The organism is Paenibacillus sp. SEL1, from assembly GCF_054602535.1.
This window is the reverse complement of record NZ_CM137723.1, coordinates 3,871,987-3,929,657: the sequence shown is the minus strand read 5'-3', so window position 1 is coordinate 3,929,657 and position 57,671 is coordinate 3,871,987. Positions and strand designations below refer to the sequence as shown.

The window sequence follows — 57,671 nt, the reverse complement described above, 5'->3', positions numbered from 1 at the left end:
GGAGCCGTGCCAGCGAGTCTTCCGCCAGCGGGGCGGTCTCATCCGCAAGGAGCTTGAAGTGCTCGTCCTGCTGCTGCATCTTGGCTCGAAGCGTAAGCAAAGCTCCCTTTTCAATCCACTGCTGGCTTCGCTTCCATACCTCAGGAAACAGTACAACCTCACAGCGCTCAATCTGATCCTCCAGCTCAATAAAGGCCATAGCCTTACCCTGCTTGGTCGTAATCGTTTTGAGTGACACTACCATACCTGCAGTCACAACAACCGTTTCATCTGGGACATCGCCCAGCTCCATCAAACGATCCGCCTCGCTGCTTTCCAACAGCGACTCAAAATCATCCAACGGATGCCCCGATAAATACAGTCCCAGCAATTCGCGTTCCAGCTCTAACTGCTGACTGGCACTGAATTTGGGTACATTGGGATATTCGATATCCCAATTGGGCATTTCCACAAAACCAAACATATCAATTTGCAAGTCATCCCGTTCCTTGCGCCACTTGACGGCTGCATCCACCGTTTCATCCAGCATGGCAAGCAATTGTGCCCGATGACCCGTCAATGAATCAAAGGCTCCTGCCTGAATAAGCGATTCAATTACTCTCTTATTACATACCCGCAAATCGACACGTCGACAAAAATCGAGCAGGCTGTCGAAAGGCCGTTCCTTGCGAACAGCGAGAATGCTCTCCATCGCCTGTGTGCCGACATTTTTAATCGCAGCCAGGCCGAAGCGGATGCCTCCCTGCTGTAAAGGAGTAAACAACACCCCGCTCTCATTCACATCAGGCGGCAACACTGCGATATCCATACGACGGCATTCGACGACATATTCAGCCACTTTCCGATGACTTCCCATCACGGCTGTCAGCATTGAAGCCATAAATTGCACCGGATAATGGGCCTTTAGATAAGCCGTTTGAAATGCTAGCACACCATAAGCAGCTGCATGAGCACGCGGGAAGCCGTAGTCAGCAAAACGGACAATCATATCGTAAACCCTTCCGGCCTCCTCCTCCGTGTATCCCTGCTTGATACTGCCTTCGACAAAATGCCCGCGCTCCAGATCCAACACTTCGCGCTTTTTCTTGGACACAGCCCGGCGCAACAGATCGGCTTCTCCCAGGGAAAAGCCCGCCATGCGTGAAGCAATCTGCATGATTTGCTCCTGATACACAATAATACCGTACGTATCCTTTAAGATCGGTTCCAGGTCAGGATGCGGATAAGAAATCTCAATCTGACCATGCTTGGCCTGTATAAAGTTAGGAATAAAGCCCATCGGGCCCGGACGATACAAAGCCAGGACAGAAATGATATCCTCGAATACACTCGGCTTCAAATCCTTGAGTACCCGGCGTACACCGGCCGACTCCAGCTGGAATACGCCTCCTGTATCTCCTTTGCCCAGCAAGTCATAGGTATGCGGATCGTTATCGGGAATACGATTAAAATCAGGCGTTTCTCCATGCTCTTCCGCAATCCAGTGTATGCACCTTTCAATAATGGAGAGCGTACGCAGCCCAAGGAAATCCATTTTAAGCAAACCAATGCGCTCTAGATTTTCCATCGAGTACTGCGTCAAAGGAACCCCTTCGCTCCCCTCTTGAAGCGGAACCGCATCGGTCAATGGAGTCCGCGAAATGACAACACCTGCTGCATGTGTCGAAGCATGACGAGGCATTCCTTCAACCTTGATCGCCATATCCAGCAGTTCACGTGTCTTGGGCTTCGTTTCATATAGCGTTTTTAGCTCCGGGGTGATTTCCAGCGCATGACGGATATTAATGCCTAGCTGCGCCGGAATCAGCTTGGCTGCCTTGTCCACCTCGCCATACGGCACGTTCAATGCACGACCGACATCACGGACAGCGGCTCTTGCTGCCAGCGTTCCAAAGGTAATAATTTGCGCTACATGCTCATTTCCGTACTTCTGTACTACATAGTCGATAACCTCGTCACGCCGTTCATCACTAAAATCAATATCTATATCTGGCATACTAATTCGTTCTGGATTCAGAAACCGTTCAAAGAGCAGGTTGTATTTCATCGGATCGACATTCGTGATGTTAAGCACATAGGCAACCAAACTGCCTGCTGAGGAACCCCGCCCCGGTCCCGTTGCAATCTTATGCTTATGTGCAAAGGCAATAAAATCCCATACAATCAGGAAATAATCGCTGAAACCCATACTGTCAATGGTATTCAACTCATAGTTTAGCCGTTGGTTCAGCCTTTCCCGTTCCTCCGGCTGCTCCCATCCGGGATCGCTTCCATAGCGACGCTCCAGCCCTTGCACGCACAGATTGCGTAAATAGGACGAAGAGGTCATTCCTTCCGGCAGCGGGCGATATTCAGGCAAAATGGATTGACCGAATTCCAGCTCTAGTTCGCATTTTTCAGCAATACGCACCGTGTTGGCGATGGCTTCTGCCACATGCGGGAATAAACGAGCCATATCCTCCTGACTTTTCAGATACAACTGACGTGTTGGTATACGCAAGCGTTCCTCATCGTCAACTGTCTTCCCTGTCCCGATACAGATCAGAACGTCTTGCACGTCCGCATCTGGCTCAGTCAAGTAATGCACGTCATTCGTCGCCACCAGTGGAATATTCAGTTCCTTCGCCAGTGCGATCAAGAGAGGATTTACACGTTTTTGCTCCGAAAGACCATGGTCCTGGAGTTCCAGATAAAAATCATCGCCAAAAATGTTACGATACCGTTCCGCTGCTCGTCGTGCTTCGGCTTCCCGACCATGCAGTAAATGCTGCGGCACTTCACCGCCCAAACAAGCGCTCAGGCATATGATGCCTTCATGATGGGCAGCCAAAGCCTCCATGTCGATGCGCGGCTTGTAGTGAAAGCCCTCCAAATGGCCGATGGAGCACAACTTCATCAGATTTTGATAGCCTGTTTTATTTTTGGCGAGCAAAATCAAATGATATATGGGCTGATCCTTCCGGCTGCCACGCTCCTTGCGCGATCCTGCCGTCATATAGGCCTCACACCCGATAATCGGCTTAATGCCGTTCTCTACACACGCTCTATAAAAAGGAATGGCACCGTACATAACCCCGTGGTCTGTAAGGGCCAGCGCCTTCATTCCGTAAGCTGATGCCTGTTTGACCAACTCCGCGGTACGAGCCGCGCCGTCCAGCAGGCTGTACTCGCTATGAACATGCAAATGCACAAATGAACTCATGCGCTTCTCTTCCTTTCACCGCTTGATTTTCTTCAAACTATTTTATCATATCCGCGTTAGTAGCGCCCATAGAATAAAAGTACAGACCTCGGCGGACAAGCGCGGTCCTGATTCGTATACCTAAGGAGGAAAAGAGCATGAGCACTTTTATATCCAAAGCGATTCTCGACTTCTTCATTGCCTTCGGCATCGTGCTCGGGGGAGCCATGCTCGGCGGAATGGGAGCTGTCGTATCGCTTCAGCCGCCAACCCAGACGATGCTGGAGGTTGCCGGAAGAATTAAAATATGGGCGCTTGCCGCCGCTGTGGGGGGAACGATGGACCCGATCCGGGTCATTGAAAGCAATATGTTGGATGGTAATTTGTCACCTGCCATTAAGCAGATATTGTATTTGATTTTCGCCTTTTTAGGCGCTCATATGGGTGCAGAGCTGGTCAAGTGGGTATGCGGCAACGGACGACCGTGAGGTGAAACGACTATGAGAGTCCCCCCTTTTGAGCGCCTGCGCCCTTTTATGCAATTATCCTCTGTCTTTGTACTCGGTATGATTACGGGAGGAATGATCTACAATGCCATCTGGCATGCCAGCTTCAATCAGCTGTGGACGAACAACCAGGATCTTCAATTCCAGCTCCAGCAAGCCGAGGAAGACAACAAAACATTGCGCAAATACAGCAAGCGCCAAACCGTTGTCAAAGAAATCAAGCTGATCGCGGAGGAAGCTTCGGCCGAAAAAATTGATTCTATCAACCTGAAGGAACTTCTTCGCCGTGTCAGTCGTGATCTGGAGGTGCTGCGCGGCAGAGATATGTTCGAAATTGACTCTGACAGCAAGCTGGTACGTATGTTGCTGCACCAAAAAAAATACACCGTTCGTGACAAGGAGTATACGATCCAGGTCAAAACGATGCTTGTAATGGAAGGGGTGCTGCAAATTTGGCTGGAAGCAAAAGAAAGACTGCCTGAAAGCCACTAAGTCGGTCTATTCGACTTCACACCCTGCTCTGATCCATAGGTAGACTAACCATGTTCAATGGATTGAAGTGTCATCACTGCTTTGCATACCAAATGGTTTTCCCGTGAAATTGCAATTTCTAGCTTGCAGGTGCGGCGACTCAGCTCGAGCAGCAACGGACGAAGAACGACAGCATCCTCTATCTGTACGGGTCTAATAAAATAAGTCGTCAAATTGTCCAGCACATAATCCTTGCCGGTCATGTCTCTAGCTGCCCGGTAGCCCGCTTGTGTCATCACGTTGACCAGTACGCCTTCCGAGATCGTACCTAAATTGGTCGCCATCTGCGGAATAATAAAACCGCGAAAAAATAACGATCCGTCCTCATTACGCTCTTCAGCAAACCCGTTCCAGATCAACTGGTCGAACGTCTCGCCAAGTTGTGGCTGCTTTTGGGCGTTACGCAGCGCCTCCAGCACCTCACGCCGTGTAACGGACCCAAGCAGCTTGCGGTTACGGTCCACGACCGGCAAATAATCTACCCCTTCCCACGCCATCATTTGCGCGGCGGAAGCCAGCGAGGTCTGGTAGGTGACCGTTATCGGATTGCGGATCAGACATTTATCCATCGTATGCTCAGGTAGAAGCCCCTCCACATCTTTGCGGCTGACGATACCAATTAAACGATTCCATTCATCCACTATTGCAAAATGATGATGTCCGGTCGTCACCGAAAGTTCTTCAAACTCGGTAAGCGTGCTGTTGATTTTCAAGGTCAACGTTTTCGGTTTGCCTGCCGCAATGTCTTCAATCAGCATAATTTTCTTTTTGATCAAGCGGTCAAATATGGCTCTATTAATCATAGATGCCACTGTAAAAGTATCATGGCGTGAGGAAATAATCGGCAGACTAATCTGATCTGCGAGATGCTTAACCTCTCGGCTCGTACCGAAGCCCCCTGTAATCAGCACACCGGCCCCCTGCTCCAATGCAAGTGAATGCGCATCCTCACGGTTACCAACGATTAGCAAACTACCTGCGTCAATATAACGGGCCATAGCTTCCTCGCGCATCGCTCCGATCACATACTTGTGCAAGGGCTTCTCCAGCCCCTCACTTCCGCCCAGCACATGTCCCTCTACAATATTTACGACATCTGCAAAGGTCAGCTGCTCGGACAAGCCGCGCGGTCGCTTCTCCACTCGTACTGTTCCGATCCGTTCCTTGGTAATGACAATTCCCAGGTTCTCGGCTTCCTTCACGGCCCGATAGGCCGTTCCTTCGCTGACACTCATTTCTTTAGCCAACCTGCGCACAGAAATTTTGGAGCCTATTTTCAACTGCTCGATATGTCGCAATAGCTGCTCATGCTTCGTAACTGTTTCATCTAGCCCGTCCAACTCTGTTACACCCCCAACGTTCAATCTGTATCATTCTGTATCTATTATAGCACAATATCCCTATATTTTAGACCCTTGTTCATTTTGAGTTCTCCGCTTCGCAAATAGCAAAAAAGCGATCCCCTCTTTTACAAGGGACCGCTTCTTTCTATGATTGATTTGTCATCTGGGAGACAAGCCCAGGACAAGCTGAAAAAACTCACTACATGCTGCCTTTGTCAGCTTTTTTATCCCATTTCATCTGCCACTGCTGCATTTTGGCCCGTCGCACACGCTCCAGCGTTTTGCGCTTTTCCTCATCCACACCCAGCAAAAAATGCATGTTTGCTCCGATGACTAGCAGCGCAAAAAGTACCCATACCATTCCAAAGCCGTTGACCCAGTTCAAACCGCCTGCAAGCGAGATGCGTGGTAACGCGACCAAAACCATAGCCAATGCAATGAGTGTGTACAAACCGTGTTTCCATTTTTTGAAAGAACTCAATCGTATCCCTTCCTCTCCCTGTGACTCTATGTATCTAGTCTATGAGAGGACAGGAAGGAATATGAGACAAACTTACAGAGATGAACCGTACAAATGTTGAAGGCTGTCTGCAATAATTTTGTTAACGTCCTCAATAATCACGCTCAGGCGACGTTCAGCGTCGAACAGGCGACGGATGTTGAGGTTCAAGCTAAGTACCTCAAACAGCTTCTCCATCTTTTCCATCTCTTCCTGTGCTGGCATATCGCCGCTCATCATGCGTTGCTGTACTTCCATTTGGCGTTCACGGAAATCGTCGAGCATTTTCTTGGCTTCTGGATCGGTTTCGATCAGCTTCATCGCTGACGTAATTTCCTCTACCTCTTTGCTTTCCTTCAATGCTTTCGCTAAATCATGGGCTTTGTCATAGATGTTCATGATTGTTTATTCCTCCAATACAAGTTTAGTGTCAACATTTCACATTGTCCGTCAATCACCAAGGGATATATGTCCTCATATGATGAATCAGTGCTATTACAGCCCATTCACGTTTCCCGTTACTTTCAAGACATCAAGTTGCTGCCCGGAAGGAGATCCACGATGTCCATCAAAAAAACAACGATTCAAATCATCGGATCGGGCATCTTGCAGGATGACGTACTCATGGTCGGCGAGTCCCTGCTTCGCAAATGGAAAATATCCGCTGGCCACCCCGTTCAGCTCGCCTTCGGTTCGTTCCGCCAAGAGGTTACCGTCATATCGGTGCCCCGCTACAGCGGCCTACGTGTGGGAAGCGTGCTAGCCCGAAAAATGGGGCTTCATGCCAATTGTAATCTGCGAGTAACCTACAGCCGAGGTCGCCGGACACTTCGAGTGGGCCCACTTATTAGCGTGCTGGTCAGTCGGGACTATCCCGAACAGCCCGACAAGCCTTTCGGGTCGATCACCCTGTTCTGCCGTGAACTAGTCGGGGAATGCCGCAGACAAGGAGCATATGTGTATTTTTTCACCCCGGAGCATATCGGAAGTCAGCCCGGGCGAGTTCAGGGATGGGTGTATGACGGAGGCTGGAAAAAGACGGTCATGCCTGCCGGCGATGTCGTCAATAATCGTCTTACCTCCCGTAAACTCGAGAACAGAACTAGCGTACAGCATTTCATGAAAGAAGTAAAATCGCAGTACGGCACGACCATTTTTAACGAAAAGTTTCTGGATAAGAATGAAGTCTTTGATGCGCTTAAATCCAATTCTTCCCTGCGCAAGTATTTACCCGAGTCCCACTTGCTGCAAACCTTTGCTGTTTTCAAAAAAATGTGCAACCAGTATCCCGCTGTTTTTCTCAAGCCAGTGCGCGGAAGCCTAGGTAAAGGCATAATGCGCATTAACAAACAAACGGATGGTACCTTTTCGGTGCTATCCACAACAGCGGGCACACCCCGCAAGCAAATGTATGCCAACGTCGATAAACTGTACAAAAGCTTAGCGGGAAAAATGAAAACAACACGCTTTCAACTCCAACAGGGACTTACCTTGATTGATCACGGTAAGCGTCCGGTCGACTTTCGTGCGCTTGTACAGAAAAATTCGTCCGGGACTTGGACCGTAACATCCATTGTCGCCCGGATCGCCGGAGGCAGCCACTTTGTGTCCAATCTGGCAAGAGGCGGCACGCTGAGTACAGTCAAGGAAGCACTTGCCAAAACCACGCTGCCCGCAACCGTTAAATCGAATGGGCATACCTCTCTCAAAACAGCAGCACTGGATATCGCAAGCGGAGTGGAAAAAGCGATTCCCGCCCATTTCGCAGAATTTGGTATAGATCTGGCAATAGACAGCACGGGGCGCATCTGGTTGCTGGAGGTCAATTCGAAGCCATCGAAGAATGACAACACGCCGTTAAATGATCAGAAAACTCGCCCGTCCGTAAAAAAAATGATTGAATACTGCTGTTATTCAGCCGGCTTCAAATGAATTCATCTCTTCCAGAGTCTGGCTGCCAAAGGAGCTGTTGTCGGTGTCTCTTGTTGTGCCAGGCACGCTGGGCGTGCTTGTTAGCCGGAATCAGGCCGCCACTCCCCCTATTACCGAAGCCGATTTTTGCCGCAGGCTAAGTCTGTTGGGCAGGCGCTCTGGTCTTAGCGTAATGGCGTTTACCGCCGAAGGAGTTTCACCTGAAGATCACTCCATACGAGGTTATGTTTACCGTAACGGAGTATGGACATCCGGCCGCTTTCCGTTGCCGGACATTGTGTATAACCGCTGTCTCCATGTTCACGAGAGCCAGAATGTCAGGCGCACACTGGAAGATATGGCGGAGCAAAAATCGCGCAAGCTCATCTACTGGTCGCGTAACTTACCTGGCAAATGGCAAGTGTATCGAGCTTTGCATGCGGTAGATAAAGTGCGTCCCTTTGTGCCGCCTACGGCGCCATACCGGGACACGATCCAGCTTGTGGAATGGCTACGACGCCATTCGGAGCTGTTTATGAAGCCACAGACCGGAACACATGGCAAGAGCACACTGTATCTCCGGCTGGCAGAAGGAGGCCAGGGACTACTTGTACAGGGTAGAGACTCCCGTAACCGCCTGTTCCGGCGCTTGTTTTCCGAATTGGGTGCAGGATTGTCATGGGTCCACGGAATTGCACACAAACGCGCTTATATCGTGCAGCCTTATTTGAAATTAACAAGCCAAAGCAATCATCCCTTTGATGTTCGCGCACTCATGCAAAAGGATGGCAACGGCTATTGGCGCCTGACGGGCTTTGCCGTAAGAGAAGGCAGACAAGGAACTCTGACTTCTAATCTTCACGGTGGGGGCGAAGCCCATCCAGCTGAGCCTTACCTTCGTGAACAATTTGGCGCGGACACCACGCGTCTCATCATCGGGCAGATGATGGCGCTGTCCTTGACCATTACCAGGGCGCTGGAGGAACGTTATGGCCGCCTTGGCGAGTTGGGAATTGATTACGGTATTGACCGGAGCGGGAACATCTGGCTATTGGAGGTTAATTCCCGACCTGGTCGGGCCTCCTTTTTTCAGACCCATCAGCCCGAGTGCGCTTTCCAGTCGGTCAACCGCCCGCTCGAATATGCTCGATATTTAATGACCCATTCCAAAGCGACAGGGCCAAAGGGCGCGGGCGCCTCCCTTGAACATACGGTATAGGAGGATAAACAGATGAGTTTAACGCATTGCAATGTGCATTTCTCACAGCAGCCCGACAAGGTGGCATATATATCCACTTCCTTGTTGAAAAGCCTTAAATTATCCGGAGCCAAGTCCGTACGTCTGCGGCTCGGTAAGGATCAGATTCCCGCTACAGTAAAACCAATTCAGAAGGCGGGACGCCATCTATACTTGACCTCGGGCTTACGTAATGCAATCCGTGTTCCCAAAAGCGGGGCCATCTATTTGCGAAATCTGGATGGGGATATACAGCTAGGGCCGTTGATTGGCGTGCTGTCTGACGGTACCAACTCCACCACTCGCCCTTTCGGATCACGCACAGGCTTTATTAAGCAACTGCTGAAGGAAGGCAGCAAAAAATCTTATATTTTTGCCTTCACCCCTCGGGATATTAACTGGCAAAATGATACGATTAACGGCTATTTTCTGTCTTCCAGCGGGGAATTCACACGTAAACTTGTACCTCTGCCGGACGTAATTTATAATCGTTTGCCGAGCCGACGCTCTGATTTTTCCCCGGCGATCAATCAACTACGCGAACGCTTTTCCCGCAAACGAATTCCCTTCTTTAACTGGAGCTTTTTCAATAAGTCCGATATCTATAATCTGCTGGAAAATAATCCAGATGTTAACCGCTATGTCCCTGAATCATATATGAATCCCAGCTCTGAACGTATCCGAGGTATGTTGGAGCGACATCAATTTGCTTATTACAAGCCAAGTGGAGGCAGCCTCGGTAAAGGAATCTACCGTCTGTCCCATGTTCCCAAGCAAGGCTATTTTGTGAGGTACCGTAAGAAAAATAGCAATGTATTGCTAAAATTCACCTCTTTTAACTCCATGCTCAGGATGCTTCACTCCAATCAGGGACAGATGTTAAAGGGTTACGTCATTCAACAGGGTATCCAGCTGATCGAGATTGACAATTGCCCGATTGATTTCCGGTTTCACATGCATAAAAATGGAAATAATCAGTGGGTCGTCGTCGGCATTGGAGCCAAAAAAGCCGGACGCGGCAGTGTCACGACCCACATCAAAAACGGCGGCTCCCTTATGACACCTGAACAGGCGTTGAACCGGGTATTCGGAGACCGGGCGGGTGAAGTGCTTCAACGTGCCAAAAACGTAGCAGTTACGCTCGCAGAAGCCATTGAACACCATCACCAGCATCTGCTGGGTGAAATCGGCTTTGATCTGGGTATTGATCAGGATGAAAAGGTATGGATGTTTGAAGCCAACTCCAAGCCAGGCCGATCCATTTTTCAGCATCCATCGTTGCGTGCGGAGGGTAAAGCATCCGTGGAGCATATTTTGGACCACTGTCTTTACCTCAGTAAATTCCGCAGAAAAGAGGAACTATGAATACCCGGGCGGAGCAAAAGCCAGTCGTTGCTGTATTGACAGTGCACGACGAAGAACAATTCTTCAAGGGCAATCAGCGCAATTTCAGGGATATTCTTGAAACGGGAACACGGATGGGCTATCAGGTGTACATTGTTACCGTCAGGGACCTGAAACTGGCAGACGAAACGGTTAAGGGCTACGTTTTCAACAAGAGCTTACAGACGTGGGAGGAACAGAATTTTCCACCTCCACAGGTCATTTATAATCGCATCCCCAATCGTAATTATGAACTTAAAACCTCTGTGCGCACAAAGTTGGATGAAATTTCACATGCCTCAGGCATTGAGCTGTACAATCCAGGCTTTTTTAACAAATGGGAACTGTTCAAGTGGTTGCGTACCTCGGAAACCACTAGTCAGCTTGTTCCGGCAACCAAACGGTTAAGCAACCTGTCTTCCTTAGGAAAAATGCTGTCTGCGTATCCATACCTGTATCTCAAACCGGAAAACGGTAAGGCCGGAAAAGGGATTATGATTCTTAAATTCCGCCCAGAACATCTAATGGCTTACAGACTGACCATTCAGCATGACAAAAAAAGTGTAACCTACAGATCTGTATCGCTATCCCGGCTGTGGGGACGTATCCGCCGGGAAGCGGGCAACTCGCCTTATATCATTCAACAGGGTATCGATCTGGCAACTTATCAGAAAAAACCCTTCGACCTGCGTATCCTGGTACAAAAAAATATCCGTGGCTCCTGGAGTATAACCGGGGTCGGTGCCAGACTGGCGGGTAAAGGGAGCATTACCACACATGTCCCGCGTGGCGGGAGTGTAGAGGACCCGTTCAAGCTACTGTCCTCACTGTTTGGGCCTGAGGACAGCACGGATCTACTGAACAAAGTTAAAAGTACGGCCATACAGATTGCACGTCAAATTGAACGCGCATCCGGTCTTTCTCATGGCGAAATGTCCATGGATTTGGGCGTGGATACGCTCGGAACCCTCTGGTTTTTTGAGGCCAATGCCAAACCGATGAAATTTGACGAGCCGGAAATCCGCCAAAAGTCGCTTAGACGCATATTCCAGTACAGCTCCTTTTTGGCCGGACGAATGAAATCATGATCAAGGAAGTGGAATCATGCCGCAAATTAGCGATGTTCAACAATTGCCTGCCCGGAGCTGGCTGCTGAGACGACGACAGTTACTGTTTCTGGCCCGCAGCTCAGGGGGCATGCGCATTACTCGTAATGCTCTGCGGCAGTTGGCTGTTTTGACGCCGGAGCAATTGAACACCCCTGGTTCCTCCCTCCTGTGCGCATATGTGCGCACGGAGAAGGGACTGCGGATTGCGGGATTTTCCCTCGCTCTGAATTACGGGAAGGATGCTTGCATCGTAATTGTTCGTCCGCTTTACCGGGGCCGCAGACTGGGCGCTAGACTGCTGTCCGCCCAGCTCAAACAGCTGCGCCGTCTGACGTGCAGCGTAGCCGCCGACAATATGGCCAGTCTCAAAACCTGTTTCCGTGCTGGACTGGTTGCGCATGAAATGACGACTGGACCGACCGGGAAACCCACGCTGATATTTCACGGGGAGTTATCCCAAGATAAGCAGACGGCAGAGGAAGGTGGAATGCTGTGCCAAAACCTGTCCTAGGCATCATGACCTTGTATTTAAATAACAAGAAGCAATTGGAGGAACGTGATATATATGAGCGCATGATTGCAGAAGGGAAAAGACTGGGACTGGATATGTATGTATTCACTCCAGCAGATGTCCATAAGGATCGCAGGCTGCTCCTTGCCCAAATCTATGATCCACACAGCGGAAAATGGAGCCGAAAGTGGCGAGAGTTCCCAGATATGATTTTCGACCGTTGCCGAGTACAGCGCAGTGAACGATATCGTCAGTTGAAGCAGTTTCGATCGCAGTATACAGATCTTGTATATTTAAACCGACCGCTGAGTAACAAGTGGGTCATTCATCAGCAGCTTGCGAGAAGGTCTGCCTTTCGCCCCCATTTGCCTGCAACAGAGCTGTTCAATGGATTTCATAGTGTAAAACGGATGCTCAAACAGAATTCACTAGTGTACCTCAAGCCGATTAACGGTACGGGAGGACGCGGCATTTTACGTATTGAGCCTGTTAACAAGCAAGGGGGCCTGTATCTGATTGAAGGCCGCAATCGCAAACGCCATATTATTCCCCAGCAGCGGGTACGTCTAGACCGTCTGGAGCCGCGTCTGAGCAGCTGGAACATGGATAACTACATTGTTCAGGAAGGCATTCCTGTGCAGTTGCCGAATGGCAGGGTCCATGATTACCGTATGCTGGTGCAGAAAAATAGCCAAGGAGTATGGGAGCTAACCGGATGCGCCGGGCGAATCGGGGCACATCGGAGTGTCACTTCCAACCTGCATGGTGGAGGCAAGGCGGTACCGATGAACCAATTGCTGACGCAATGGATTCGTGATGAGGGCCGTAGAGAGAAAATCATCAAGCAGGGGGAAAAACTCGGACTGGACATCGCTGCGTATCTGGAAGAAAGCTACGGGGCATTGTGCGAGCTTGCGCTCGATTTGGCAATTAATAAGGACGGTCATATATACGTGCTGGAAGTCAACCCGAAACCAGCCCGCGAGGTATTTTCACGTATTGGAGAAAAAGATACCTATCGCCGTTCTATCGCCAAGCCCATGGAATATGCCTTGTGGGTCTACCACACACAAATTAATCCAAAGCCTCAGACGGACTACAAAGCAGAAGATAAAACAGAAGATAAAGCAGAGAGTAAGACTGAGAATAAGACAAAGGAAGGCTCCGCGTAAAGTGGCTGCCTTCCTTTCTTTTTCGTCTGCCCGACAGTGCTAGCATGTTTTATTTATATGGTACGTCAAGCCTATTTATAACCATTAACCTGTGTTTCACAGTTACTCGGCGTTTTTATAAAGTGTAAGCAGTTGCGTAAAGTCCGTAATAATCGCATCAGACCCCTTCAACTCATCGTTCACGCCAAATCCAGCATAAGCACAACCGATCACCGTCTGTCCGTTCTTTTTGCCTGCTTCCACATCTGAGGAGCGATCTCCTACCATCCATACATTCGAAATAGCGTGCTTGCTCAACAGAATTTCCAGCAAATTCACTTTGGAAAGCGTGCTGTACTCCCCAGCGCTGTACAGTCCTTCAAAAATGGGAACCATTTCATACGCAGCAGCGATCCCTTTTACATAATCCTCCAGGCCATTACTGGCTACGAACAATCGGACACCTTGCTCATGAAGGGACTGGAGTGTTTCTTTTACATGTGGATACAGGGCATGACTTCCGCTCTTCAATCCCTCCAGCTCCAGCTGAAGCAGCAGCTCGTCCGCTCTTCTGTGGGCCGCTTCGCTGGCATCCGGCATCACTCTTCTCCAGATTTCATCCAGCAACATACCCAAACTATTCAAAATAAGCTCCTCGGGAGGAGTCTCTCCTTCATAAAGCCCTTCAGCGCGCAGCGTATCAAACAGCTTGTGGTACGCAGGAAGCAATAGCGTCTCCGTCTGAAAAAGTGTACCGTCCATATCAAATACCATAGCCTCAGGTTTCTTCAACACAGGTGCATTGTTCATGTAGTTATCAGTCATTCCTTTCCTATGTAGGTTTACAACTCTAACCCCTCTCATGATAAGCAATAAGAGAGGTCCGTGTAAACCTCATTGCGCATACCGCTAACTCTTATATTTTTTTAAAACAGTCCTAAAACAATACAGACCGCCCCACCTATCCGTGTGTAAAGCACCCCGTGGAAGCTTGAGATCCACACCATTCCAATACGAAAATCCCGCCTGCTCTATCCATTGCTCCATCGCTGATAAGTCCACTGTAGGATAATCAAACGTCAGCAGAAGCATTCCGTCATCCCGTAAAGTCCGGTGAAATTCACGTAAGGCTGCCAAAGATTCATCAGGCGTTAAATGCTCCAGTACCGAGATACATACAATTTTGTCAAAACTGGCATCATCATAGGGTAGAGCCGTCAGATTGGCATGTGCAGAGTGGAGACGAACTGGTAAAATCTCCTGAATGCGTTCGGCAGCCTCCTCTCCGATATCCCGCCGCACCTCGGCCAAAATGGCATCCACGGAAACGATCCGTATATCCAGATCGCAGGCATAGACCTGAGCGCAACGTCGGGCCAACTCAAATTTGAATGGATGAGGGATTCCACATGCTGCGTCCAGTACTGTGTCTTGCCCAGACATAAATTGGAGACACCACTCATACTCATAGGGGCGACTCCACCAGCTTTGGGGGAGTCTGTAAATCATGTTGGAGGAGTTGGGGTCAGAATATACAAAAAAGCGAGACAGATACGGATCAGACATGTTCATGGATACTGCCTCCTTTTGGGGATGACTAAATTACCCTTGCGACACAGCACAGTTCATGACCCCGTTTCTCGCCTTGAAGTTTGGCCAACAATCCCATTTGCTCCGTAAGGGTAAGCTCACCGTACAAAGGATGGGCTTGCAGCAAGGCATCTAAACCAGAGGGAAGCTGGCGGGTGAACAAAGCCACCGGGCGCAAGCCGGACTTTGCCAGTAAGAGCGCAAGCGTATGCTCAGAATAATGATACAAATGATCTTCCTCCGTAAATAAAGGCGAGTAAACGCCATAAGCCTCATTGGTGAACGAATTTTTGTTGGGCACCGTAATATAGATCGTTCCGTCAGGTTGAAGCTGTTCGCGTAAATCTGTCAAAAATGCAACTGGGTCCGCAATATGCTCCAGCACATGCCAGCATGCTACGGCCTCGTATTTGTGATCCAGTGGTAAATCAGTATCTTCTTCTTCGGCTTCATTCAATTCCTGTATTTCATGTGCTTCTTGGGTTTGAGTATCTTCTTCGGCTTCATCGCCCCAGTAACCCGGCAATAAATCCACGTCATATTTGTATTTGGCGTAAGCACGCGAGTCTATGGAAGGTTCAATGCCCACTGCATCCCAGCCGGCTTGAAGGGCAGCATGGATAAATTCTCCGGTACCTGATCCAATCTCAAGCAATTTTCCTTTACCGGTACTGAACATATCTAGCAGCATGAGTCCAAAAAGGGCATGATCTCCATAAGTTGACGCTGCTGCACTATCCCGCATAGCAACCCATTCGGCATTATAGATTTTTTCAATCATATCCTCTGGCTGTATATGATCCACATCATTACGAAAAACCAATCCGCAGGAACCACATCCCATCAAGGTAAAGCGTTCATAGCTATGAAACACTGCCGTGTCAGATGAGCCACATAGTTTGCATTTACTATAAAGTAAGTCCTTGGTTTCACTTTTTATTTGCAGATCGGAATTATCAATAACCTGGACACTCGAAATCTCGGCAACATCCATGTCGTTCACCTGGTGGGCAGCTTCATATTCTGGTGCAGTTTCTTTTTCTACATTTATGTTGTCCTGATCCACCCAGAGCGTGAGTCGGGGGTTCGGGTCCAAAATAGATTCATATTGCTCTTTCCAGCCATAACGAGCACTTGGATCAAGCAACTGGTACCGCTGAAATTTGGCCATGCGAATAGCAGGTGTATACCATCCCCAATGCTGGATGCGGTAGTTGCTGATTTCACTGGGAAGGTCAAGCACATTTTCGGGAATTCTCCCACAGTGCAAGGACTGCTCCTTCCATTTATAAGAGAACCCTTCCTTATATCGAATCAAAAAAGGACGGTAATACCGATGAGCCTGCCAATAATCATCATCGCGGTAATGCGTGGAAGACCACATATCAAACAACCTGAAACAAATCGTATCGGCTTTCGTTCCCGCTAACAACGAATGCACCCCTTGAGCAAAACGGGATTCGAACATTTCGTCAGCGTCCATGTTTAATATCCATTCGGGAGAGGAAGCCAACGTCTCTCTCCACTGCTGCTTACGCAGCTCTAATTCATTGGTAAAAGAAGCTGTTTCATTGCGTATTAAACGCAGTGGGATTCCCTTTAGGATCTCACGGCACAACTCTCCGCTATCATCCTGACTGCCATCATCAATAATGACCGCTTCATCAATATATTCCCGATGACTCTGCAGCACGTCAATGAGCTTACGATCTGCCTCATTGTATACCGTCATAGTCAGTGTCAATTTGGGTTTGGTGACAGGCGGCGTATGAAGTTCACTTTGTCGTGGACCAGAGAATGTTTGTGGTACAGCAAAAGAATCTGCAGTGTACTTGGCAAAGACAGCTGACTCACGGAGATCATACGGTATAACAGGAGGTTCAGGGAACTTAGAGGGACTTGATGATGCAGAACGATTGAAGGCAGGAGAGTTAGTAGAAGTATCGGAGTGATCCAGATATGCTAAATGTTCTGAAGGGTCCGTATGAACAGCACTCGTTGTAAAATACTTTAGGGCGAATAGTAGCTGCTCTGCTTTCATTCGGTCCGCTTCCCGGTACAGATGCATCGCCGGATAGTGTGTATCCACAAAAAGTGGAAATCCATATGCAGCTGCCCGAATACAAAAATGTCGATCTTCTCCCCAATAGGAAATGTTTTTGATTTTACCAAAGTGAATCCCTGCTTCCAGTGCACGTCTGCGGATTAGGGTGCAAGCGCCTAGACCACCCACCTCGTACAAACCAGGAACATGCAATTGGTGTATGAAATGCAACTCGCGTTGCGCTCTCTCCTCTGCCGACAACACTTCGCCTTCTTCACGATGGAACAAATTATATTCATCACTAACCCACACCTGAGGCAATAGAGGCCCCTCCGGCTGCCAGCGTGTCCAGAAAATCTCAGATACAATATCCTTCTCCGCCTCCACCAGCTTACATAAGGTACGGGAATGGAGAATCAGGTCAGAATCGACCAAAAACAGCGCGTCATAATTATGCTGAAGTGCATAATCAATAAGACGATTTTTAAAGCCAGCCACTTTCCAGACGAGGGCAGGCGGCCAATAATGAGTGTGCTCATCACTTCGGTTCTCTACTTGCTGTGAGCCTGTCAACAAGGGTAAAACCCTGCCCGGCAGCCGATTGGAAAAATCGGCAAGCCATTGGCTTGAAGTCGGATTGTCATTATCATCGACAAATAAATAATCCGGCAGCACATCAGGTGCCTCCAGTCGCTCCAAAGCTTGAAGAAATAAAGACAATATTTCCGGCTTCTGGTGCACCGGGCTACCGATTAGTATACGCATGATTCAACGCCTCCATCAGGTAGAAGCCTCATAAACCGTTCTCCCTCCATGTCCTAAGACATACCGTAATTGCGGCCAAGCGATATGGGAGTGAGCGTGGTATGAATGGACTTACACCTGGAAATATCAATGAAAACGACATCAATACAAAAATACAATCTTACCCTCCAGTTAACTGCCTTTTTTTCTGTTACCGGTTTTCTAACTACATTTAGCCATCAAATTTATTTCCCGGTCGCACTTGATAATATCGAATTTTGCACAATCTCCTCCTCTTCATATCAGACTTTGATTTTCTAATTTATTAGAGCAAGATTGAATTTATGATCATCGCACATCCTCTAAACGATCCATAGGAATTACTACATAATGAGCAAGCTATCCTAATAAAATGGAGATTATACCAAGTTTTTTGGGGGGACAAAGAGCATGGTAACTGTCAGCTTATGTATGATTGTCAAAAATGAAGAAGAAGCCCTTCATACCTGTCTGAAATCAGTCCATGACCTAGTAGATGAAATCATTATCGTTGATACTGGTTCTACCGACAGAACCCAAGAGGTCGCTGCATCGTTCAATGCTCGGGTATACAATTTTGAATGGTGCGATGATTTCTCCGCAGCCCGCAATTATGCGTTTGATCAGGCAACACAGGAATATCAATTTTGGCTGGATGCTGATGACATCCTAGAGGAGCAAGATCGACTGGCATTTCTCGACTGGAAAAAACAAGCCACCGTCTCGTATGACAGCATTACGATGGATTATGTACTATCTGTAGATGAACAGGGGCAGCCGCTGCATAAGCTCAAAAGAAACCGAATGGTGCGGCGTGATCGTAGATTCAGATGGATCGGCTTTGTGCACGAATTCCTGAATGTGACTGGCAGCACCTTTCACAGCAATATGGCAGTGACTCATAAAAAGACACGTGCCTACACTGACCGTAATTTACATATTTATCTCCAGCACCGGGAGAAAGGCACTGCATTTTCTGAGCGAGATCACTACTACTTCGCTAATGAACTATATGATAACGGACGCATACTAGAAGCCATCCAGCAGTACGAACACTATCTGGGGCTCGATCAAGGATGGATTGAGGATCGGATTGCTGCTTGCTTTAAGCTAGCAGATTGCTACGCTCACCAGGGTCAAAAACAGGAGCAGCGTATGGCACTGCTTCGCACACTCAACCTCGATGTACCACGCGCCCAGTTCTGCTGTGCCTTTGGCAATTTGTTCATTGAAGATGAGCAGTATACTCAAGCCATTTACTGGTTTCGTCAGGCGACGCTGATCGAGCCCCCACAAGATGTGATGGCCTTAACCAATTCGTCGTACTATACCTGGTTTCCACACTTGCAATTATGCCTGTGTTACGACCGAATCGGCGACATCGAAAAGGCAAAATCGCATCATCGCATAGCTCAGTTGCACCATCCTACTCATCCAAGTGTTTTATATAACGAGCAATATTTTGCACAGCTAGAGCAACAGAAATAAGGAAGACGAACACTGGCTAAGGGCAGGGACTTGCCAGTTCCCGTTCGGGATTTCCCACTCTGGAATTAACACCCATGCTAGGCGTACTTAAGAAAGTCGATTCCTCCTATAGGGAATCGACTTTCTTGATTTAAAATTCGTGATATAAAATAGTAGAAAGTCGCTCCTCTTTCAATCATTCCAGGTGTTTTTCGAACCACGTGAGCGAATCCCTTAGGGCTTTTTCCGGATTCATAACATACCTTCTATCCAATAATTCCAGACCTAGATATCCCTTATAATCTATATTGTTAAGCTCCTTTAACACTTCCGCCATTGCTAATTGGCCTTCTCCGGGAACCAGATGTCCTCCAGGATTACCATCCACAAAATGTACATGCATTAAATTATTTCCCAGTTCCCTTATAAAATCATGAATGGTATCCTTTCCTGTAGTTTCCATCACATCTGTATCCGCTAAACCTTTTAAATAAGGACTCCCAACTTCTTTTATCATCTTGGAAATGTGCTCGACTCTATTAAACACCTGTGTAGTAAAAGAGGTAAAAGCCTCCATAGGAAGGTAAATCCCCTCTTTTTCTGCTGTTTTACAGATTTCGCCTAAAGATTCTCTGCACCATTTCCACATTTCTGTCTCATCAACATCCAAGTATGCGATGCCTGTGGTCACTAACACTTTGTCACATTCCAGCAAAGATGCAGCTTCAATATGCCGGCAAAAAAACTCAACACTTCTCTTTCTATACTCTGGATCAGGATGACTGATGCTTACCGGGTAGACATACTGCTCAGGGGTAAAGCAGATCGTCTTTAACCCTCTTTCTTTTACTTTTTTATTTAATTTTTTTATATCCTGATACGTCAAATAGTCTAAATGGAGATGTGGACCTGAAGCCCACAATTCAATATTATGGAATCCTAGCCTTGCAACAGATTCTAAAAAATACTCCAAAGAATATCTTTTATAATGATAGTTTGCAGCCGCAACTTGTGATATCTGTACCATAATAATTAGATACCTCCTTTTTACACGACGCTCTATATTAAAACGCTTCCAATTAAAGTAGCTAATATTACAGATAAAATAATATTAATCATTCCAGGTATCATAAAACTGTGGTTCAATACATATTTACCAATTTTAGTCGTACCCGCTGTATCAAAAGATATGGCAGCAAGGCACTGAGCAGATACTGGTAAAAAGAAGTTCGCATTTACAGCCATCCACGCTCCAATTATGATGTAGGTAGGCAGATCAAGGGCAATAGCAATAGGTATCATAATTAATGTCGTGACACCTTGACTCGTAGTTAAAGCAGCAACGATAAACATGATAACGGCAAGCATCCACGGATGGCTATTTACAATCGTAGCAACATGATCTTGGATAAAAGCGGTTTGTCCGTTTATAAAGGTACTGCTCATCCAGGCTAACCCAAAGGCACAGACCATAGCCAGCGCCCCTGCCCTGAATATGGGTCCGTTAAGAATTGTTTCAATCGTCGGGCGGCATACGATAATAATCATAGTAGCGCAAACTAGCATAATCATTTCAATGGTATGCGGCATTGATAGACTAGTAACCTCTTCATTTAGCTCCCAGGATGGACGCAGTTGAGTAAACATGCCCATAATAACAATGGCTAAAACTCCCATCAAAAAGATAACAACAGCGGCTTTCGCTCCTTTTGAAGTTTCTTTTTTCTCAGCCTTCTTTTCTGATTTTTCAATTAAGCCTTCTGCCAATCTATGCAAATATTCCGAATCTTCAGACAATTCTTTCCCTTTACGCAACGTGCACACCGCACTTGTAATGACACCTAAGAGTGTAGCAGGTATGGAAATGACCAATATGGTCCCCAAACTTACTCCAAGGGGTGACATAAATCCAATCATAGCAGCAGTGGCCGCTGAAACCGGTGAGCAAGTTATTGCCTGCTGGGAAGCGATGATACTATTTGAAATGGGTCTTTCCGGTCTGATATCATTATCAATGGCAAGCTTATTGATAATAGGCAATAAACTATATACGACATGCCCGGTTCCTGATAAGAAGGTAAATAACCAGGATATGATTGGAGCTATTATTGTAATATTCTTAGGTGACTTACTAAGCATTTTCTCTGCAATCTGGACGAGTAAGTTAAGTCCACCTGAAGACTGCAGCGCAGAGGCAGCCAATACAACCGCTAAAATGATCAGCATTACATCAATGGGAGGGGCCGCTGGTTGGACATGAAAGATAAATACAAAAATCGCTACGCCCACTCCACCGAGCAAGCCCATAAAAACATCGCCAACTCTAGCGCCGAAGAAAATGAGTAAAAAGATGATCAATAGCTCAAACCAAAACATAAGAATTCTCCCTTTTTTTGATTTTACGAACTTTACCGATCTTTCATTATCTACAAGGGCGTAGCCGCCCTTCACTGAATACGCTTACAAAATTCTTATCATGCTTATTCTTTCGAGTCAGAACAACGAATTGGTGTGCCGTGGCCAAAAGCTCCGTTTATCTGGCATATTTTAGCCGCAAAAACCGCTCCTTTTTCCATGCTTGCTTTGATACTCCGAAGCATATCCTCATCTTCACCGTAGAAAATCTTACCGGCTTTAGAGCTTTTAATCATCTCTACAATAAAAGCGGTTATATAAGAGTCACCCGCTCCCATCGTATCCACGGTATCCGTTAATACTGCCGGCTGGTGCATCCATTGATCTTTATAGAGAGCAACTGATCCATTTTCTCCCACAGTACCAATCACTATTTTAGAACCGAATTTCTGTGATTTTAGCATTTCTCTTTTTCTTTCACTTTCCGTTAAATGACTGCATGAAAGGAATGAAATGTCCGCATACCGGCATATTTGTTCCAAATATTCATCATTCCAGCGTACCGAGAAATCATAGGAGATAGGCACATTCGTTTTTTTTAATGTTGCGAGATCCTGCTCTATATAGCTGTTTAGACTGGTATGAATCACGGAGAAATTTTCAATGTAGTTCAAGTCATTTTCTGTAAAATCCCATGCCTTTTCCTTTGCAATACCGCCTTTATTGGAGCCCAGAAATACACGATCACCGTCTTCCAATGTAACCCGTGCATACCCATTCTCCCCTTCAAAAATCCGGCAATGGTTATGTTCTATCTCTAAATCGTCTATAACCTTTTGAATATACTGAGCTATATAATCATTACCAAACTTACCTAAATAAGATGCCTCCATACCACACATTCTGGCATACGCACAAAAGTTCAAGGCATTTCCACCAGGGTACATCATACCCTGGTGGACATATTTATCTACTACATTGTCACCAATGCCAATAACCTTATATTGTTCCATAAGAATATCCCCTCTAAAGGTTGCTAAAAGATTAATATTCAACCTTCCACATATATCTACGAGTTGTAAGCGGATGCGCTCTTTCAATGGCCAAAGCTTGGTTATAAACGGGGTAAACATTATTAAATAGGGAATGATTGAAGTAATCAACCACAGAGCTGTCAATGGTAGACAGTCCTAAATCCTTTGCGTCTAAAACCTCTACTCTCTGGGTATAACGGTTAAGGAACTTTAACGCTCTTTCATCTAAAGGCCGGGTACTTCCTTCAGAGACCTGAATGACAAATGGTATTTCAGCATCAGTAATCTCAAATGGTCCATGGAAATATTCACCTGAATGTATGCTGGAAGAGTTAATCCATTGCATCTCCATAAAAATGCAGATGCTTTGCATATAGGCAGCCCCGTAGCCAGCTCCGCTTGCCATGGTGTAGATTACGGAATCATCTTTATGGTTTTTCGCAAAAGCCAGAGCACGCTTTTCCACGTGTTTGCATGCATTTTTAACAATTCGATCTATTTTTCCTACTCCGTCCAGGAATTTATCATATTGCTCATATCCCTCGGTCTGATTTAATACCTCTACTGCCGTCATTAGTGCTTTCATGGTTTTTTCGCGGGCAATATCTTTACCATCCCCAAATGTGTACTTCACCACATAGTCTGCTTGTTCCGTAATAGGAGAATCTTCAACCCATGTTAATGCAATAACTGGAACTCCTGCTGTTCTACCTAATTCTGCGGCTTTCACAGTCTCTGGTGTATTACCTTTATGTGATGCCACTACCAGTACTGAATTTTCTCCAAATGCCTTAGGTGTGTTATGCACAAACTCATTACTGGTATAAAGACCTACCTTAACTTCCTTTGCTTCTTTTTCAAGAAATGTTTTTGCAGGATAAAAAGCACCATAAGAACCACCGCAAGCTACATAATATACCTGCTTAATACCGCCAGCCTCTTGTTTATTTGCTACAATTTCTTCAATAATTTTTTTGATTTCCATTACCATTTCCTCCTTGTATGATACATTTCCTTGTTTTCCATTCCACACCGGTGTATGTATTGGAATGTTATAAGGAAACAATAATACAAAACAATACATGAAGCAATAACACTTTGCTACTTTTTCTAGAGCATCGCTTCAACTATCCCCGATTTTTAAAGGGAGGACCCCTAGTTGCAAGGGCTTACAAGCTATTCATAAATTGTATATACTGTTATAATATAAGCATCCCGATATAAAACAATATAATACATTTATAAAAACTTGATTTGGAGGTTGACCGCATGATTGATCATTCAGAATCTTCGCCGTTATATAGACAGCTGCAAGAAAGAATTTTAGATTCCATCCACAACGGTACCCTAAAACCAGGAGACAAACTCCCTACAGAATTAGAATTAAGTGAAACCAATAATGTGAGTCGTGTAACTGTCCGTGCGGCACTTGATTCACTTACCTCTGAAGGTTATTTGGTACGGATTCCAGGAAAAGGAACATTTATTACAAAAGATAAAATCAAAAAAAATGTCGTAGAGACCATTGGATTTAGCGATACTTGTAAATTACAAAATAAAGTGCCTGGTGCAAAAGTAATAAAATGCGTGATTGAAGATGCTACAGCATCAGACCAGGAACATTTAGGTTTAATGCCAGGGGATAAAGTAATCAATATAGAAAGAATCAGGTATGCTGACAATGTGCCGGTATCTGTAGAGTATTCACGGTTCCCTTCTTCTTTTTCTTTTTTATTACAAGAGGATTTAAATAATATATCTCTTTATGATATTTTAAAAAATAAACACAAGATTACATTTGGAATATCAAGAAAATATATATTTATGGAGTTTGCTTCCTTTGATGTAGCCACCTATTTAAATATTGAGGAAGGTTATCCTCTACTTTGTATTAAAAGCACAGTTTGTAGTCCAGACGGCCAAAAAATCCATCGTTCCAAGCAATTAATATTAGGGGATAGGTTTGAGTTGATTGTTTGAGGTTATGAACAGCTATATCGCCTGTCCTGTCTCTGACAGGTGCTTCTATGTAGATTTAACCAAAAAAAAGAAAGGCCACCTGCATTTGCAGATGGCCCTCCTTACAAAATACCTTAAAAGACTTTCTTCCGGTCTCTTTCCCCCTTCAAAATTTCCACTGACTCACGAAAACGCAGCGAATGAATCACTTCACGTTCACGCAGAAACTTCAGACTATCCTGCAAATCCACATCGTCTGTCAGATCAATCAGCCACTGATATGTAGCTCGAGCCTTTTCCTCTGCCGCTATGTCCTCATATAGATCGGCAATCGGGTCGCCTTTGGCTTGAATATAGGCCGCTGTAAAAGGAACCCCGCCTGCGTTTTGATAATATAGCGCATGATCGTGCGCCGCGTAATATTCCCCTAGCCCAGCCGCTTTCATTTGCTCCACGCTCGCATCCTTGGTCAGCTTATAAATCATAGTCGCAATCATCTCGAGATGCGCAAATTCCTCCGTGCCTATGTCGTTCAGTACTCCAATTACCTTATCGGGAATCGTATAGCGCTGATTCAGATAGCGCAATGCCGCTGCCAGCTCGCCATCCGCTCCACCATACTGCTCCATAAGCAGTTTGGCCATATGAGGATCACATTTGCTGACACGTACGGGATATTGCAGTTTTTTCTCATATACCCACATTCATGTTCCTCCTTTATAAAAGGTTATACCTACCTAGACCTGCCACGGCCAAGGGGATTGACTCCACTCCCAAGGATACTTGGAATAAGCACGGCCAAAATTTTGTAAAGGCCCATATAGCATCTGATACTCGTTAGCAATCGCCGTTCTTTCCTGCGTCAGCTTATTGAACTGTTCGATAGCCTGTAAATCATCTGGGTGCGTATCCAGATACAAATTCAGCTCCACCAACACAAAATCCACCGCTTGGAGCTTCTCCAGCAACGCATAAAACTGAGCATCAACTGGCTTGGTTTGGGGCGTGTAGCCTTGGGCCGGGTTTCCGGCTTGACTATAGCCCTGAGTTTGGTTCTGATACTGGTTCTGGTATGGATACGGATTTGAATAAGGGCTTTGATATGGATTCGGCTGTTGCTGCCCGCTCTCATGCTGATTTTGCTGCTGGAATTGGAATGGGGACTGACCCTGATTTGGATTCTCCATTCTATTCGCCTCCCCCCTGGTTTCTCCTAGGCTCATAAGGGCTGTAAAGCAAAGGCCATAGCGTTCCCTTCGTCAGTGCCTCATCTGGACTGAATTGTGGTAGACCAGGGGGCTGAAATTGTATAAACAAGTTTGGCGGAAGCACATAAGTCTTACACAGAACGGGCGGACACGGATCGAATGGGCCGACAAACGGGGCATACTCACCTTGCTGTGGAAATTTCACGGGCCGGAACCTCCTTTGATTGATCCATCTGTTTTACTATTCAACATATGCCGCATCGCCCAAGTCTCGAACAAAAAATCACAGATAAAAATAATTGTTCAAGAAAATAACCATAGAACTATTTCTAATCAAAAAAGAGCCTTTAAAACCACGGTACGTGGATCTAAAAGCTCTTTCTTCAGCACTCTATAATAACTTACATACCTGAAAGCTCATCTTCAATCACAGGCTCAGGCTTGCGGTGAATCTTCACTCTCATTATGCGAAGCCTTGTTGCTTCCTCCACCTCAAAGGTAAGGTTATAAAACTCAATTCTCTTCCCTTTCACCGGAATGCCCTCCAATTCCTTGAACAGCCATCCCCCGATGGAATCCACCTCGTCGTCTTCAATGTTCACTCCAGTCAAATCATTGACATCCTCAATGAGCATACGACCGTCCACAGAGATGAAGTTCTCCTTCATTTCCACACTCGGGCGTTCATCCTCAAATTCATCATAGAGATCCCCGACGATTTCCTCCAAAATTTCCTCCGCTGTCAGCAGCCCGGCCGTTCCGCCGTACTCATCTACCACGAGAGTCATTTGGGAATGTTTTTTCTGCATAAGGCGTAGCACGTGACTCACTTCCATGGACTCCGGCACATTCAAAATAGGACGTACCACCGAAGCCAGATCCAGTTGCTCTCCCTGCTCAGCTAGCAGAAGATCTGTAATATGGACAAAACCGATAATCTGGTCTTTATCCTCAACCGCTACCGGGTAACGGGAATGCTTGGTCTCGCTGATGATCTTGAGATTTTCCTTAAACGACAAATTCGTATACAAACAATCCATATCTGTACGCGGCAGCATGATTTCACGGGCAAGCAAGTCGGAAAAATCAAAAATATTATCCATCAGCTTAATTTCGTCCTTATCAATCACACCGCTTTTGGCGCTCTGATTCATCAATATACGAATCTCTTCCTCCGAATGAGCCGCTTCGGCTTCACTCGCCGGCTGAATGCCGAATGCGCGCAACAGCAAGTTTGCCGCAGCATTCAATACCCAGATCACAGGCAGAAAGACCTTATAAAAAAGCAGCAAAGGCGCCGATAAAAACAACGCCACACCTTCGGTCTTCTGAATCGCTAAGGACTTTGGCGCCAGTTCCCCCAATACGATATGCAAAAAGGTAATTACGCAAAATCCGACGATAACAGATACCGTTGTAATCAGTGTACCGTCAGTTACACCGAGTTTGTGCATGAGTGGCTCTATCAGGTAGCCGGATATTGCTGGCTCTCCAATCCAACCCAAGCCCAATGAAGCCAGCGTAATGCCCAATTGGGTGGCGGACAGATAAGCATCCAACTTTTGGTTCACCTTCAGCGCATAGCCTGCCAGGCGATGACCCTCGCTTTGGAGCTGCGTCAATCGGGATTGGCGCATTTTGACCAGCGAAAATTCTGCGGCCACAAATACACCATTTAGAAAGACAAGCAGCAGTACCAAGAGGAGATTCACAGCTAGCAATCCCCAATGAAACTCGGTATGACCATCCAATACGAACTCCCCATTTCTATAGTTGTAATGCTTTTCTTGATTTAAAATCTATTCCTTTGTAATACATATCCGCCACGAGCAGATTTGGTCCACAACAGGCAGCGGCATCACAATGACAGTTCACAGTCTGATTCAGCGGATGCTCATTCAGCCATTCACCAAAAATATCGTCCAGACTATCTTCCTGAATATTTCCGAAAGCCGGTATGTCTGCAAAATCTGTCACATACACGCTACCCGTGAACATATTCACATTCACACGGTTTCTTCCGTCCGGATCATTACGCACCGTAATATTCGGTTCCTGACGCAAGCGTCGAAGCAGTTTGCGGTCTTCTTCCCGATCCGAACAAGCAAAGAACGGTAATGTGCCAAACAACATCCACATGTCCTGATTACGTACATCCAGCAGCTTATGGATAGAGTTCCGCATGTCGTCGAGTGAAAGCACAGGCAAAGCAGATGCAAAATTCGACGCGTACATTGGATGAACCTCATGCCGTCGGCATCCCATTTCGTTGATTAATTGATGAATGCCCTCCAGCTTCGTGTGTGTCCGATAGTTAATCATGGATTCAGCTGAAATGAACATCCCCATTTCACTCAATCTGCGGGCATTTTCCATCATTTTTTCATACAGGCGAACAGCACCCGCACGCGGAGTCGGCCGGCCGGTATTTGCAAAACCCACTTCATAAAAATCGTCTGCATTCAAATAGTTAAATGAAATATGCATCACATCCAGATAAGGAAGCATCTTCTCATATCTGCGAATATCTAATGTCAGATTGGAGTTGATTTGCGAGCGAATACCGCGCTCCTTGGCATATTTCAGCAGTGGAACGATTACTTCATCCACTGTTTTATCGAGTAAAGCAGGTTCCCCACCTGTAATACTGATCGTCTCCAGATGCTCGACTTCATCCAAACGCTTCAGCATTAGGTCTAGCGGAAGGAAAGGGGCCTCCTTCATAACCAGCATATCGCCAACAGCGCAATGCTCACAGCGCATATTACATAGATGCGTTACGGTCATCTCCACACTCGTAAGCAAATGACGACCATGTGTACGCAGTGAGACAATCGGGTCCCACGGATCATAGGTTGGCGATATTTGGGGTAGCGTGTTATTTTGTAGAACTGTCATTATGTTTTCACCTTATTTCTGTTATTAACCTCAAAAGACGTATAATTATCATATCATGATGTGTAAAGTGTCTGCATACTTTCTTCCACATCATCTGCTAATCTACGTGTACTCCTCCGAAAGGGGCGACAGTAGCACCCAATGTGTTTGTAATCATAACCGAGAGGGATACGGACAAATCCACATCATAAGGTGCCTTCACTTCCTGCCCATCCCGGTCTCTTACAATGCGAATGACGGGTCTTTGCGGGATTTTGGGATGTATACGCACCACGACCCCCTCTTCCCCCGTGTTGAGCACCACAGAGAGTCCCAGGGGGTAAATAGCTACACAGTCACGAAAGGCTTCCAGCATTCGCTGCTCATATAACGTTCCTGCCCCGGCGTACAGCACTTCCATCGCTTCATAGGGCAACAAAGCCTGTTTGTATATCCGACTTGCTGTCATTGCGTCGTACGAGTCGGCCAGACCGATCCATTTCGCATATTCGTGGATCTGGTCCTTTTTCCAACCGTGTGGGTATCCACTGCCGTCGATACGCTCATGGTGCTGTAATGCACAATGAGCCGACAATAAGGGAATGCCAGGTTCGTCTTTGAGCAGCTTGTAGCCGATCACCGTGTGTGTTTTCATATGCTCATATTCCTCATCCGTCAATTTACCCGGCTTATAGAGTACTTGAGGTGAAATTTTCATTTTACCAATATCGTGCAGTAGTGAACCTATCCCCAGCTCCATGAGCTGGTTATTATCGTAGCCATTGGATATCCCAAGTACTAGTGAATATAAACATACGTTCAAAGAATGATGATACAAATCCTGATCCGCGGCCCCGATATCCATCAACATAATGACGGCGTCCTGACGGCCTCCAATATCGTCCAGAATGGATTCCATCACCTTATAAAATGACTTGCCAAAATATTTGTGCTTATGATCTACGGAGTAGGATGATAAACCTTGAAACTGCTTTTTGATTTCCTGTAGCGCCGCGGCCCTTGTCTGTTCATGGATCATCTCAGGAATGACGATATCTTCAGTCACAGCATCCTCAATGTATACATATCCAATACCGACTTGGCCTAGACGTTCAATCAATCGCGAAGTAAGCTCAACACCTTCCGAGAGCAGCACCATTCCGTTTTCATTGTATATTTTTTTGCCCAGCTTCATGCCGGCTCTCAATAATGTAACAGGTACCAGTCGCAGCTTAATCCTCTCCCGATTGTTTTGATACCTGAAGCCACCTAGCTGCAAAACATTCTTCCATCGCGCCCGGACGCTTCAACTCCATTTCAATCATATCCCGTAAAAATTCTGGAAGCATAAATCGGAGATCTGTTCCGTTCGCAAGCACCTCATAACCTGCTTTGAAAGTGAACATATCCAACGTGCCCACTGTGTATTCCTCATCCTCTTCCAAAGGTTGACCCGCTACACGAATGTCCGTCACTTTTTCATAAGGAGCACGGCCAGGGCCATACTGAATGGCCAAGCCTTCCACACACATCGTGCCAAGCACTTTGCCTCTGAAGCCAAAACCCGTCATGGGCTTGTCTGTAAATTCAGGCAGCAAGGACTGCTCCAGCGCCAACCGAATATCTCTTCCCCGCAACTTCATAACACAGGCATTAATCGGCGAAGGGCATAAGGAATGTAGGATTCCTTTGCTGATATCCCCTTGAGGTAATGGGCCGAGCAGTTGTCCCGCATTGACGAGGGCAATTTCTGTTCCTGTAAAATGGGACACCGCTTGTGCCAGCATATTGCCGAAAGGGGATTCCTGATCATATGCGATCTCCAGTTTCCGATCCGTCACCGCAACTGTGTTCTCCATGGCGCGCTCTGCTTGTCTGCGATGCACCACAATGGCCGATGCCACTTTTTCGTCCAGTAGTGTCTGATCCACAGGAACTACGCCGCCCGACGTGACTCGAAACGGTTCGAGGCTATTGTTACGACTTAGTGTCACTTCACCCAGCAGCGTTCCGAACTTACCCGCCCCACATAAAGCTGTTTTTCCGATCCAAAGCGGTTCTTCCAGCACATGATGGGTGTGACCTCCAAGGATAACGTCAATTTCAGGAAACTGCGACGCTAATTTTTTATCGGAAGGTAGACCCAGGTGCGACATCACAACCAAAACATCAACCTGCTTTCTCAGTGCCGCGATCTGCTTCCCCAGCACCTCAAACGGATTGAGCACATCCCAACCCAGCAATTGATAAAACTCTACAAAAGGAGCCGTCACACCAAGTAAACCGACCTTGATTCCTGCTTTATCTACGATAAGGGATTCCTTCATCCACGAAGGGTTCATCCCCGTGGCACGCTCTGTCATATTGCCGCATACGACCGGACAATGAATCCCCGCATATGCCTGTTCAATCATATCCGGGGTAAAAGTCAGTCCCTCATTGTTACCGATCGTAATTGCATCGTATCCTGTTAGATTAATCACATCCACATTTGCCCCACCGAGCGTTCCTTCCGTTTCGGGGGCCATCCGGTCCATGTGGTCTCCTATGTCGAGCACAAGCAGCGCATCCCGTGATGCGGCTCTTCGTTCATCGATCATCGCGGCTATCGAAGGCATACTGCCAAAATGACTATGGATATCATTGGTATGCAAAATGGTCAACGTTTGCCGAGTCGTCATCTCCATAACCGCCCTCCTCTATACTTTATATATATCGACTTTGGAGCTTCTAATGTTTAAGCATACCATGTTATTTAGCAATATGGTACATATGAGTGGACATAGTCCTTAAGCTTCGCTGTAGTCTCTGGGCAATCTCATATCATAAACATAGTAAAAAGTATTGACGTTATCTACTGTAGGTATCTGATAGGAAACGGGTTCCTGGGACCTATTTTACAGCTTGGAATAATAGTAAATTAGTCGTTGTCATACCATTTAATTCTTGATATATTAAGTTTGTTTCGTATTTTCGACAAATTTACGACAATAAGGAGGTTAGCGCATGAGAGTACACGTTACCGATGCCAAGCCGGGAGATCGCCTCAAATCCGATACATACAATGGGCACGGTGTACCTGTCATGATTCAGGGCACCGAGCTACAGCATGACGATATTTCCAAACTCATTATGCACGGTGTCGATTATATCGACATTGATGCCGGTTCAGCGAGCATTCCGGTTGACTTTGCCCCCGATGTCCCAGCTTCCCCCGAGTCCCTCAAACGTGCCGTTCCTCTCATGGAGCAGACGATCAGTGGCTTTGAAAGCATGTTTCTCAAAGCCTCCTCAACTGGAAAATTTGATGAATATCGAGTCGATGAGCTGTTCGGCCCTCTTGTTTCAGAGCTGGCTCGTCAAAAAGATGTCGTATCTCTGCTATTAATTATGGAACGGGGAGATCACTATACCTATAATCATTCTCTCCAAGTAGGTGTACTGTCATATTACATTGCCACATGGCTTGGATATACGGAAGAAGAAGCATATGCCGCTGGTAAAGCTGGGTACTTACATGATATAGGCAAGTCCATGATACCGGATGAAATTTTGAACAAACCGGATAAACTGACACCCGAAGAATTCCATGAGATGAAAAAACATTCGCTATATGGCTATGATATTATCCGCAATTCAACCAGCGATGAGATTTCTGCAATTGTCGCCTTGCAGCATCACGAGCGTGAAGATGGAAGTGGATATCCCCATGGACTGTTCAAGGAAGATATTCATCCTTTTGCCAGCATAACAGCTATTGCCGACGTGTATAGCGCGATGATTTCCAATCGTGTGTACCAGACGAAGCAGGAACTGCTCACCGTATTACGTGAGCTGCACAGCATGAGTTTTGGACATCTAAACCCAGAAGCTACCCAAGTGTTCATCAGACACATGCTTCCTAATTTCATTAATAAGCAGGTTCTGCTGACTACAGGTCAGACAGGAACGATTATTCTGAACAATCCTGCTGATTACTTCAGACCCTTAGTGAGAATTAACGATGATGAATATGTAGATTTGTCTAGAGAACGCCATGTATCCATTGATGAAATTTATTTGGAATCCTGATCCGCTACTACTGCCTCCCGGCGTTACTTCGGTAGAACGAAATGTTATGCCGAATTACAGGCTACGCGAATAAAAAAAGAGACTGTCCTTGATTCGTAGGTTCTTTACGAAGGACAGCCTCTTTTTATGTTACGGACATTAACCTAGTTACATCCTTACTTATTTGTTTAAACCTAAGTGTTAAGATCATGCAGACCTGGGCTATGTTCATTAGGCAATTCAGGCATATACGGAAGAGGAAAACCTTCTGGAGGATCCACCACACTCAAATCCCCACCGTTTCTGCTTGGAGTTTGCCCATTGAATATTTCTCCAATACGGGTAGAATCCAATCGAAAATTAAACTGTGCATTGTGAAAGCCCATTTCAACATACTTCCGGCATTCTGGATACTTGTTAATATCGTAGTTTGGAACCGGGAACAATTTTCCCCAATCAACTCCAAGTGTCTCTAAAGCTTTAGCAAATGCATTTTGATGAGCATTATCCCGCACAATCAAAAAAGCCAACGTTTCCCGGAATGTTTTGTTCGAGCTCATTTCGTAAATTCGGGATTTTTGCAGAACCCCTGTAGATTCGAGTACGAGATTATCAAGCAAATCACTAATCAGATTGCCGTGGGAATAAACATAACTACCTAGCCAAGGGTTTCCACTTGCATCAACAGGTAAGGAACTTTGAGCTCCCATAATAAAATGATGAGGATTTGCGTGTTTTATCGCCTCATCTAAAGGAGCATGATCAATTCCAGCATCGCCGGCTTGGTCTGCGCCTGAGCCAGTCAGAAGTTGATTAATAGTATGTTGGACCAGTTCAACATGACTAAGCTCCTCTAGAAAAACTCCGCGTATCAAATCCCTAAACTGCACAGCATTACCACGAAAATTATTACTTTGAAAGAAAAACTGCATCATGGTACGCATTTCTCCGAATCGACCACCTAATACTTCTTGAATCACTTTAGCAGCAGCCGGGTCGGGCTTATCGGGTACTATTATGTTAATTAGATCTTCTTTATAAAAATACAATGTAAAAAAACCTCCTTAAACTTCTTTTTAAACGTGAACATATGCTTCCCTCCTTAATAATTTTTATACAAACCAAACAAACAGATAGTTAAATGTAAGGACTCCTATCAGATTGTTGTTATGCTGATGCTCGTTTTATTACATCTTGAAAAGGTTAAATACAGTTAGAATTTACTAAGCTGCTTAACTATAGGAGGCGTAATTATGTTTAGACATCAAAAAGAGTTGCAGTTTGAAGTGAAAGTGGAGCGTCCTGATCCTCTTTTTGCCCGGCAGGTACAAGAAGTTTTGGGGGGGCAATTTGGAGAAATGACCGTGATGATGCAATATTTATTTCAAGGGTTTAACTGTCGCGGTGAGGAAAAATATAAAGATATGCTAATGGACATTGGAACTGAAGAAGTGGGGCATGTGGAGATGCTGTGTGCTTTAATTAGTCAACTACTTGATGGAGCTAAACCAGAAGATCAAGAACAAGCTGCAAAAGACCCTGTTACGGCTGCCATTATGGGGGGAATTAACCCGCAGCACTTGCTGGTCAGCGGTCTTGGTGGATTACCTAGTAATTCAAATGGAGTTCCATGGAACGGCTCTTATATCGTCGCAAGTGGCAACCTATTGGCGGATATGCGGTCCAATTTGCATGCAGAGAGTCAGGGTCGGTTGCAGGTAGCAAGGCTATATCATATGACACAAGATGAAAGCGTCAGAGCTACACTACGGAAAATGCTAGCACGTGACCGCTATCACCAATATCAATGGATGGCGGCAATCCAAGAATTAGAAGAAAAAAACGGTGTTGTGGTCCCGGCTTCTTTTCCTCCTGAAGCAGAGCAAGAGTCTCAGCCTGAAGCTTATGAGTTTTGGAATTTGTCTGAAGGCGAAGAATCTAGTGAAGGTTTGTGGGCAACAGGAAGTGCGCCGGATGGAAGCGGGAGCTATGTATACATCTCTAACCCTGTTGCCAAAGGTCAAATCTATAGTGCCAAAATACCAGCAACCGAATTACATCATGACTTAGACCATAAAACTTCAGATAAATAAACAAGTAGCAGACGAGCTGTCCCAACATTAAAGATTGCTAATTGGTGACACTGACCATAAAAATGAAACAAAAAATATATACTTAAAATTCGAATAAGGCAGCTTATCATAAGGCATAAAATCATAGCCGGTCATAATCAAGAAGTACAGAATCAATGTAAGACTAAAAAGCCCTGCCGACCATTTATGGTTAGCAGAGCTTTTTGATTTATTTCGAGTAATTTACACATCACCGAAAAATCGAAGACGATGCTCTCATTCTTTATGAGCAGCTGTCTATAACAATCATTTGTGTTACCTCAGCTTCGGTCAAACCAGCGTTCATTAAATAAGAGGTGCCTGAATCAATGTTGCAAAATTAAACTGGTGTACATGACCATCATTTAATGTGGTTTGGCCCGTAACAAAATGTACGTGCTTGCCATTTCCGACTGGAATAGCGGGCCCTGTCCTAATCCTTCTCAGATTATGAAAATGGTTCACGAAATCAGTTTTCGTGAGATCAATTTCATGGACATGACTACTTCCTGATCGAATCGCTTGCCCAGTAACACCTGCAAAGCGGTGGTTATGTCGGTCTGCACCTTCTTCAGCCAGTTTGGTGCTACCTTCAAATTCATGTACATGTCTCTGTGTCTGTTTAGAAGAGAGGGGTTTCTTCTTCACTCCAGCTTTATTCTTCTGCATCTGTTGGCATGCCTCCTTATGTTTATGTCACTCACAACATCCTATTAAGCAAACATACATAAGTGCTAGGCAACTATCCGCAGTCCTGAGCATAATTTTTTTTATGTAGTAGAAAGAAGGCTTATGGACTTAGGCATCACAGAAAAAATAAAAGAAGACGAACTTAAAAAGTTCGCCTTCTATACTAGAGAAAATCCGAGTCAGCACAAATCGGCACGACTCCAATTTAACAGCTTTAGATTACCTTAAGAACCTTGTCACGCCAAGGATTACTGCGTTTTAACCGATGGAACCTTCCATTTCAAACTTGATCAAACGATTCATCTCTACCGCATATTCCATCGGCAGTTCTTTGGTGAACGGCTCAATAAAGCCCATAACGATCATTTGCGTTGCCTCTGCTTCAGTCAAACCACGGCTCATCAGATAGAACAGCTGGTCTTCCGATACCTTGGAAACTGTTGCTTCGTGCTCAAGCGTGATGTCGTCATTCATAATTTCATTATAAGGAATAGTATCTGAAGTTGATTGATTATCCAAAATCAACGTATCACACTTGATATTCGATTTTGCACCTTGAGCCTGACGACCGAATGAAGCTAACCCGCGATACGTTACTTTACCGCCGTGCTTACTGATCGACTTGGATACAATTGTGGAGGTGGTGTCTGGTGCCAAGTGAATCATTTTCGCACCTGCATCCTGATGCTGGCCTTTGCCTGCAACAGCGATGGACAAGACCATCCCTTTCGCTCCACGGCCTTTCAATACAACGGCTGGATACTTCATCGTCAACTTGGAACCGATGTTACCATCGACCCATTCCATCGTTGCATTTTCTTCCGCAACCGCACGTTTGGTTACCAGGTTATAGATGTTTGGTGCCCAGTTCTGGATCGTTGTATAACGAACACGTGCGTTCTTCTTACAAATAATTTCGACCACAGCACTATGCAGCGAGTTCGTGCTGTAAATTGGAGCCGTACAGCCTTCTACATAATGCACAAAGCTGTCTTCGTCAGCAATAATGAGCGTACGCTCGAATTGACCCATGTTTTCCGAGTTGATACGGAAGTAAGCCTGCAATGGAACTTCACATTTCACACCTTTTGGTACATAGATGAAGCTTCCGCCTGACCATACCGCACTGTTCAGTGCTGCAAACTTATTGTCCGCAGGAGGTACAACAGTTGCAAAATACTCTTTCAGAATCTCAGGATGCTCACGCAACGCCGTATCGGTATCCATGAAAATAACGCCCTGATCTTCCAGTTCCTTTTGCATACTGTGGTAGACAACTTCCGATTCATACTGTGCGGATACACCAGCCAAAAACTTTTGCTCCGCCTCAGGAATACCCAATTTATCAAAGGTTTCTTTAATTTCCGTCGGAACTTCTTCCCATGTCTTCCCTTGTTTCTCGGAAGGTCTTACATAGTACTGGATATCGTTGAAATCCAGTTCATCCATATCTCCGCCCCAGTTTGGCATTGGCATTTTTTCAAACTGTTTCAGTGCTTTCAGACGGAACTCCAGCATCCATTCTGGCTCATCCTTAATTTTGGAGATTTCCTTTACAATTTCCGGAGTGAGACCCTTACCTGTTTGGAAAATGGACTTGTGCTCGTCACGAAAGCCATATTTATACTCTTCCATTTCCGGTGCTTTCTTGGCCATGTTTCTCAAACCTCCTCTGTTCTATTTAGATTATTTATCTTCATCAATCCCTTTGCGCAGCGCGTTCCAAGCCAGTGTTGCACATTTGATGCGGGCCGGGAACTTATTTACGCCTGACAAAGCTTCCAATTCTTCATAATCATCGAATTCGACGGCTTCTCCCTTCATTAAAGAAGAGAAGCGGCTCGCCATATCCAGTGCCTGATCAATCGTTTTTCCTTTGACCGCTTCTGTCATCATCGAAGCTGAGGACATACTAATCGAGCAGCCTTCGCCAGTAAAACGGGCATCTTCGACCACGCCGTCTTTCGTTTTGAGTTGAAGAGAAATTCGGTCACCACACGTAGGATTATTCAAATCCACCGTAACGGCATCTTCCTCAAAACGTCCGCGATTGCGCGGATTTTTATAATGATCCATAATCACGCGTCGGTACAAGTCATCAAGTTGCATCGCCAAAATACTCCTTTGTTTGGATTAAGGCGCTGACCAGAGCGTCGACTTCTTCTTCCGTGTTATAGAGATAAAAGCTAGCACGTGCAGTTGCACTGGCTTTCAGCCAGCGCATTAACGGCTGGCAGCAATGATGCCCCGCACGTATAGCTACCCCTTTGCTATCCAGTACAGTAGCTACATCATGCGGATGCACATCATCCAGGTTAAAGGTTACGAGCCCGACATGACGTTCTGCAGGTCCGTAAATAGTCAACCCCTCCACTTCACGGAGACGTTTGAGGGCATAGTTGGACAGACGGCTTTCATGCTGCGCAATGGCGTCCAGTCCGATGCTTTCCAGAAAATCAATGGCAGCTCCCAAGCCAACAGCTCCGGCGATAATCGGAGTTCCACCTTCGAATTTCCAAGGCAGCTCCTTCCATGTGGATTCATACAATCCCACATCGTCGATCATTTCACCGCCGAACTCAATCGGCTCCATGTTTTCCAGCAGCGCCTTCTTGCCGTACAGTGCTCCGATCCCGGTAGGAGCACACATTTTGTGACCCGAAAAGGCATAAAAGTCAGCATCGATATCTTGCACGTCTACTTTCATATGTGGTGTGCTTTGTGCACCGTCTATAACGATGACTGCGCCTTTGCGATGGGCAATAGCTGCAATCTCTTTGACAGGGTTCACAACACCAAGCACATTGGAGACATGCGCAATCGCTACAATTTTCGTGTTTTCTGTAATGGTATTCTCCACATCAGCAAGATCAACGCTACCATCCTCTTGAAGTGGAATATATTTCAAAGTCGCGCCTGTGGCTTTGGCTACCTGTTGCCACGGAATCAGATTACTGTGATGCTCCATTTGTGTGATGACAATTTCATCACCTGCCTGGCAATTAGCCCTGCCATAGGAAGAAGCGACAAGATTCAGCGCCGTTGTTGTTCCTCTTGTAAAAATAATTTCCTGACTGCGCTTTGCATTCAGAAAGCGGGCTACCTTCTCCCGCGCACCTTCATAAGCATCCGTTGCGCGGCTACCCAAGGTATGCACACCACGGTGAACATTTGAATTATCATATTCGTAGTAGTGCTTGATCGCCTCGATGACCGCCAGCGGTTTTTGCGAAGTGGCCGCATTATCCAAATAAACCAGCGGATGACCGTTAATCTCCTGATGTAAAATCGGGAACTGTTCACGGATCAATGCAGTATTCATTGGCCTAACTTCCTTTCAACAAGGCTTTGCAGCTGATGTTGAAGTCCTTCGAGCGGAATTTCAGATACGACAGGTGCCAAGAAGCCATAAATAATCAGACGCTCAGCTTCTGCACGGCTAATCCCACGGGACATCAAGTAATACACTTGTTCACGGTTTACCTGACCAACCGATGCTGCGTGACCTGCTGTTACATCATCTTCATCAATCAGCAGGATCGGGTTAGCGTCACCACGCGCTTTCGGGCTGAGCATCAGAACACGTTCTGTTTGCTGACCGTCTGCTTTGGTAGCACCTTTTTCAATTTTTGTAATTCCGTTAATGATGGAAGAGGCTTCTTCACGCATTACTGCGCGCGTAATCATCTGACTGGCGGAATTTTTACCAAAATGCTGTGCTTGTGTCGTATAGTTCAGCTTTTGTGAGCCGGAACCTACAGCAATGATCTTGGCATCCGAATTGGAGCCATTGCCTTTGAGCACGGACATGGTATTGCTTGCTGTATTACCGTTGTTCATTTCGCCCACAATCCATTCGATAGCTGCGTCATTTCCCAACGTGGCACGACGAATCGAAATATCCGTTACTTGCTCTCCAAACTGATGAACTGTCGCATAACGTACTTTAGCTCCTGCATTTGCAACAACTTCTACCGCACCGTTATGAAGAACAGGTGCCGCCAAATCCGCAGATACATAGTTGTCTACGTAAGTCACGGAACTGTGGCTTTCAACAACGAGCAGCACATGCGGTGCAAATGTTGCAGTCGCATCGTCCGTCAGGAATACAGCTTGAAGCGGAACGTTCAGTTCAACATTTTTAGGCACATAAGCAAATACTCCACCGTTCCAGAGTGCTGCATGCAATGCAGACAATGAATTTTCTTCAGCCTTAATAACTGTGTTCAGATGAGCTTTAACCAAATCAGCATGTTCTTTAACCGCTGTTTGCAAATCCGTGAAAATGACGCCTTGCGCCGCCAATTCCTCGCTCAGCTTCACATATACCGCGCCGGAGTTGCGCTGAATAATCAGACCGCCCTCCTGTTGCTCTTTGACCAGATCAGCAATGGCTGCAGGAACCTGCCCTACCGATGCAATGACCTCGCTCTGTTTATGTTGACCGTAATCGTTTAATTTCCAACGTTCGATTTTTGTTTTTTCAAATACCGGAAGCTCCAGTTTGCCTGCAAGCTCAAGTGCTTTTTGTCTGTCTTCGGCCAGCCAAGATGGTTCGCCGTTATGTTCGGACAGAACACGCAGTTGCTCGGAATCTACCGGAAGGATTGTTTGTGTAGTCATTAGTTTTCCTCCTCGCTTCCGGCTTACGCCTCTTGTCCTACAGTTTCATCAACGATACCCAGCTCTTCCTTGATCCAGTCGTAACCGTCCGCTTCCAGACGCTCAGCAAGCTCAGGTCCACCGGATTTAACAATACGTCCTTGCATCATTACATGTACATAATCTGGTTTAACGTAGTTTAACAGACGTTGATAGTGAGTAATGATAAGAAAACCACGCTCTTCGGAACGCATAGCATTGACACCGCTAGCCACGATTCTCAAAGCATCGATATCCAGACCGGAGTCGATTTCATCAAGAATGACAATTTTCGGATCAATCATCATCATTTGCAAAATTTCATTCCGTTTTTTCTCACCACCAGAGAAGCCTTCGTTCAGGTAACGGTGAGCAAACTCTGGGTTCATTTCAAGCTCTTTCATTTTGCTTTCCATTTGACGGATAAACTTAATCAGGGAGATTTCTTGTCCTTCTTCACGGCGCGCGTTGATTGCACTACGCAAAAAGTCGGAGTTCGTTACCCCTGCAATTTCACTCGGATACTGCATCGCCAAGAACAATCCTGCACGTGCACGCTCATCCACTTCCATATCCAGCACGTCTTCTCCATCCAAAGTTACTTTGCCATCTGTGACTTCATATTTAGGATGACCCATCAAAGCAGACGCGAGTGTACTTTTACCCGTACCGTTAGGACCCATGATGGCATGGATTTCTCCGCCCTTCATTTCGAGGTTAATACCTTTCAAAATTTCCTTGCCTTCAATGGTCGCTTTGAGACCTTCAATCTTAAAGTTTGTAGCCATATTCGCAATACCCTCCAAAAATTGTAGTGTGGTGTCGAAATCAGAAAGTATATTTAAACAGGGGAGCCCCCTGATTTCAAGCAAACATAATATTTAAAAATTTATTTATAATCATTCTAAACTGATTCTCAATGATTCTCAAGTTATTTTATAATAAATATCTTCAAGGGTGCAACCAACAGACACACGTTATCCAACTTTCTTCATAAAATGTTCACCCTACCAAGCACACAAATGGCAAAATACATCCTGCGAATGTTTATTTAATTATAAATTTGCACAAAAAACATGAGATACATGATCTCTTTTCAGCCATAAAAACGCTACTGACAGCATGACGTCAGTAGCGTTTTACATGTAAAGGGTTCATTTCAGAGCGTAACCCCATCACTATGGAGTGGAATTAAATTCACCGAACTAGGCATAAGTGATGAATCGAAATTCTGACAATTAGCCCAAATAAGAGCGAAGCATCCACATATGTTTTTCCAGATCCGCTTTATAACCGATCAGCAAATCTGCCGTTGGCTGGTCGGAATTGCTTTCCGCCAGTTCGATACCTTCCTGAAACTCCTCGCATACAGTTGCAAAATCCTCGATCAAGGTTTGTACCATCTTGGGAGCATCTTCGTTGCCGTTTGCTTCCTGAATCGACGACAGCTCCAGATATTCCTTCAACGTTGCGGAAGGAGAACCTTTCAACGCGAGCAAACGCTCGGCGATCTCATCCATTTTCAATGTCACTTCATTGTATAACTCTTCAAATTTAACATGGAGTGTGTAGAAACTGGAGCCTTTCACATACCAGTGATAGTTATGAATTTTTACATATAACACATTGAGGTTAGCGACTTGACGGTTTAAAAGTTCCTCCACCGATTTGGTTTGCGTATTTTTCGAGTTACTTGTTGTTTTAGCCATCATAATCCCTTCCTTTTTCATCAAATTGATTTTCAGGAACGTTTACGTATCCATCACCGTCATTGCTGACGGTAAGACGCCAGCGGGCATCCTAATATCACCTGCCGGACGTCTGTTTCATATTTACCCTTACTATACGGAGTTGAAACAAAAAGAAGAGTACTCCTTTCTTCCTCTTTCAATCCCCATAAAAAAAATGTACAAAACTTCAATGATTTTCGTTATACTTTCTCTATCCTATCAAAATACTTGGTTTAATATTGTGATATTTTATAACTATTTACATGCGCACAATTTATGGAGGTGACTTCGTTGTCCCAATATCATCCTTTAACGACTGAAGAAGCAATCGAATTCGTGAAGAACATCCCCGGATTTTTTAGTCAGGATGCCCGTCTGGAATGCCGAGAAATCGGTGATGGTAACTTAAATCTGGTTTTTCACATTACGGATTCTGAATCTAATAAGAGTATCATTGCCAAGCAGGCACTTCCCTATGTAAAAATTGTGGGTGAATCCTGGCCGCTTTCACTGGATCGTGCCCGTATTGAACGCGAGGCACTTCAGCAGGAACACCATATTTGCCCAGAATTGGTTCCTGCGGTACTGGCGTATGATGATGAGCTTGCGTTGACCGTGATGGAGGATCTTAGCTCACACACCATCATGCGCAAGGGACTAATAGAAGGAAACACCTATCCATATTTCGCTAATCATATTGGGGAGTTTCTGGCACGCACGCTCTTCTTCACCTCAGATTTGGGCATGAATCAGCAGGACAAAAAAGATCTGGTTAAACGCTTTATCAACCCAGATCTCTGCAAAATAACTGAAGATCTGATTCTGGATGAACCGTATCGGTTCTCAGATAATAACAACTATGGTGCCTACATCGAAGACGAAGCAGAGGCGCTACGTACAGATCAAGTGCTTCACTTGGAAGTGGCTTTGCTGCGAGAAAAGTTTTTGACACGAACCGAAGCGCTTCTGCACGGTGACCTTCATACTGGCAGCATTTTCGTAACGACCGAATCGACTAAAGTCATTGATCCTGAATTTGCCTACTACGGACCCATGGGCTTTGACATCGGAGCGGTGATCGCCAATCTGCTGTTGAACTACGCAGCACAACCCGGATGGACCTCTGGCGAGAAAGCTCTAAAGGAAAGACGTGACTGGCTTCTGGAGACTGCCATTCAGGTATGGGAGCAGTTTGAGGGTAGGTTCCGCAAACTGTGGGACGAGCATGTCACCGATCATATGGCACGTACAGCGAGATATCAGGACTTGTATCTCCAGAAAGTACTGCAAGATACGATTGGTTTTGCAGGGTGCAAAGTGATTCGCCGTATCATCAGCCTGTCGCATGTGGCAGATATCGACACTATTGCCGATCCTGCTATCAAGGAAGCTGCGGAACGTCTGGCGTTATCTATCGGTAAATCCTTGGTTCTTCGCAATCGCGAGCTTCATTCGATTCGGGAACTGGGAGACATTGTTCGGACAGCAACAGCTGCCCAAACTAAAGGAGCCTAATGAATATGAGTGAAAAGAATGAATCGGCGCCCGTAAACTCTGGGAAAGCTGCAGTGTCCAGGCAGGCTCTATCTTCACTGGTGTGGAAAGGTAACCATTTGTCCATGCTGGATCAGCGTCTGCTACCCGAAACGATTGTCATGCTGGATTTATTCACGGCCGATGAAGTATGGAATGGCATACATGCCATGAAGGTACGCGGTGCGCCCGCTATCGGGATGGCAGCGGCCTACGGCGTTGTGCTAGGAGCTACCGCCTACGACGGCACCGACGCTGCTGAGTGGCTGCAGCATGTAGACGCCGTGTGCGGACATTTGGCTACTTCACGGCCGACAGCCGTGAACCTCTTCTGGGCTCTGGACCGCATGAAGAAGCGGGCCGGGGAACTCATCGTTGAAGCTGCCGGAGGCCAGGTCGAAGACTGGAATGCCGGGCTGGAGCGTGAAGCCATAGCCATTCAGGCAGAGGATGAAGAAGTATGTCGCCAGATCGGCATCCATGCTTTACCTCTGTTCGAGGACGGGATGGGCGTACTCACTCACTGCAATGCAGGTGGATTGGCGACAGCGAAATACGGAACAGCGCTGGCACCGATGTATCTAGCGCAAGAGAATGGCATCCACCTCAAAGTATTTGCCGACGAAACCCGCCCTGTGCTGCAAGGTGCGCGGCTGACCGCTTTCGAGCTTCAGCAGGCAGGCATTGATGTCACCCTGCTCTGTGACAATATGGCGGGCATGGTGATGTCCAAAGGATGGGTACAGGCCGTCATTGTCGGCACAGATAGAGTCGCTGCTAATGGCGATGTGGCCAACAAAATCGGCACCTACAGTCTAGCTGTGCTAGCGAAGGCGCATGGCATTCCTTTTTATGTCGCTTCCCCACTATCTACCATTGATTTGCAGACCGCAACAGGCGCAGATATTCCGATCGAGGAGCGTTCTGCGGAGGAAGTTACCGAAAGCTTTGGTAAAAGGACCGCCCCGCAGGGCATCAAAGTCTACAACCCAGCTTTCGACGTTACACCTCATGAGTACATTACCGCCATCATTACCGAAAAAGGAATTGTACAAGCACCCTTTAGCGAGAGCCTGACCAATTTGTTTGCCGAATAATTGTTCTTGCAGATCATATAGTTCGTATATAATTCAAAGAATTCTTCTCGATAGAATAGAACTTTTCATAGAAAAAAACCGGAGCCAAAAAGTCCGGTTTTTTTCGGTTCTTGTTCCTCTACTTTTATGCAACATATGCACATAGGCTTCATTACACCAGTTTCAATAATGCTTCGTAGCCTGGCATCCCCGGCTTAATCCCCAGCTGCTCCGCTTCTGTCGTCACCGATTCCATCGGCGCTTCCAACAATTCTTTCAGCGTTTTTACCCCCACAGCTCGTGCGGCAAGAATTTTCCGATCCGCCAGCCGCTCATTGAGCAGTCCAACATCCAGTGCACCACACATGATGTAACCACGGGAGTTGGAGATAGTCAGCAGCGTTGTTTTAGGCATTTTGACTTCGACTCCGATAAATGTATGCTCACCCACTTGTACGGGTTCCATGTGTATCATGGTTATTACATGCACCTCCTCTTTGTTCACCCGGGATATTTTATGCGGCATTTGCGGGTAAGTGTGGACGCTCGTGGATACGTTCAAAATATCATGGTGAATAACTATAACTCGAGGGGGCCTCCTAACTTTGGGCAAAATTCAGTACAATGTTCTTTTCGTTTAGTTGTTTAAATATTTTGTAGGCGTAAGTTCATTGTTTATATTTACAACACTATAAATAAAGATAGGAGTATGCGATTCGCATACTCCACTTTTTCAGATGCCTTAATTTATTTTATGAAAATCGAAATACATTATAAATCTACAGTAATTGCACTACTTTTGTCCCCTTTTTTATATCTTTAATATTTTCCGAATCCTTTACACTAATACCAATGAGTGGAAGGTTTAGCAATGGAAAAAGAAATGCTAATATCCAATACGTCCAGTTCACATTTCGTCCCATCTAACTTATCTACTTGTATTTTTGAACCTATCAAACTTTTCAAATTGGTATAATCCGGCTTATCTAATTCAATATTTGTTCCAATTAAAATGATTCCTTTATTGGGTGTTTTAATAATATCTTCTAACTTCATAATCTCCAAAAGAACATCTCCATTCTAACTAACGTTCATGTATGAACAGATATCTTTAACTTCCCTAATTTTGATACCTTCGTTTTTTAATCTAGTAATTCCATCTCTTAAAAGCATGATTCTTTCTAATTGAGTCAAGTCAGGAGCAAATCTTGCAGCTCGGATACTTGCTTGAGCTTCGTCAAGTGCAAAGTTCCTAGTTAAAACATTAAATTCATCATCCATAACTTGAAAGGATTTTCCGGCTAGTCCTGCTTCATAATGCCCGACAACTTCATGAGCTATTGTTCCATGACCAGTAATCCGGCTATTAGCTGCTAATTTACCTGTGGCATTAGAAGGAAGTACATCATTATTTATATTGAGAATCGTATCGAATAATAATCCTGTAGGAGAAGTATCATTAGGCCCCGCTACACGGATATTTTCTTCTGGCATTCCTATTTCTTTTGCATACTGAGTTAAACTTCCAATTTGTGCTTCAGTTAAAGGCACTTCATTACGCAGACCATTAGTATCTATAATTTTTCTTGTAATGTCTGTTCCTTCTATTATTCGGGTAGTTCCATCTTTTAATGGAGTATATTTTACAGACCCTGATAACCCAATTTTAGGCTTGATTACTGAACTAACTCCTCCAAATAATCCAGCTGTACCGATCATATTAGCCCAGTGTTCCTTTGACCAGGCATTGTTTGGATTAAATGCCCCTTGAATCATACCTGTTACTCCAAATGTACCGAAATTGAGCATGTCATTCCATGAATCGTTTTGTTTAGCTGCCCGTTCCATGTACCCTTGGTACATTCCTTTTGGAATACCATAATGACATATAATCTAGAAAGCTCCAGACTGAATCAAACTTTTTCTCATAGCGTACTGAGTTAGCGTCTACAAAATCCTGACCTAGTTCAGTTAAGCTATCTACTGATTTTTGGAACGATATTCCGTGTATCTGGAGCAGGAACAGCACATGAATTCGGTGGAGGTGGTAAACAACTTGCGTCAATGTTACCTGCTTCCATCAGATCTGCTAATCTGAATTTATCTGCATGGTGACGTAATTCCCTAGCAATAGAATCCGTCAAGGTAACAAAGTCATTCATATTCTTCTGAGAGGTTTGGAAGGAATAGTAAAAGTGCTCTTTAGTCAGTCCTTCCCACAATTGTCCCATAGATGAAATTTGTTGTACTAAATTACTATTCATTTGAGTTGCCGTTTGCTGTGCTAACTCAAACTGCTTGGAGGCAGTCATAAGCTGCTCAGGTGTCACTTTAATAGTTGTCATAGTTTACCTCTAGTCATGAGTTCGTTATGACATAGTAACATTATTCAAATTTATGGAAAACCATCTTAATTCCTAATTGTTATGTGAAGGGTTACCCTTTCTGCCTATGTCTATAGACCTTATAGTTGTAACGGCAATCATATCCTGCAACTCAGGAATGAGTGTTAGAAGTTTTTTATAATTATGTAGTTGTTGCTTGGTTGTGCTAATTTCTTAAGAAAGACTGAATTGTGTTTTAGGCTCGCATTCTTTTTAATGTACTAGTAGGTTCTATACTCAATTCATAAGAATATTCCCTTAACCAGCTCGTCTCAACTTTCGGTATGTATAAAGGCATTCATGTATGAACATATTTAATGTTCTGACAATTAATTCTTCGAATTTTTCACTTTAGTGATATTTATGGCAATAACAATAATTAGAACGATGAGCAAAACATTAGTCATAGTAAGTGTGCTATCTAAGTTGCTCAATCTAGTTTCAATGTCCTGTAAACCTGAACTAGTTTTATCCCCTATTTCACTTATGTTAGAACTCATCCGATTTAAATACTGTACTAATTCACCTATATCCATCCAGCACACCTCCAGTCAATTGTTTACAATTATTTCAGACTATAATGAGACCGTTAACAAATTCTATTTTCTGGAATTAATTAAAAATATTAAAATCTAAAAAGGCATTACCCGCAGTTCTAATGAGTTTTATTGTTTTTTAGCATGTTTCTCTGGAATACTAGGAGAACAAGCGAAAGCAAGCGAGGCACCTACACAGTATATTCAGATCAATACTCTTTATGTTGATCTACCTTACAGTTCTGATAAATATTCAAAGAAGTGAAAATGAAAAAGAAGTAGAAATAAATGTTACTGAAAAAGAGTCAGGGAATGTGATTTACACTGTAGGCGAGTTGAAAGAAAGTAAAACGATTAAACCACAGGATATTACTATAAACGGCTACGAAACACTTACTGTATATCAAGATTATAAGGATGGATTTGTAACTGCTAGATTATATTCGGTAATGTCAGTATATAGTAGTGGTTTATTTGGTGAGATTTCGAATGTTCTGGAAACATATTGGGCACCAGTTAGTGATGGTTCTTGGAGTTTGGAGAATACACATGCTAATACCATTTCTACAACTGGTAAATTCCCTACTCAAAGGGTCCAAATTACTGGAACTGCTGTGGTTGATACTGTAGAAACACAATCCGGTGGAGTTTTCTCTGGCGGTCTTGGGCTATAATCTAGGAGTTAATAACCATATGAGAAAAGCAATTAGCCAAGGCTTCACATTTAGTTATGGTAGATAACCAGTTCAAAATCTAACCTTACTTTAGATCTTAATACGCAGTGGTGCCAAACAATTACTAAATTTTGTCATTATCGGCACCGGTGTTTTTCTACAACTTAGAGACGAACCCCAAGTAAATAATTTCAATTCCTCGTATTTTCACCCCCCAATTCATTCCCTAACATACAAAAAAGGCTAAACGGACAATCCCGTCTAACCCTTAATTGTGACTTAATATTCTTCTTTCGAACAAACGCTCCATACTATTTATACAAACGTGCTAACTTCCTATATTCCAGCCCTAAACTTGAAACCAACCACTTTGAGCTGCCGATGGTATAGTTAACTTGACTACTCGTTGTTTGTGTACTTATAACTAATACTAATAAGAAAGTCGTCGTGCATAGCTTTCTAAATTATGATACTCCGTCTTGGCTTCAGCTAGGACAAATTTCTGATAACGTTCGACAATTATCCTGTAACGAAGGATTGAGCGTTCATCATTAATTATAATGGATTTCCTCATACCATCTAATAAGAACCGAACTCCCTTTTCGTACTGGCCTTTGGATAAACAATATTCAGCCAATTCACTCAATACGCCAACAAGCTGATTATTAATATTTTGCTGATCATTGGTTTGTATTTCTGCGTGATCATGTATGTTTGAAATTTCACACTCAAATCGATTCAGAATATCATCTACGTCCATGCTATAACGATTGGCTGCGATCATAATGTTCCATAGACCCGGAAGAATCTCATCTTTCGTTCTAGTAATGAGATCAGCATATGCAGGAGTACCTCTCTATTTCCAGCCATGAGCTTGGTCAGGCACACATTAGTCTCACCCCACTCCTGAAATAAGTTTTTCCAGTGTTTTGTTTCTTTATCAGTTTCTTTCACCCATTTTAAATCAACAGATTCATAGGCTGCTTGCAGTGCTAACTCATAGTTTCCTTGCTCATAGTTAGCGCCTCCAATAAGTGAATTACTGAATGTTATATAAAAAAATAATGGTCGCAAAGGCTTCTTATCTTGTTCTCTTTTAAGAGAGTGTGCTATAGAATATTGCGCTTTGCCTAAAGCCCTTAAGTCTTTAGCAACTTCCTCAACCCGTTCCCATTTACGCAAAGATCGGTATACATTAGCCAAATCCACAAGGGCATCTAACTGGTCTATAGCGTCGAGTCGTTTGACAAATGACTCAAATTGGAGCGCTACTTGTAAATTTCTTTCCTGATCATCTCTAATCTGAATCTTGAATATACGATATTGGCAGATAGCTAGACGTTCAGAGTGCTGATACTTTTCCGCTTCAGCTACACCCTCATAGAGTAGCAGTGCCGCAGCATGTTGTCCCTGAGCAAATAGGTTTTCCGCTATTTCGAATAACTTGGGTGAATAGAGTAGATTGTCCATAATGGCTCCCACCACTCGACGAATCGCATCTAGCTTATCCAACTCCGCACAACGATACAAAAATGGCTCTATTCGCCTCATATTTGGAGGATGGTCGATGATATAGTTTTCTATAAATAGATCATAAAAGTGGCCTTCTGGTAAACTCATAGCCTCAGTGATTAGGTCGAGTTGGTTAACAGACATAGATTTATTACCTGTTACAATACTACTTATTATTCCCCTATTCATCCCTGTAATTTGTCCAAATTGCGATAGGTTTAAGCCTTCTTGTTTTAGATATTGTTCCAATTCTGCTCTAATCGTGGGTGCAATTTTCATCGATAAACCACCCTTTCAATGTGAACTCACAATGCGATGCATAGCTAAAATTATTATGTAGTTGTGAAACAAGTAGTAAAATGTTTTAACGTTCTTGATTGTACCATCTTTTGGAACAAAATCATATACTTTTCATATTTGCGTTCAAGACACCTTTTGGGATAGTTTGCAGTGGTTGCACGATTAAAACTATCATCATCTGACATATGTAGATAGTTTTATTGTCGGAAATCAGAATATAACTCTAGGCTATACAAAGTTACCCAATTGAATAGTTATGTTCATATTCTATTGTAATTTATCTATGAATTGAGCTTAGATTGGATATATAGCATACAAGCAATCTTAACGATATTTAGGATGGCATCGAGAGTCAAAAATTAACTTCAGTATGGAAGTGCATGTGATAAGGGTAATTTTGGAAATTAAATAGACGTTTACGATGTAAAATACCCCCCCCACCCTTTTTTTATTGTACCTGCTAGTATTGATCAAAATAGACATGAAAAAGAAACCTAGACATAATCATCTAGGCTTCATACACATGAACAATATCTTATCCTAATTGTTGCTGTTGCTCATATTCTTTAACTCTACGATAAAACGTTCTGTTTTTCATACCTAGTTCTTCCATTGCCTCCACAGCCTTGATTGCTCCAGATTTCCATTTGTCATACACTTGAGCAAATTCAGTTGTGATCTCCTGCTTAGGACGACCAAATTTCACCCCTGCTGCTTTGGCTACCTCTATCCCTTCACTCTGTCTTTGTTTATTTTTCAACCTCTCCTGTGCAGCTACGTATGCAAGCATACTTAGGAATTGATCCTCTAAAAGTTTTCCTAAATCACCCATTGTTTTGAACTTACGACTATCAAATAAAGTTTCATTATCTAAACATATAATGTCTGCTCCAACTTCCCGTGTAATGTATTTCCATTCATCTATAATACCATCATAATCTCGGCCTAGTCTGTCCAGTGCATCTATGTAAATTAAATCACCCTCACGAATCATTAACCGCATTGCCTGATAGCGAGGTCGGTTAAAATTCTTCCCACTTAACTTGTCCACAAAAATATATCTTTCATCAATTTTCAATTCTCGAAACTTTACTAGTTGTCGTTCTGGATTTTGATCCTTAGCAGATACTCTACCATAAGCTATTTTCAATACAATTACACTCCCTTATTCCAACATTGTGCCAAAAAGTATACACAATTCATGTCATGTGACTAAATTCATTATACCACTTATTGGCACACTTAAACAGGTGTATTTTTAATATGTCTAAAAGCATACTTTATGACATAGTGTTGAAAAAGACCTTGGCTAAATTGAGCATAATAAAAAGGGCAACCGAAGTCGCCCTAGATATTCCAATTATACAACTTAACTTTTCAAATGCTTTAGTACACAAATCTATTTACTGTCTTCTTCCTTGATGTAAGTAGCGTCATATTGAATGATTGCTTTAGTTTCATCAGTAGCCTTTGAAACGTCGTAGACTACTTCATCTTGATTGAATTTATCTTCATCATGGAGAGATTGCGGTTTTTTTATAAATAATCCATCTTTAGTATAAATTTTATCAGGATGATTAAGTTCTTCTAATACACTATCAGGGACTATTGCTTTTGTAACGCCCTTCATTTCTTCAGAAGCATCGTCACTAGCAAAAATATTATTACCAATAACTACAGCAAACGTAACAGTAAGGGCAGCCAACCCCAAAAATTTCAATTTAGCCTTCACTTCTTCCCTAACCCTTCATTAATTAATTTGCATATCCATTCCCAGAAATTTTAATCGGGTAACCAGACCCATCATTTCCGGAATGATTTCCAATTAGCAAATAAACTGGATTGAACTCTAGAGATGCATCGTTGCCTGTTATACCTAAGTTAGTGTGCGAAAAGTTGGTCGTGGTGACTATTGATAATAGTGTGAAAAAATTAACTCGTTTTTCCTAACTGTGAAAACGCCATCTTATAAGCCACAAACGTAATAATTGCGTAGATAAAACCATATAGAAGCCAAGCATCTATATTAACTGCAATGGTTTCTAAATTAGTGGCAATAAATATAAGAGGCAGTAACAAGGCTAGTATTAATCCTAAGTAGATGTTTCCTTTGAAATAGGCGAAACATACTCCGATCAAGATTGCCAGAATGGGGCAAAATATAAAAGTAGGGAGGAGGGGATTAAGTTTTGGAAATAACCAATAAATCATAATAATCACTCCTTAAAGTTAATTAGTCAGAAAAAAACGAATCATTTCCTTGTTTGATTTAAATGCTAGAGGAATGACATGTAATTCTTTGCCTGTCAATAAGTCATATTCTCTTATTTCCCTTATTCTATCAGCAGGAGAATTTTTGACATAATCATATAGGACAAAAACAGATCCTGCAAGATAGTGTACTCCAGATATTACTCCTTTCTCATTTTGTATTTTTTCGGAGACGGAATTGCTTTGTTTTAATCTCAACTTTTTAGGATTTTTGTTGAGGTCATTGAAAATAGTATAATTTAAGTCTTCAGAGAGAATATATAATTTATCGTTGTAAATTTGGCTGTCATAAAACAAAAATGAAGTATCTGACAATGATGTTTCATTTTCTAACTTACCATTTTTAGGGTCAATTATCTGCATTATAGGATGAAATTGTGTATCAGATGTATTGCCATCAAGAAATACAATAAGCTTGCCTTTAAATATTTGTAGTGATGCTCCATTTTGGCCTACCGGAAAGTATTCTTTTAAACCATGTAAACGATTTTCTATAGTGAATTGTTTGATCTTCTTTGATGTTTTTAAATCAATGACATAAATACCTACAGAATTATCATTATTGTTCACATATAAAGTGTATGCCATATTATTGTATTCAACGGTTGATAATAAATATCCATTCAAAAGAATATTTCTATATTTCAAATTTTTTTTATCGAAATAAACCAATTCATTGGTGTACTGTGTGGGAGAATAACTCGGATTAATACCCACGTTCATGGAGAAAAATAGATGATTGTCGCTTTCTTTTAAAAATGAAGTTCCGATATTCCTATCTTTTCCATACTTATTAGGTCCAAAAAATGGTTGAAGAATTCCATTTTGATTAAGTATGTAATGTCTATTTTTTCGTTCAGACATTAAATAATAGTCATTCTTTACTTTGGCAAAATAATAAAGTGACTGGGCATTAACTAAGTTTTTTTTGTCTAAAATCTCGCCTTTATTGCTGTATTTCACAATTTCTGCACCGTCATCCATTGCATTAGAATAAACAACAGTAAATGTCTCTGATTTTGTTATATTTTTCAATGAATGATGTGTTGTAGTAAACCAAAACGTTGAAACTGCTAATCCAAGTAAAAATAAAGTTGCAACAATAATTCTTATTCTTTTTTTAAAGAGCATAATGTCCCCCCTTAGTGAAATCACTCACAGGAAAAAATATATATTCCTGTGAGTGATTAGGTTTGTTAGTTACTATAGTAAATTGAAGTATTACCGGATTTAGCTATTTCCATTGGGGTAACAATAGGATCAATTGTTATATAATCAACATCAATCCCCTGAGTTTTCCAAGCCTTCCATACCAACTGTGAACAATAAAATTTATCTTCTGTCCATGGATTAACAAAATTCCAGTTATAGGGTTTTCCAATTTGATTAGCTGCATATTGTGCAGCTGCTCTATATTGGGAACCCGAAGCCCCTTTAACGCTCATTCCATAAACATTTGAGCGACCTCTCCAATCATTTGTGTGATATTGAACTCCATCAGCTGGGAACGATTCTACTGTTTTACCACTTAGTAAGGAAACAATAGCAGCATGTCCTGGATATCCGAAATCAATACCCCACGAACTTGCGTTATAGGCAACCAAAATATCACCAACTGTTCCTAAACTTGATGCTGCTAACCTAGGATTCTCCGAGCTATCAGTGAGCGATTGGCTAGTTTTTTGGTCATTCAATGCCTTCTCTTCCAATTCCCCGCTTTTTATGATACGAAGATCATTTTCATTATGTTTACGGAGTAACTCAATATCATCATCACTCATTCCAGCATCTTTCATTTTCTGATAATAATTGTCATTAACACTGAAGGAAGGCGATGTTTCATCGGCTGCATAAATGTTTGCACTGGGAAGAAGAAGGATACTTAGAGCAAGACTAGCGGAAAAAGCTAAACTAAGAACTTTTTTCATGATTATACCTCCAAATGGGATTTAATTGATATAAGAGAATACTCCGTTCAAAGTTTGTCTACATGTTTATCCATACTTCATTTTTTGTCCCTCCATATGACAGAGTCTCGTATGTCTATTTTTTGGAGGATGATGTATGTTAAATTTAGTTAGTTAGCTCCATAAGTCAAATAGAAATACGAGCTTACGCAATCACCTTCTAAGTAAGAAGTAGCAATTGCGAATATATTGTTTATGTCCGGCAGAGTAACCGTCCAATAACAATCAATTTTTTTAAGGCTAAATACAGAGCTTTATGTTAAAAAAGTATGTAATGGTAAATATAGATTTGAGCGATCTATACATGTGCTATAATCTCTAATTTTGATTAAAAATGTATATTCTAAGCTTTTGGATAAAAATCCCTATCCAATATATTCAAATTATATACATAGATTCAACAAAAGTCAATTTGATCTACTTTTTTCAAGCTACTTGTAATCATAGTTTGAAAGTAATATTTTGATGTTCTCAGTAAAGTGGATAGGAAGTTGACGCTGTGTCAACCATATGAGGGTTTCACCAACTTTGGAGGCACTGTAGAGATAGCCTGTAACTACACCCGTATCGAAGTTCAATCGTGAAAATTACTCATATGTGCATAAATACTATATTCCATATGACTTTTTGAGCCATTATGGTTCAAAATTATGCCTGAATATATTTACATCGTTGCCGTATCGAGAAAACAGTGAAAATACAGATAAATAAAGGGAATTGTGGAGAATTACTTTGCATCGTGGTTTCAATCGTTGGTATCGGAGAAAAATCTTCAAAAAAGATTGGTACATCAAGGGATTTTAAGACTTTCACCTAATAAATTGTGTGCAATTAAAATTTAAGAAATCCTTTAAATATCTATGTTTTTAAAAACAGCAAACACGTATCGTAATCGTAACAAGAATCGCGGAATGGAAGTGTTATTTTCATCAGTTTTCACTCTATCAAGTTGGTTCATGTCATATATATAATAGAAGAAACTCAAATCTAACCTCTCAAATTCAAAGAAGCCTCCTTACCTCTCAACGAAATACTTATTTGTCATATACCATGCTTTTCCTTTATTCGTATCCACCATACCCTTTTTGCTATCCAAGAATACAATATCACCACATTCTTTACAGCCCCATTTGTTCTTTCTGTATGTTGATTTCTCTATATAGGAAGCTCCACATTTACACTCTACTTGAATCAATACCTTATGCTGACTATATGCATTTGTTAACTGTTCACAGGCCTTACTTGTTACTGTAGATTGTAATGCTGTTACATGTTCCCTTTGCTCAGAATATTCATTATGTACCTTAAAATCTGCTACAAGCTCAGGATTCAATCCAAAATGCTCTCTGCCTACTGTTGTTACATATTTACTGCCTACACGATAAGATTCTATCCAGTCCTGTATTTGTTTGGTGAATAGGTTTACACTTCCTTTGATGCCGCTGTTCAGAGTGTAGGTCATTGTGTAATGCTGGTTTTGATTCATTTTTAGATCATCATCTCCAATACTATGAATTGATTGTCTTTGAATAAATCTTCTTATTGAGTATGTCTTCTTGTTTCTTTAATATCTTAAATCCATCCCTAGAATAAATGTCTGGTTTATCAGACAATAAAATATAACCCTCATCAGTAGTTTTTAATAAGTAAAGCTCAATATCTGTCCCGTTTATATTATCTGTGAAATAGTATACTCTTCCTATCCTCTTTGCTACAAAATATAAAGTCACATAAATAATTAAACATAATAAAAAGCTAAGAATTAAAGCTCCTAATATGGAACTGACCCCATAACGTGAGACACATCAAAACACCTTCAAGAGAATCAAGCCATGTCGTAAGATATGGAGATAACCTTGGAGGTATTTTTACGTTGGCAACGAGAGTTAGCTATCCAGTAGAAGTGAAGATGAAAGCTATTGAAATGAGATTGGCAAGAGTTCTGGTAAGAGAGGTTATGGAGCAGTTGGGAATACGGAATAAGACACAACTAAAAACATGGATGAGGTGGTATCGAAAAGGCGAAGTACATCGTCTGGAGCAACCTGTGGGTAAACAATACAGCTACGGAAAAGGTCCGGAGCACTCTTCGGAGCTTGAAAAAGTAAAGGCGGAGAACCGATTCCTGAAGCAGCAATTGGACCTACTAAAAAAATACAAGGAACTGGAAAGGAGGTAAGAACCAGAAGTTGCCGTTGCTTGGGTCGAATCCATTCGAGACGAAGTGACGGTGTCTGAGGCTTGTACATGGCTCGGGATCGCAAGAGCGACCTACTACCGCTGGAAAGCAGCCGTGAAGACAGAGCACACAGATGCTACGGTGGAGAAAATCCGGGGGCTTTGCATCCATCATAAATTTCGGTATGGTTACCGGAAAATCACCGCACTCCTTCGGGCAGAGCAAAGAATGAATCACAAACGGGTTCAGCGGATTATGCAGCGTGAGGGGCTACAGTGCCGCGTGAGGATGAAAAAACGAAAGATCACTGGGCAGCCCGCTTATCCGGCAGAAAATCTGCTGAAGCGGCAATTCCATGCAGAGGCGCCCCTGCAAAAGCTCGTCACGGACATCACCTATTTACCGTTTGGCGGAAAAATGTTGTACTTCTCTAGCATTCTAGATCTGTACAATGGGGAGATTGTGGCTTACAGTATAGCGGACAAGCAAGACACGTCCTTGGTTTTGGATACGCTGAATCAACTTCCAAAACGGACAAGCATGCTGCTTCATAGCGACCAAGGAAGCGTATATACGTCACAGGTTTATCAAGCTGCAGTAAAGGGAAAAGGCATTACCATGAGCATGTCCCGTAAAGGAACGCCCGCTGATAATGCCCCCATCGAATCGTTTCATTCCACACTAAAGTCTGAAACGTTCTACCTTGAATATCTCATCTGTATAACGACTGCAATCGTTGTACAGACCGTTCGAGACTACGTCACCTACTATAACTCAATTCGGATTCAAACGAAACTAAATAACCAGTCGCCGGTAGATTACAGGCGACGGGCTGCTTAAACTTGAAAGGTGTTTTGATCCCTGTCTCACAAACGGGGGTCAGTCCCTATTATCCCCTTGAAGTCTTTTATAGTTTTGATATCACCTGTAAAAAAACCCATGATGACAATTAGTATAGCAGTAGAAGCAACAGTTAGAGCAATCGACAGTGGTGTTACCATATATTTCTTGTTACTCTTGTACAATAGCTTTTCAAGAGGAGTTGAGTTAATTAACGCAATAGCTTTGAAAATTAGTACGGCTAGTGCGACTACAGATCCAGCTCCGACTAAAGGCAAATATTTAGTTATAATTTCCACGCTTAATCCTCCACTAGATTTCTTTCTTATGCACCCTAATAAAATCATGGTTTTACTACAAGAGTCACCAGTATCTAGTTACCTGAAGCGATAAGCTTTTCAGCCTTACGATCCTTAATCTTATCCTTATTCCTATAATCATCCCATGAATCCAAACTCAAGTATGGCTCTGCTTCAATAATATCTTTTACCTTGCTGT

The 57,671-nt window shown here is 43.8% G+C and carries 51 protein-coding genes and 3 pseudogenes (2 of these 54 only partly in view); 16 read left to right on the top strand and 38 right to left on the bottom strand.

Features of this window, described 5'->3' with window-relative positions:
• Window positions 1-3,202, bottom strand: the 5' portion of a protein-coding gene (locus ACYCSE_RS18325) for a DNA polymerase III subunit alpha (protein WP_459699225.1). Its footprint begins 473 nt before the window's first position; the window shows 3,202 of its 3,675 coding nt (coding positions 1-3,202); its start codon is at window positions 3,200-3,202; its stop codon lies beyond the left edge, outside the window.
• A 137-nt stretch (window positions 3,203-3,339) separates the two neighbouring features.
• On the opposite strand from ACYCSE_RS18325, the gene ACYCSE_RS18320 reads away from it, so the two are divergent.
• Together ACYCSE_RS18320 and ACYCSE_RS18315 are read left to right on the top strand one after the other, a co-directional pair.
• Complete coding sequence (locus ACYCSE_RS18320) at window positions 3,340-3,669, top strand: YtrH family sporulation protein (RefSeq protein ID WP_013309582.1); 330 nt, start codon at window positions 3,340-3,342, stop codon at window positions 3,667-3,669.
• A gap of 12 nt (window positions 3,670-3,681) precedes the next feature.
• Window positions 3,682-4,179, top strand: a complete 498-nt coding sequence (locus ACYCSE_RS18315) for a hypothetical protein (protein WP_061831708.1) — start codon at window positions 3,682-3,684, stop codon at window positions 4,177-4,179.
• 44 nt (window positions 4,180-4,223) lie between these two features.
• On the opposite strand, the gene ACYCSE_RS18310 is transcribed toward ACYCSE_RS18315, so the two are convergent.
• The 3 genes from ACYCSE_RS18310 to ACYCSE_RS18300 form a co-directional block, all read right to left on the bottom strand.
• Complete coding sequence (locus ACYCSE_RS18310; protein ID WP_254349536.1) at window positions 4,224-5,558, bottom strand: DRTGG domain-containing protein; 1,335 nt, start codon at window positions 5,556-5,558, stop codon at window positions 4,224-4,226.
• A 202-nt stretch (window positions 5,559-5,760) separates the two neighbouring features.
• Window positions 5,761-6,042 (bottom strand): hypothetical protein, encoded by a 282-nt coding sequence (locus ACYCSE_RS18305; protein WP_322171990.1) that lies wholly within the window; start codon window positions 6,040-6,042, stop codon window positions 5,761-5,763.
• Between the two features lie 72 nt (window positions 6,043-6,114).
• Window positions 6,115-6,459, bottom strand: coding sequence for a YlbF/YmcA family competence regulator (locus ACYCSE_RS18300; protein ID WP_025685398.1), 345 nt, complete (start codon window positions 6,457-6,459; stop codon window positions 6,115-6,117).
• Between the two features lie 162 nt (window positions 6,460-6,621).
• On the opposite strand from ACYCSE_RS18300, the gene ACYCSE_RS18295 reads away from it, so the two are divergent.
• Genes ACYCSE_RS18295 through ACYCSE_RS18270 form a run of 6 tightly spaced genes read left to right on the top strand, consistent with a single transcriptional unit; the run spans window position 6,622 to window position 13,383 of the window.
• Window positions 6,622-7,992, top strand: coding sequence for a YheC/YheD family endospore coat-associated protein (locus tag ACYCSE_RS18295; protein WP_165175993.1), 1,371 nt, complete (start codon window positions 6,622-6,624; stop codon window positions 7,990-7,992).
• A gap of 43 nt (window positions 7,993-8,035) precedes the next feature.
• Window positions 8,036-9,190 (top strand): YheC/YheD family endospore coat-associated protein, encoded by a 1,155-nt coding sequence (locus ACYCSE_RS18290; protein ID WP_459699222.1) that lies wholly within the window; start codon window positions 8,036-8,038, stop codon window positions 9,188-9,190.
• Window positions 9,191-9,202: 12 nt separating this feature from the next.
• Window positions 9,203-10,573: a YheC/YheD family endospore coat-associated protein gene (locus ACYCSE_RS18285; RefSeq protein ID WP_061831703.1), complete on the top strand. Its 1,371-nt coding sequence runs from the start codon at window positions 9,203-9,205 to the stop codon at window positions 10,571-10,573.
• Window positions 10,570-11,679 carry a YheC/YheD family endospore coat-associated protein gene (locus tag ACYCSE_RS18280; protein ID WP_446674403.1) on the top strand — a complete coding sequence of 370 codons (1,110 nt, stop codon included), beginning with the start codon at window positions 10,570-10,572 and terminating at the stop codon, window positions 11,677-11,679. The genes ACYCSE_RS18285 and ACYCSE_RS18280 overlap by 4 nt, the downstream gene beginning before the upstream one ends.
• Before the next feature lie 16 nt (window positions 11,680-11,695).
• Window positions 11,696-12,211 carry a GNAT family protein gene (locus ACYCSE_RS18275; RefSeq protein WP_069291587.1) on the top strand — a complete coding sequence of 172 codons (516 nt, stop codon included), beginning with the start codon at window positions 11,696-11,698 and terminating at the stop codon, window positions 12,209-12,211.
• The gene (locus ACYCSE_RS18270) at window positions 12,193-13,383 is read left to right on the top strand and encodes a YheC/YheD family endospore coat-associated protein (RefSeq protein ID WP_250261858.1); all 1,191 of its coding nucleotides are present in this window, start codon (window positions 12,193-12,195) and stop codon (window positions 13,381-13,383) included. The genes ACYCSE_RS18275 and ACYCSE_RS18270 overlap by 19 nt, the downstream gene beginning before the upstream one ends.
• Before the next feature lie 102 nt (window positions 13,384-13,485).
• Here the strand turns inward: ACYCSE_RS18270 and ACYCSE_RS18265 are convergent, their stop codons facing one another.
• From ACYCSE_RS18265 to ACYCSE_RS18255, 3 genes are all read right to left on the bottom strand, one after another.
• Window positions 13,486-14,187: an HAD hydrolase-like protein gene (locus tag ACYCSE_RS18265; RefSeq protein ID WP_081330743.1), complete on the bottom strand. Its 702-nt coding sequence runs from the start codon at window positions 14,185-14,187 to the stop codon at window positions 13,486-13,488.
• Between the two features lie 84 nt (window positions 14,188-14,271).
• Window positions 14,272-14,934: a class I SAM-dependent methyltransferase gene (locus ACYCSE_RS18260; RefSeq protein WP_069291585.1), complete on the bottom strand. Its 663-nt coding sequence runs from the start codon at window positions 14,932-14,934 to the stop codon at window positions 14,272-14,274.
• 25 nt (window positions 14,935-14,959) lie between these two features.
• Window positions 14,960-17,761, bottom strand: a complete 2,802-nt coding sequence (locus ACYCSE_RS18255) for a methyltransferase domain-containing protein (RefSeq protein ID WP_459699219.1) — start codon at window positions 17,759-17,761, stop codon at window positions 14,960-14,962.
• 429 nt (window positions 17,762-18,190) lie between these two features.
• Here ACYCSE_RS18255 and ACYCSE_RS18250 point away from each other — a divergent pair, with 429 nt between their 5' ends.
• Window positions 18,191-19,267, top strand: a complete 1,077-nt coding sequence (locus ACYCSE_RS18250; protein ID WP_254349363.1) for a glycosyltransferase — start codon at window positions 18,191-18,193, stop codon at window positions 19,265-19,267.
• A 175-nt stretch (window positions 19,268-19,442) separates the two neighbouring features.
• On the opposite strand, the gene ACYCSE_RS18245 is transcribed toward ACYCSE_RS18250, so the two are convergent.
• The 4 genes from ACYCSE_RS18245 to ACYCSE_RS18230 all read right to left on the bottom strand — a co-directional run bounded on the left by ACYCSE_RS18245 (window position 19,443) and on the right by ACYCSE_RS18230 (window position 23,620).
• Complete coding sequence (locus tag ACYCSE_RS18245) at window positions 19,443-20,273, bottom strand: sugar phosphate isomerase/epimerase family protein (RefSeq protein ID WP_254349362.1); 831 nt, start codon at window positions 20,271-20,273, stop codon at window positions 19,443-19,445.
• Window positions 20,274-20,305: 32 nt separating this feature from the next.
• The gene (locus ACYCSE_RS18240) at window positions 20,306-21,622 is read right to left on the bottom strand and encodes an anaerobic C4-dicarboxylate transporter family protein (protein WP_459699216.1); all 1,317 of its coding nucleotides are present in this window, start codon (window positions 21,620-21,622) and stop codon (window positions 20,306-20,308) included.
• Window positions 21,623-21,726: 104 nt separating this feature from the next.
• Complete coding sequence (locus tag ACYCSE_RS18235; protein ID WP_459699214.1) at window positions 21,727-22,614, bottom strand: PfkB family carbohydrate kinase; 888 nt, start codon at window positions 22,612-22,614, stop codon at window positions 21,727-21,729.
• 31 nt (window positions 22,615-22,645) lie between these two features.
• Window positions 22,646-23,620 (bottom strand): SIS domain-containing protein, encoded by a 975-nt coding sequence (locus tag ACYCSE_RS18230; protein WP_302057233.1) that lies wholly within the window; start codon window positions 23,618-23,620, stop codon window positions 22,646-22,648.
• A gap of 284 nt (window positions 23,621-23,904) precedes the next feature.
• Between ACYCSE_RS18230 and ACYCSE_RS18225 the strand changes: the two genes are divergently transcribed.
• Window positions 23,905-24,615, top strand: a complete 711-nt coding sequence (locus tag ACYCSE_RS18225; protein WP_250267948.1) for a GntR family transcriptional regulator — start codon at window positions 23,905-23,907, stop codon at window positions 24,613-24,615.
• A 113-nt stretch (window positions 24,616-24,728) separates the two neighbouring features.
• On the opposite strand, the gene ACYCSE_RS18220 is transcribed toward ACYCSE_RS18225, so the two are convergent.
• From ACYCSE_RS18220 to ACYCSE_RS18190, 7 genes are all read right to left on the bottom strand, one after another.
• Entirely contained in the window at window positions 24,729-25,298 is a 570-nt protein-coding gene (locus ACYCSE_RS18220; RefSeq protein ID WP_061831696.1) for a manganese catalase family protein, read from the bottom strand.
• A gap of 33 nt (window positions 25,299-25,331) precedes the next feature.
• Entirely contained in the window at window positions 25,332-25,781 is a 450-nt protein-coding gene (locus tag ACYCSE_RS18215) for a spore coat protein CotJB (protein ID WP_323873151.1), read from the bottom strand.
• 1 nt (window position 25,782) lies between these two features.
• Window positions 25,783-26,007 carry a spore coat associated protein CotJA gene (locus ACYCSE_RS18210; RefSeq protein WP_061831695.1) on the bottom strand — a complete coding sequence of 75 codons (225 nt, stop codon included), beginning with the start codon at window positions 26,005-26,007 and terminating at the stop codon, window positions 25,783-25,785.
• 196 nt (window positions 26,008-26,203) lie between these two features.
• Window positions 26,204-27,553: a hemolysin family protein gene (locus tag ACYCSE_RS18205; RefSeq protein ID WP_254325995.1), complete on the bottom strand. Its 1,350-nt coding sequence runs from the start codon at window positions 27,551-27,553 to the stop codon at window positions 26,204-26,206.
• A gap of 16 nt (window positions 27,554-27,569) precedes the next feature.
• On the bottom strand, window positions 27,570-28,700 hold the full coding sequence (gene yfkAB / locus ACYCSE_RS18200) for a radical SAM/CxCxxxxC motif protein YfkAB (RefSeq protein WP_023987890.1): 1,131 nt from the start codon (window positions 28,698-28,700) through the stop codon (window positions 27,570-27,572).
• Window positions 28,701-28,797: 97 nt separating this feature from the next.
• On the bottom strand, window positions 28,798-29,958 hold the full coding sequence (locus tag ACYCSE_RS18195; protein ID WP_061831692.1) for an HD-GYP domain-containing protein: 1,161 nt from the start codon (window positions 29,956-29,958) through the stop codon (window positions 28,798-28,800).
• Entirely contained in the window at window positions 29,912-31,366 is a 1,455-nt protein-coding gene (locus ACYCSE_RS18190) for a bifunctional metallophosphatase/5'-nucleotidase (protein ID WP_459699211.1), read from the bottom strand. The genes ACYCSE_RS18195 and ACYCSE_RS18190 overlap by 47 nt, the downstream gene beginning before the upstream one ends.
• 319 nt (window positions 31,367-31,685) lie before the next feature.
• Here ACYCSE_RS18190 and ACYCSE_RS18185 point away from each other — a divergent pair, with 319 nt between their 5' ends.
• Window positions 31,686-32,750 carry an HD-GYP domain-containing protein gene (locus tag ACYCSE_RS18185; protein ID WP_250261869.1) on the top strand — a complete coding sequence of 355 codons (1,065 nt, stop codon included), beginning with the start codon at window positions 31,686-31,688 and terminating at the stop codon, window positions 32,748-32,750.
• Between the two features lie 173 nt (window positions 32,751-32,923).
• Here the strand turns inward: ACYCSE_RS18185 and ACYCSE_RS18180 are convergent, their stop codons facing one another.
• Window positions 32,924-33,778 (bottom strand): manganese catalase family protein, encoded by an 855-nt coding sequence (locus ACYCSE_RS18180; protein WP_061831689.1) that lies wholly within the window; start codon window positions 33,776-33,778, stop codon window positions 32,924-32,926.
• Between the two features lie 204 nt (window positions 33,779-33,982).
• Between ACYCSE_RS18180 and ACYCSE_RS18175 the strand changes: the two genes are divergently transcribed.
• Window positions 33,983-34,822 (top strand): manganese catalase, encoded by an 840-nt coding sequence (locus tag ACYCSE_RS18175; RefSeq protein ID WP_165176021.1) that lies wholly within the window; start codon window positions 33,983-33,985, stop codon window positions 34,820-34,822.
• Between the two features lie 324 nt (window positions 34,823-35,146).
• Here the strand turns inward: ACYCSE_RS18175 and ACYCSE_RS18170 are convergent, their stop codons facing one another.
• The 7 genes from ACYCSE_RS18170 to ACYCSE_RS18140 form a co-directional block, all read right to left on the bottom strand.
• A complete protein-coding gene (locus ACYCSE_RS18170; RefSeq protein ID WP_190298972.1) occupies window positions 35,147-35,509 on the bottom strand; it encodes a YmaF family protein in 363 nt (120 codons plus the stop codon).
• A gap of 279 nt (window positions 35,510-35,788) precedes the next feature.
• Window positions 35,789-37,186 carry a Fe-S cluster assembly protein SufB gene (gene sufB, locus ACYCSE_RS18165; RefSeq protein WP_013309556.1) on the bottom strand — a complete coding sequence of 466 codons (1,398 nt, stop codon included), beginning with the start codon at window positions 37,184-37,186 and terminating at the stop codon, window positions 35,789-35,791.
• A gap of 30 nt (window positions 37,187-37,216) precedes the next feature.
• Window positions 37,217-37,639, bottom strand: coding sequence for a Fe-S cluster assembly sulfur transfer protein SufU (sufU, locus tag ACYCSE_RS18160; protein WP_235307950.1), 423 nt, complete (start codon window positions 37,637-37,639; stop codon window positions 37,217-37,219).
• Window positions 37,629-38,852, bottom strand: coding sequence for a cysteine desulfurase (locus ACYCSE_RS18155; protein WP_459699207.1), 1,224 nt, complete (start codon window positions 38,850-38,852; stop codon window positions 37,629-37,631). The genes sufU and ACYCSE_RS18155 overlap by 11 nt, the downstream gene beginning before the upstream one ends.
• Window positions 38,849-40,153 (bottom strand): Fe-S cluster assembly protein SufD, encoded by a 1,305-nt coding sequence (gene sufD / locus ACYCSE_RS18150; protein ID WP_459699205.1) that lies wholly within the window; start codon window positions 40,151-40,153, stop codon window positions 38,849-38,851. The genes ACYCSE_RS18155 and sufD overlap by 4 nt, the downstream gene beginning before the upstream one ends.
• 23 nt (window positions 40,154-40,176) lie before the next feature.
• On the bottom strand, window positions 40,177-40,959 hold the full coding sequence (gene sufC / locus ACYCSE_RS18145; RefSeq protein ID WP_013309552.1) for a Fe-S cluster assembly ATPase SufC: 783 nt from the start codon (window positions 40,957-40,959) through the stop codon (window positions 40,177-40,179).
• A gap of 450 nt (window positions 40,960-41,409) precedes the next feature.
• Complete coding sequence (locus ACYCSE_RS18140; RefSeq protein ID WP_069291579.1) at window positions 41,410-41,880, bottom strand: Dps family protein; 471 nt, start codon at window positions 41,878-41,880, stop codon at window positions 41,410-41,412.
• Window positions 41,881-42,192: 312 nt separating this feature from the next.
• Here ACYCSE_RS18140 and mtnK point away from each other — a divergent pair, with 312 nt between their 5' ends.
• Entirely contained in the window at window positions 42,193-43,416 is a 1,224-nt protein-coding gene (gene mtnK, locus ACYCSE_RS18135; protein WP_459699202.1) for an S-methyl-5-thioribose kinase, read from the top strand.
• A gap of 5 nt (window positions 43,417-43,421) precedes the next feature.
• A complete protein-coding gene (mtnA, locus tag ACYCSE_RS18130; RefSeq protein WP_459699200.1) occupies window positions 43,422-44,531 on the top strand; it encodes an S-methyl-5-thioribose-1-phosphate isomerase in 1,110 nt (369 codons plus the stop codon).
• 151 nt (window positions 44,532-44,682) lie between these two features.
• Here the strand turns inward: mtnA and ACYCSE_RS18125 are convergent, their stop codons facing one another.
• From ACYCSE_RS18125 to ACYCSE_RS18115, 3 genes and pseudogenes are all read right to left on the bottom strand, one after another.
• A complete protein-coding gene (locus ACYCSE_RS18125) occupies window positions 44,683-44,985 on the bottom strand; it encodes a YunC family protein (RefSeq protein ID WP_459699198.1) in 303 nt (100 codons plus the stop codon).
• 368 nt (window positions 44,986-45,353) lie between these two features.
• On the bottom strand, window positions 45,354-45,575 hold the full coding sequence (locus tag ACYCSE_RS18120) for a hypothetical protein (protein WP_459699197.1): 222 nt from the start codon (window positions 45,573-45,575) through the stop codon (window positions 45,354-45,356).
• 19 nt (window positions 45,576-45,594) lie between these two features.
• A pseudogene (locus tag ACYCSE_RS18115) lies at window positions 45,595-46,855 on the bottom strand (WXG100 family type VII secretion target).
• 796 nt (window positions 46,856-47,651) lie between these two features.
• Here ACYCSE_RS18115 and ACYCSE_RS18110 point away from each other — a divergent pair.
• Entirely contained in the window at window positions 47,652-48,104 is a 453-nt protein-coding gene (locus ACYCSE_RS18110) for a hypothetical protein (RefSeq protein ID WP_459699195.1), read from the top strand.
• A 430-nt stretch (window positions 48,105-48,534) separates the two neighbouring features.
• On the opposite strand, the pseudogene ACYCSE_RS18105 reads toward ACYCSE_RS18110, so the two are convergent.
• The 7 genes and pseudogenes from ACYCSE_RS18105 to ACYCSE_RS18075 form a co-directional block, all read right to left on the bottom strand.
• Window positions 48,535-49,895 (bottom strand): annotated as a pseudogene (locus ACYCSE_RS18105) (transcriptional regulator).
• A gap of 556 nt (window positions 49,896-50,451) precedes the next feature.
• On the bottom strand, window positions 50,452-51,066 hold the full coding sequence (locus ACYCSE_RS18100; RefSeq protein ID WP_459699193.1) for a recombinase family protein: 615 nt from the start codon (window positions 51,064-51,066) through the stop codon (window positions 50,452-50,454).
• 249 nt (window positions 51,067-51,315) lie between these two features.
• The gene (locus ACYCSE_RS18095; RefSeq protein ID WP_103744414.1) at window positions 51,316-51,648 is read right to left on the bottom strand and encodes a hypothetical protein; all 333 of its coding nucleotides are present in this window, start codon (window positions 51,646-51,648) and stop codon (window positions 51,316-51,318) included.
• Between the two features lie 200 nt (window positions 51,649-51,848).
• Window positions 51,849-52,127: a hypothetical protein gene (locus tag ACYCSE_RS18090; protein WP_103744415.1), complete on the bottom strand. Its 279-nt coding sequence runs from the start codon at window positions 52,125-52,127 to the stop codon at window positions 51,849-51,851.
• 18 nt (window positions 52,128-52,145) lie between these two features.
• Window positions 52,146-53,318 carry a YncE family protein gene (locus tag ACYCSE_RS18085; RefSeq protein ID WP_254349346.1) on the bottom strand — a complete coding sequence of 391 codons (1,173 nt, stop codon included), beginning with the start codon at window positions 53,316-53,318 and terminating at the stop codon, window positions 52,146-52,148.
• A gap of 65 nt (window positions 53,319-53,383) precedes the next feature.
• Window positions 53,384-54,115: a YiiX/YebB-like N1pC/P60 family cysteine hydrolase gene (locus tag ACYCSE_RS18080; RefSeq protein ID WP_459699190.1), complete on the bottom strand. Its 732-nt coding sequence runs from the start codon at window positions 54,113-54,115 to the stop codon at window positions 53,384-53,386.
• A gap of 1,054 nt (window positions 54,116-55,169) precedes the next feature.
• Entirely contained in the window at window positions 55,170-55,640 is a 471-nt protein-coding gene (locus ACYCSE_RS18075) for a hypothetical protein (protein WP_459699188.1), read from the bottom strand.
• Window positions 55,641-56,027: 387 nt separating this feature from the next.
• Between ACYCSE_RS18075 and ACYCSE_RS18070 the strand changes: the two are divergent.
• Window positions 56,028-57,173 (top strand): annotated as a pseudogene (locus ACYCSE_RS18070) (IS3 family transposase).
• A gap of 26 nt (window positions 57,174-57,199) precedes the next feature.
• Here the strand turns inward: ACYCSE_RS18070 and ACYCSE_RS18065 are convergent.
• Window positions 57,200-57,472 (bottom strand): hypothetical protein, encoded by a 273-nt coding sequence (locus ACYCSE_RS18065; RefSeq protein ID WP_459699186.1) that lies wholly within the window; start codon window positions 57,470-57,472, stop codon window positions 57,200-57,202.
• Window positions 57,473-57,546: 74 nt separating this feature from the next.
• Window positions 57,547-57,671, bottom strand: the end of a protein-coding gene (locus ACYCSE_RS18060) for a restriction endonuclease (protein WP_254349344.1). 505 nt of this gene lie beyond the right edge of the window; the window shows 125 of its 630 coding nt (coding positions 506-630); the start codon falls outside the window, past its right edge — the gene reads right to left on this strand; it ends in the stop codon at window positions 57,547-57,549.

What these genes read in the sequence shown, in the direction of transcription:
- ACYCSE_RS18240 (WP_459699216.1), bottom strand. Translation starts at nt 21,622, where the DNA reads ATGTTTTGGTTTGAGCTATTGATCATCTTTTTACTCATTTTCTTCGGC.
- ACYCSE_RS18225 (WP_250267948.1), top strand. Translation starts at nt 23,905, where the DNA reads ATGATTGATCATTCAGAATCTTCGCCGTTATATAGACAGCTGCAAGAA.
- ACYCSE_RS18230 (WP_302057233.1), bottom strand. Translation starts at nt 23,620, where the DNA reads ATGGAAATCAAAAAAATTATTGAAGAAATTGTAGCAAATAAACAAGAG.
- sufD (WP_459699205.1), bottom strand. Translation starts at nt 40,153, where the DNA reads ATGACTACACAAACAATCCTTCCGGTAGATTCCGAGCAACTGCGTGTT.
- ACYCSE_RS18260 (WP_069291585.1), bottom strand. Translation starts at nt 14,934, where the DNA reads ATGAACATGTCTGATCCGTATCTGTCTCGCTTTTTTGTATATTCTGAC.
- ACYCSE_RS18080 (WP_459699190.1), bottom strand. Translation starts at nt 54,115, where the DNA reads ATGAAAAAAGTTCTTAGTTTAGCTTTTTCCGCTAGTCTTGCTCTAAGT.
- sufB (WP_013309556.1), bottom strand. Translation starts at nt 37,186, where the DNA reads ATGGCCAAGAAAGCACCGGAAATGGAAGAGTATAAATATGGCTTTCGT.
- mtnA (WP_459699200.1), top strand. Translation starts at nt 43,422, where the DNA reads ATGAGTGAAAAGAATGAATCGGCGCCCGTAAACTCTGGGAAAGCTGCA.
- ACYCSE_RS18250 (WP_254349363.1), top strand. Translation starts at nt 18,191, where the DNA reads ATGGTAACTGTCAGCTTATGTATGATTGTCAAAAATGAAGAAGAAGCC.
- ACYCSE_RS18125 (WP_459699198.1), bottom strand. Translation starts at nt 44,985, where the DNA reads ATGATACACATGGAACCCGTACAAGTGGGTGAGCATACATTTATCGGA.
- ACYCSE_RS18075 (WP_459699188.1), bottom strand. Translation starts at nt 55,640, where the DNA reads ATGAATCAAAACCAGCATTACACAATGACCTACACTCTGAACAGCGGC.
- ACYCSE_RS18280 (WP_446674403.1), top strand. Translation starts at nt 10,570, where the DNA reads ATGAATACCCGGGCGGAGCAAAAGCCAGTCGTTGCTGTATTGACAGTG.
- ACYCSE_RS18175 (WP_165176021.1), top strand. Translation starts at nt 33,983, where the DNA reads ATGTTTAGACATCAAAAAGAGTTGCAGTTTGAAGTGAAAGTGGAGCGT.
- ACYCSE_RS18315 (WP_061831708.1), top strand. Translation starts at nt 3,682, where the DNA reads ATGAGAGTCCCCCCTTTTGAGCGCCTGCGCCCTTTTATGCAATTATCC.
- ACYCSE_RS18295 (WP_165175993.1), top strand. Translation starts at nt 6,622, where the DNA reads ATGTCCATCAAAAAAACAACGATTCAAATCATCGGATCGGGCATCTTG.
- ACYCSE_RS18235 (WP_459699214.1), bottom strand. Translation starts at nt 22,614, where the DNA reads ATGGAACAATATAAGGTTATTGGCATTGGTGACAATGTAGTAGATAAA.
- sufC (WP_013309552.1), bottom strand. Translation starts at nt 40,959, where the DNA reads ATGGCTACAAACTTTAAGATTGAAGGTCTCAAAGCGACCATTGAAGGC.
- ACYCSE_RS18170 (WP_190298972.1), bottom strand. Translation starts at nt 35,509, where the DNA reads ATGCAGAAGAATAAAGCTGGAGTGAAGAAGAAACCCCTCTCTTCTAAA.
- ACYCSE_RS18320 (WP_013309582.1), top strand. Translation starts at nt 3,340, where the DNA reads ATGAGCACTTTTATATCCAAAGCGATTCTCGACTTCTTCATTGCCTTC.
- ACYCSE_RS18255 (WP_459699219.1), bottom strand. Translation starts at nt 17,761, where the DNA reads ATGCGTATACTAATCGGTAGCCCGGTGCACCAGAAGCCGGAAATATTG.
- ACYCSE_RS18190 (WP_459699211.1), bottom strand. Translation starts at nt 31,366, where the DNA reads ATGGAGATGACGACTCGGCAAACGTTGACCATTTTGCATACCAATGAT.
- ACYCSE_RS18275 (WP_069291587.1), top strand. Translation starts at nt 11,696, where the DNA reads ATGCCGCAAATTAGCGATGTTCAACAATTGCCTGCCCGGAGCTGGCTG.
- ACYCSE_RS18085 (WP_254349346.1), bottom strand. Translation starts at nt 53,318, where the DNA reads ATGCTCTTTAAAAAAAGAATAAGAATTATTGTTGCAACTTTATTTTTA.
- ACYCSE_RS18245 (WP_254349362.1), bottom strand. Translation starts at nt 20,273, where the DNA reads ATGGTACAGATATCACAAGTTGCGGCTGCAAACTATCATTATAAAAGA.
- sufU (WP_235307950.1), bottom strand. Translation starts at nt 37,639, where the DNA reads ATGCAACTTGATGACTTGTACCGACGCGTGATTATGGATCATTATAAA.
- ACYCSE_RS18090 (WP_103744415.1), bottom strand. Translation starts at nt 52,127, where the DNA reads ATGATTTATTGGTTATTTCCAAAACTTAATCCCCTCCTCCCTACTTTT.
- ACYCSE_RS18140 (WP_069291579.1), bottom strand. Translation starts at nt 41,880, where the DNA reads ATGGCTAAAACAACAAGTAACTCGAAAAATACGCAAACCAAATCGGTG.
- ACYCSE_RS18185 (WP_250261869.1), top strand. Translation starts at nt 31,686, where the DNA reads ATGAGAGTACACGTTACCGATGCCAAGCCGGGAGATCGCCTCAAATCC.
- yfkAB (WP_023987890.1), bottom strand. Translation starts at nt 28,700, where the DNA reads ATGACAGTTCTACAAAATAACACGCTACCCCAAATATCGCCAACCTAT.
- ACYCSE_RS18300 (WP_025685398.1), bottom strand. Translation starts at nt 6,459, where the DNA reads ATGAACATCTATGACAAAGCCCATGATTTAGCGAAAGCATTGAAGGAA.
- ACYCSE_RS18215 (WP_323873151.1), bottom strand. Translation starts at nt 25,781, where the DNA reads ATGGAGAATCCAAATCAGGGTCAGTCCCCATTCCAATTCCAGCAGCAA.
- ACYCSE_RS18220 (WP_061831696.1), bottom strand. Translation starts at nt 25,298, where the DNA reads ATGTGGGTATATGAGAAAAAACTGCAATATCCCGTACGTGTCAGCAAA.
- ACYCSE_RS18110 (WP_459699195.1), top strand. Translation starts at nt 47,652, where the DNA reads ATGTTGATCTACCTTACAGTTCTGATAAATATTCAAAGAAGTGAAAAT.
- ACYCSE_RS18285 (WP_061831703.1), top strand. Translation starts at nt 9,203, where the DNA reads ATGAGTTTAACGCATTGCAATGTGCATTTCTCACAGCAGCCCGACAAG.
- ACYCSE_RS18265 (WP_081330743.1), bottom strand. Translation starts at nt 14,187, where the DNA reads ATGACTGATAACTACATGAACAATGCACCTGTGTTGAAGAAACCTGAG.
- ACYCSE_RS18155 (WP_459699207.1), bottom strand. Translation starts at nt 38,852, where the DNA reads ATGAATACTGCATTGATCCGTGAACAGTTCCCGATTTTACATCAGGAG.